Source organism: Acinetobacter legionensis, from assembly GCF_048552295.1.
Lineage (GTDB): Bacteria > Pseudomonadota > Gammaproteobacteria > Pseudomonadales > Moraxellaceae > Acinetobacter.
This window is the reverse complement of sequence record NZ_JBIMCW010000008.1, coordinates 1-57,671: the sequence shown is the minus strand read 5'-3', so window position 1 is coordinate 57,671 and position 57,671 is coordinate 1. Positions and strand designations below refer to the sequence as shown.

The following is a 57,671-nucleotide window of genomic DNA, read 5'->3' as shown; positions in this document are numbered from 1 at the left end:
AACATCTCAGGTTGACCAATATCATCAGATTGCGCAATTTGCGTTGTGATATAACGCATCAGCACATCTGCATCACGCATACACAAGTTAAAACCTTGCCCAGCAACAGGATGAATGGTATGTGCAGCATTGCCCATCAAAATTACCCGACCCACCGCTTGTTTTTCAGCAAGTACTTGTGCCAATGGGAAGCTAAAACGTTTGCCTGTTTTTTGGAATTTTCCTGCGCGATCACCATAGGTTTGCTGTAAAGCATCAAGGAAATGTTGGTCATTTTCATCCCCTAACCATTCATCTTCAGTGCCTTTTTTCACTGGCCAAACCACTGAACGACGACATTCCCCCGGCAATGGAAGCAATGCCAATGGACCTAAATGGCTAAAGCGTTCAAAGCCCACTTGATGATGTGGTTTCGAGGTTTGTACTGTTGTGACAATTGCCACCTGATCATAATCATGTACATCCACACCAACACCTAAAGCTTGGCGGCAGAAAGAATCACGACCATCTGCAGCAATCAACAATTTGGCTTTAAGTGAATGGGTATATTCTTCACCACGATTGGCTTCAACATATACATAGTCACCCTCTTGTTTTAGTGAAGTGACTTGTACACCGTCAATCAATTCAATTAAAGCTTGCTGGCGAACTTGAGTCAGTAGTACACGGCCTAGCCATGCATTTTCAATCACTTGTCCAAAACTTTCGACTTTTTCTTGATCTGCGACTAAGCGAGCTTTACCAAAACTGCCTTGTTCAGTGATATGTACTTCGAGAATAGGAGTCGCATGTTCTTGCAAAGCATCCCAAAGACCGAGTTTTTGATAAATTTGGACGGTACGACGTGATAGCGCGGTATTTCGTGCATCAAAACTGGAATGATAGGGTGCAAGATTGGCATCATCATAATTTGGATATTTCACAGCCTCTAAAAGCTTTACCGCAATATTGGCTTTAGCCAACATCAGAGCCAAGCTCAGCCCTACCATTCCACCGCCGACGATGATGACTTCTTGTTGCATGCTTTTATCCTTTCTATATGTGATTCAGCGTACTGAATACTTATAATCTTGATTGATTTCATATTACATCATGGAAAGTTATTTTTATATTGAAATAGGAAATTGTTGGCTGTATTTGTACTGAATCAATACGCTATTTTTAATAAAAGTATGAAAAGTGAAAATTTCAGCCAAAGGATTAAGCAATAAAACCTAACAGCCATCATCATGTTTATTCTTAGTATCGCACTCCTACTTATCCCATTTTTTGCAACCATCACGCCGTGGCTTACCCTTATACCCATTGCAATATGAGAAACTCACGGTTGGGCATTAAAAATTCAACAAAATGAACAACAAATTTTAGTCAGAAAAAACAGGTGGTTGAAATTTAGCTTTTACACTTAATGAGTCAGCCTTATATGTAGGAGGTGCCTTAGGTGCCGGTATTGGTAGAATATTCTTTTATTTCCAAGTTCCATTATTTTTACTGCCCAAGCTTGCCAGCGCTGTTGTTTTTATTGGTTTTATTTATCACTTAATTATATTTTAAATGCTTAAAAACTCGATCACTCAATCGACTTACTAAAATAAGGTTTTAACTACAAAAATAAAGAATAAATTACATCCAATAAAGACCCCAAATAAAAACCCGCTATAGACTAAGCAATTCACCATGCGATAATAATCATATAATTTAATTTAATAATAAATTTAATTAACAATTAAAAATGTTTAATTAAAAACAAAACATAATAAATCTATATAAAAATTTAAAAACTTCAATTCCACTTAAATACAATTAACATAAAATATCCATTAAATATAAAATAAAAAATGTAATTATTAATATTTTGTATCAATTAAACTCCCCTGAGAATTGCATCATAAATCTAATTTTGATAAAAACTTAAATACAAAAAACTTGAGCATGTATTCATGAAAAAAATTAAAATATTAGGTGTTGTTTTATTTTTATTAAGTTCAACAGCATATACAGATAATCTAAATATTAAATCATATGACACCTTTAAAACAGTTGAGCATATATCATCAGACACAACAATACAGTCTCAATTACGAATAGTTCTGGGTCAAGATTATTCAAAGTTTTATCAAAATATAGAAACTTATGCTTCTCCATACAAACTAAAAACTGCTAATGCACTTTATTATGAAGGAAGAAATAAAGAGGCTACAGCCTATTCAGCAGCGACTATTTATGAGGATGGAAGAATATTTGCTGCGACATTTGATCAGGAAAATAATATTCTAAAATATTTTACAAATGATGCTAGCTGTACAACAGATTTACACCCAACAATCAAAGCCTTTTCAAAACAATTTATCACTCCTAAAATTGTTTACGCTAATTCAAATAACAATTCAATTCTTAGATTTAATATTAATCAAAAATCCAACTGTAGCTCCTATATTACGCCATCAACTCAACTACAAAGTAAAATTAAATCAAGAGCCTTCGGTAATCAAGAAGCTGCAAGAAATGTTGCAACAGATATATGGAATGCATCTATTGCAAATTCTTGGGATTATAATGAAGAAATTGGAGTAGTTTTATCACAAGCAATCAACGCTATTAAAACTTGTTCTGCTAATTTTAATTTAGTACCAAAGCCACCTGGATATGGATCAGCTCGTGGACTTAAATATATCGGAAAATATTTCACTAACATCTTAGCTTATATTACTGGTGTTAAAACACAACCAATATATAAAACTTGTATTGTCACAGTAGCAGCGAGCTATAGAACAGCTATGCAACTTGCCTCATTAGGAATATAGCTAAATTGAGCTTATCAATTTGGATTATACTATTCTTTATTAATTCATTATTTTGGAAATGGGTTATCTCTTGGGGTGGTGCAGAATTGATTAAAGGCTGGAAAGCTGGTCTATTTTTTGATTGGCTTGTTGCAGATTTAAATACTGAACAAATTAGAGCCTATGCTTTATTGGTTTGGATAGTTTCAGGAATTTGGTTCCTTGTAGGAATTTTTATGCCTGAACTTAGATTCTATAGTTTGAGTCAATAAAAAACGATTGTCCAATCAAGTGATAAAAAATTCATTCCAGCAGGTTGGCAATCTATAGGAGTATGGCTATATTGAATAAAATCTTTTAGGCCTTGCTCACCAAAATGTAGGTGGATAACGTCTAATTGCTGGCTTGTTAATTGAATATTCTTATTTGTGATGTTACTTGGCTGAAATGCCAACAAAGAACAGGACATTACTGTCAAAAAAGTTGCAATAAAACTGAATCTCATATGTATCACTATGATTTACCCTTATTTCTATTTAAATATTTTTATTTATTTCAATCATAAAACCTAGACAATCTCTCTTATTATCTCCCAAAGCTGGAAATATAGCCCAATGCTTTAACAAGGTTATTTCAGTAAATCCTGTTTCAATCAGAACCTTTCGTGATTTCACATTTTCTGCATCATAAAAAGTCTCAATTCTTTTAAGCCTACTGTTATTTTTTAAATAGACAATGACAGCAGTGATCGCCTCTCTCATAAAGCCCTGCCCTTGAAACTCACTTCCAAGCCCAAAATGAATTTCGCCATAATCTCCTTTGTGAATAAACATCACGAGCCCTATGGCTAAATTGGTTTTGCGCTCGCCAATAATCCAAGCAAAATCTTTATCATTATTCTCCCATTTTGACCACTCCAATTTTCGAACATACACTTCGTTTGCTCAATATTGGCATGGGGTAACCTTTGTAAGTATTTCGAAGACTCCCTGTCTCCGCAATACTCATTAAAAATTGAGATTTCATCACCTTCAACAAACTTTCGTAGAATCAAACGATTTGTTTCTACTGGCTTAACTAAAACGGTGTAAGTATCCATACATACTCACCTTTTAAATTGAAAAACTTATTCTGACTTTGCCATCAATGCTTCAATCTCTTCAATCGACTTCACCACATTTTTAGTCAAGACCAAAGGACCCTGTTCAGTTGCAACCACATCATCTTCAATTCGGATACCAATACCACGCCATTTTGCATCCACTGTTTCATCATCAGGTGCAATATATAAACCGGGTTCTACAGTAACAACCATACCCTGCTCATAGCTACGCCATTGACCATTTTCATCTTTATATGCGCCAACATCATGCACATCCATACCGAGCCAATGCCCTGTACCATGCATATAAAACTGACGATAGCGTTCAGATTCAATAATTTGATCGACATCACCTTGCATAATACCAAGGTTGACCAAACCTTCCACCATGATCCGTACTGCAACATTATGCGGTTCTTTATAAGAATGACCGATTTGAATTGCATCAATCGCAGCAATTTGTGCATCTAAAATAATTTGATATAGCGCTTTTTGTTCAGGACTAAACTTACCATTTACAGGAAAAGTACGGGTGATGTCTGAGGCATAGCATTCATACTCAGCAGCCGCATCAATCAACACCAAATCACCATCTTTTAAGGGTTGATTGTTCTCAACATAATGTAAAATACAGCCATTTTTCCCACCACCCACAATACTGTTATAGGCAGGTACACAACCCTTCTGACCAAAGATATAATTCAACTCAGCTTCTAAAGCATATTCCATCATCTCAGGATGAACTTTTTGCATGGCACGCATATGTGCATCTGCACTGATATTTGAGGCGATTTGCATCAATTCAATTTCTTGAACCGACTTATGCAAACGCATTTCATCTAAGATTTGATCAAGTTGAATCAACTGCGCTGGAACGCCAAAACCACGTCCAGATTCATTGGCTTTGGTGATCCAAGTACTGACCTTGGCATCAAAATCTGCACGTTGACCAATACGATAGAATAATTTTTCTTTATTTAAAATTTTGGCAATAATTTCTTCATCAAGCAAATCAATCGCATAAGCTTCATCCGCTTCATAATCATCAACCGCACCATCGATTCCAGCGCGGTAACCATTCCAGATTTCCATTTCACGATTACGTTCACGACAGAACAAGCTATAGATATATTCCTCACCTGCTTCGTCTGTTTCTATCACTGCGACTGCTTGTTGTTCCGCGAAACCAGTTAAATAGAAAAAGCTACTGTCAGCACGAAACTTATAATCTGCATCTCGGTTACGCATGACTTCTGGACTGGTTGAGATAATTGCAATGCTATTGGGACCCATTTGTTCAGCGAGGCGGTCACGACGTTCCTGAAAATCTGCTTGAGTTAATTTCATTCTCTATTCAGCTTGTATTTCAGATGATTAATTTGGAAGAAGCTTTAACTTACAATTACGCTTAGATGAATGCAAATACTGATGATTCAATATCTGCATTTTTTAAAGTAATTGTATTATTACTCTCGTTCTGCGCTAAACCTCGACAACAGAACAAGGGAAACATTCCAGGCTAAAAAAATTAACCCTTTGCTGCACGACTTGATTCAACTTCTATATTTTCAAAGTTAATAACCTGACGCCGCAAAGGGAGCTGTAAAACCAAGTACTCATCAAACAGATGATGTTCTTAAAGTTTAAGTTTCTTAGCTTGCTTTATCTTAGTTTTAGCTTGGACGATGTGGAGTAAACATCTCTACAACATTGTTGCTTTCAGAAGCATCAATCGCTTGTTTCATTTTGCTATGAAAATTTTGTAATAGAGGGCTTTCAGATACTGGAACTTTTTTTCGTCCCATTGATAATGACACAGGGATCAAGCGTACAAATTCATACAATTCAAGATAGCTTGCTTCCCCCTCGTCATCGTCATCTGATTCATCAAACTCAACAGACGCTACATCTTGTAAACTTTCAATGAGCTCTTGTTCATCTGCACGAATATGACCAGAAGCCAATCCAAAGCCAAGTACAACCCCAGCACACCAATCTGCCAATGATTGCACACGCTCTGCCAAAGTATGCTCATCATCTGGGAGCATCGGAAGATAGTCTAAATCATCATCCGAAAGTGCATGTGACACATCCTCAGCTTCTTCTGACAATAGCGCAAGCACTTCATCGTCTAATTTTGGAACATCAAGCGTAGATAAAATTTGTAACCATTCATCTCGAGTTGGAACTTCAGTAACACAAACTATACCTGTCAGTATGCCATGTAACTCACTCGGGCTTGAAATTTCCTCAATCCCCTCAAAATTTTGATTCCAATCTGACCAACCTGAAATATCGTCTTGCATTCGTTTATCCAATCTCTATACTTCTGTATATATTACCTTTGATTGCAAATCTGTGCGACCCGTTATGTTAGAACAATTACAGCGTCTACAGACGCATATTGGTGTTTTAAAAACACGAATTGAAACTGTTGAGAAAGAAAATGCATCGCTGTTAAAAGAAAAGGATAACAGCGAAGAGCAAGCTCATGCTCAAATTAGTCATAAAAATAGCATTATCACCCAAAAACAAGATGAAATTGATACGCTCACTGAGCAACTCTCTCAGTTACAAAATCAGTTTCAACAGCTCAATACAGATGCCACATCTTTGGCGGAGCGTTATGGGCGTTTGGAAAAAAGCTGTACCGATTTAAAAAATCGTTTTCAGGAAATTTTAGCTGAACGTAATGAATTACGCGTAGTCAAAGAAAAGATGGCAAATGAACAGCGCCATCACTTACAAGATATCAAAAATCTTCAAGATGAGCGTGAACGTTTAATTCAAAAAAATGAACATGCCAAAACAAAAGTAGAGGCCATTATTCAACGTCTTTCGATTTTAGGGACTGAACAAGATCATCATGCGCAAGAAATCCAACAGCTTGCTCATCCATCAGAGTCTAATGAGGAAGTATGAGTATGTCTGAACATGTGACTGTAGAATTACGCTTAATCGAACAAAGTTTTCGTTTAGGCACCACAACAGATAAGCAACCAGAACTAGAACGTGCGGGTCGACTTTTAAACGAAAAGTTTCAAGAGTTTCGACGTAAAGCACCCAATGTTGAACATAATAAATTGGTAATCATGGTGGCTTTAGAACTGATGCAAGAAGTTTTAGGCATGAATAAATCGTTACAAGAATATGCACAATGCGAACGTTTATTAGAAACAATGCTAGAAGATGTTGAAAAAGCGGGATAAACCGCTTTTTTTTCGTGCAATCAAGTGGCTTTTTTGCATTGTATTTATAAATTTTGAGCGTTGGTGATTTGCCACAATCCCCAAATTATGTATACTTAATATAACTCTAGGGTGTTCGCCAGTACGTCTATTCCCCTGCCGATACTTAAACTTATGGATGTGTTCTGTATATTTTGAGTGTATGCCCACCTTGAGTGGGAAACCCATTAAGTGTACGTCGCGTCCACCTTGAACTCATCGGGTTCAGGGTAACGACCATGCAGCGGCATCTCTGGAGTGTTTTATTTTAAATAATAACAATAATTTATGTGGTTTTAATTTGTTTTAATAAATCGTTTCAACTTATCCCATTTAATGCTTTGTATTCTTCATCCTTAAGAATTGAAACAAAATCATCTTTGATTAGAATTCATCACTTTACTGGCACTAAAAGCATTTTATTATTAGTTAAGTTAATAATGAAATGATTTGGATGATCTAGACTCAAAGCTAGGTCAATTCCTAAACTCATTACAGCATTGAGAATATTCATTTTCTGTATAACAAAAAATGATTTCATTTAATTCACCAAAAAAACCCAATTAAATATTCACTGCGTTTATGAAAAAATCAAAAGTGGATTAACATCACTACGTCCACTAGAGCTGAAATATAGCTATACCCTACATGAGCTTGGTACTTAAACTTATGTTACTATCTCTGAATTCTTATGATGTCTAAGCTTAAGAGAAATATAGGAACAACACCAATCCTAGAATGATCAAAGATATGATTAGCCATACATTTATACAATTAAAACTTTTAATGAAATTCCACATTTTGCTATCCCTTAGAAATGGCTAAGGAATTCTACTTTTTGGAATTTAATTTAAAAATTATAAATTAGTCTGAGCTACAAAAAATTCGACTGTAAAATAAGTATTTAAATATATGGCAATTATCCTAATATATTCATTTAAACACCTAATATCTATAGACATTCTTTATAGTTCATTGTAAAGCTTTTCAAAAACTCACCTTTAGCATTATTTAATTGATAAACAATATTGCCTTGTGTGGTTTTTTTAAAGACATCAGACTCAAATAAATCACTTTTACTACAGATGTTATTTTTGGTCAGATTTTTATACTTGTTTTCATCAAATTTCTCTGTTAAATCTTCTGTAGACTCAATCCCCTTTAAATCCGATATCAGCAACAATCCATTGCTGGTTAATCTAATTCTAGAAATGCTGGCTAAGTCATCTGTTCGATCAGGCTTAATTTGCGAAAAATTATAATTAATCACTTTGACTAAATCATTATACAGTTCGAGATTAATGATATTGAATTGATCATCAACTGCTCCAATTTGCAAAAAAGGTTGGTCTAATGAGCTCTGAGCTTTCAATTCAGCACATAGTAAAAAACTGAGTATAAATAATAAATTTCGCAACTTGTTTCTCCTCATCAACAATCCATCCATTGAAGTAAAACACTGTAAATACAAGTTTAAACTGCTGTATTACTAAATTCACGATAGCAGAAATACTCAGTTTGTTATGTATACAACCAAAAATTGTTGCTGCTAACGTGTATATTCATCCTTTGTTCATTGAAAGAAAAAGTTAGATGCTGAATAGATTCAAAAATCTATTCTTTCATACACTAAAAAGCCCACCTTTCGATGAGCTTAAGTCTAAAAATTATGAGTTATTCCACTCATTAGAGTGAACACCCAACTCATCATCACCTGTCATCAGAACTGCTGTTAAAATTGGAACTGCTAAAATAACAGGGAAGAGCACAATCCATAGATCAATGGATAGCTGATTCGAAAAAACAAAATGAATCACGATCGCGATTAAAGCCAATATTCCAAACAAAATACTTGCGAATCGAGTGGCAAATTTTGAAAGCATTATTTATTCCCCTAGTAATTAAAAATTTTCACTCTAATAGTTATGTCCTATTTTTCGAAATTAAGCAAAGTACTTTGACAAAAACCCTAAAAAAAATATGGATTTCTATAAAATACTTTTTATTTTTTCCTTAGAGGTGAATAACTTCGGTTCTACAATCACATCTTTTTTGTCAAGCTTTCTTCAACAATTGGGAAAATGCATAATAAATATCAATAACCCAATGAATCACGAAGCATATTGATAAGCGCCTTAAGTGTAGTGGATACATGACGATAACCTGGATAGTAAAGGCTAAGACCACGATAAATTGGGCTAAACTTTTCCAAAACAATACTTAATTGTTGCATTTCCACAGCATTTTTCACCAAATGATCAGGCACAAATGCGATACCAATACCATCTATTGCAGCGTCAACCATTAATGTTTGATCTGTAAGTGTCAGTGGGCCTTTGACGTCTATCTTTTCAATAATGCCATTCATATCAAATTCCCATCGAAAGATTAAGCCACTATCAAAACGGAAACGAATACAATCATGTTCATAAAGATCATGCGGAACAAGTGGCGTGGAATTTTTTAATAAATAGTCAGGTGATGCGACAGCAACAAAGCGTGCGGTTTCAGTCAAACGGATTGCAACCATCTCTTTAGGAATATCATCTGCAAGCCGTATGCCTGCATCAAAATTTTCTCCAACGATATTGGTTAATTTACCATCACACACAATATCTAAATGAACCAATGGATAATGTTGTAAGAACTTTTTAAGAACGGGCTTTAAAACCAACCTAACTGCCCCTTCACTGGCATTAATTCTAAGTACACCACTCGGCTGATCTCTAAAATCATCTAAATGATTCAGCGCATTTGAAATATTTTCCATGGATGGTCGAAGTGAATCAACCAATTTGATTCCAGCATCAGTCAAAGAAACGCTACGTGTGGTTCGATTAAAAAGCCGAACATTTAAACGGCTTTCCAAACCTTTTATAGCATGACTAATTGCTGAAGGTGTGACGTTTAACTCAACCGAAGCTGCACGAAAGTTTCGATGAGAGGCCACAGATAAAAAAATGGTTAAAGCAAAGAGTTCACCGCTTTTCAATTGATGAGCCATTTTCACTATTCTATAAAGTTTTATGAGATTGTTCTCAATAATATATTTATATAGGCTGAATGAGTACTCAAAATTGATGATAAGGAAAATTACAATGCCCAAACATGGTAACTATGCTGTAGAAAAAATAACATTTGATTCACATGGCGATGCCGTAGTTGGCGATTTATATAAACCAAATACTGATGGGAAACTCCCTGTTATTATCATTCTTGGGCCATATTCTTTTCAAAAAGAACAGGCACCCACTCAGTATGCGACACGTTTAGCAGATGAAGGTTTTATCACCCTCGCATTTGATCCAAGAACTGTGGGCGAGAGTCAAGGCATGCCACGACGTCTTGAAAATCCAAAAATGAAAAATGAAGATGTCATTGCTGCAATTGATTACATCTGTACCCGTAACGATATCGATACCGATAAAATATTTCTATTAGGAGTTTGCCAAGGTGGACCTGAAATGCTAGATATCGCTTCTTATGAAGATCGTGTCAAAGCCGTTGTTTCTGTTACTGGATACTATCGAGATAAAGAAACTGATTTATTTATGCTTGCGGCAGGTGTTACAGCAAATCCATTTGATGTTGAATCTGCACCTACGATCGAAGAGTTAGAAGCACTATTAGCGATCCGTTTAGAGAAAGCACATAATGCCAAAATACTTTATGAAACAACAGGTGAGGTGATCTATCAACCCTTAGTATCGCCAGACCTTGGTGATCGCGTCAAAGGCTCGAATGCAGGTTTACCTGGTCCAATTATATGGAGTTGGTATGGAGCATGGACGCTAAAAAACTGGGAGAATCGCTACGCGATTATGAGTGATCTTGATCATTTTTCTTATTCAACTGTAGCGGGTGTTGCAAAATTAAAGAAACCTGCGCTTATCATTCATTCAGATACCTGTATGAATCCAGCAGCGGCCCGTCGTCATTTCGAGTCAATTCCAACATCAGATAAAAAGCTTATCTGGGAAAATGGAACCAATCATTTCCAGTATTACGAACAACCTGACATTGTTGACAGAACAGTTGCACATGCAACGGATTGGTTTAATCAACATCAAAATTAAGTCCGAATCGCTTTAGCTCTGAGCTATCAAAACAAAGCCCTTTAAAGGGCTTTTATTGCCGAAGCTTGTTGTTACTTTACAGTACACTTTTCTAGATTATGTTTTCCATTGCGTTAAACAAATGAAAAAACCACCTACTTGGTGGTTTTTCATTAAAAAGTTAGTTTAATACTTATGCTAAGGACTCTTTGTGAGCATCCTCTTTGGTTTTCGCTAAATTTTTGCCCTTGGTTTTTTCAGCATTATTTTTATGAGACCGATAGTAATAAGCAATTGCAACGCCTGTCCCTAATAATGCTACTGTCTTAAACATGACACACCTCATACTGAATTGAATAACGTGTATTAGTGATACCATCAAATTCTACATAAAGTATTTCGATATGTGAGTTATGCAAGTTTGTGTGAAACTTTATTACATTTAATTTCAGAAATATAAGTAATTCATAGAATTTTCAGTATCATGCGTGATTGAAAAAAATCCCCCATGTAACCAAACAGTCACATGATAAGTTTTTATCATTTAAACATTCCTTTTCAGTTCAATTATTTTAAAAATGTACAATATTCATCAATAAAAACAGATTAAAAACGATGGCTTAATTTTTAGTGTTCAAGCATCCAGGATATGCTTTTCGCCCATAAAAAAAGCCCATCTAGCGATGAGCTTTTTTAAAATATCTATTACGAGTTATATCGCAATTCGATAGAGTTGATTTTGGTTAAGATAGAAAGATGAACCATCAATATTAAATTGACGATCGTCACCAGATTCTAACTCAATCTTTTTCCCTACTTCGACCCAACTCATACCAGTGCGGTTGCTTTGTTGTCTTTTTAAAGGAACGATCTTTACGCGAATTTCATCGCCATTTACTGCAGAGGCTATTGTCCAGCCATTTAAAATATTCATTTTTCACTCAATTGTTTTGAGCTTTTGCAAACAGAGAAGTATTTAACTATTAAGACCAACAGATATATTTTTGGAACTAACGATAAGAAGGCATCTAACCTTAATTTAAACTTTTGATATTTACATCAGCTTGATATTGCAGAAGTCAGAGTTGAAGCCAACCTTCAAGTCTTGCTTATATATTAAGCACATCTACTTTAGTATTTTCCATACTACGCTAAAGCAATATAATATGCAACTTAAATAACATTTAATTATTTTAAATTAAAAATAGCCTTTTATATAATGGCTTTGTGATGTTTATGTACGTGGCTGTATTTACAAATTATTTATATCGCCATTTAAAACAATACACTACAAACATTTGATATTTTTATAAATATATTTTGTCGATATAAACTCAGTCTACCGAACATATCTCCACATATGGCTCTCACAACTACCTTAGTGTAAGTAAATTTAAAGACTACTATACAGACTCACTTCACAATTTAAGAAGACTAGAATGTCATTTAAAAGTTTTTCACAAAATTCAACTCAAGCAAATTCAGATACTAAAAACGTTGAGCAAACTCCACCTAAAGATGCACCTCAAGCAACACCAGGGGCGACACCTCCTAATCCAAATCAGGACAATAAAGAAGTGAAAAAACCTGATACAACTCAACCTAAATAATATCTAAAGCTTAATCTAAAAAACTTACCGATGTTCGGTAAGTTTTTTTGTGTTTTTTATAAAACTATAATTCATATAAAAAATCAAGATTATCACAAGATGTAAAAAAGCCCACAAAAATGCGGGCTTTTAGATCGGCATGCTGCGAACTCATGCTCAGCGTTAACTGCTTAGGTTTTAAATCTATTTAGAGGGAATACGCAATTCCTGTAACAACCTAAACACTTCCGTTTCGCTTACGGATTCGATCAAAGCTAAGGTAACACAAATCAGTAGCTTAAACTGGATAAAATATATTTCATTACGCTTTATTTATTAAACTATAATTGCACCAAATTTAGACTGTGTGTTTCACAACTATAAAGATACAGTTAGACGTAAAATTTATCCCACAAAGCGTAGCCCTACGCCTGGTTCAGTTACAATATATTTGGGTTGTACAGCATTATCATTCAGTTTTCCACGTAATTTGGCCACCAAAATTCGTAGATAGTGGGTATCTTCCTGATGGGTTGGACCCCATAAATCACTCAAAATCTGAGGTTGAGTAATCAACTGACCTTTGTGCTGAGCCAATAAAGTGAGAAGTTGATATTCTTTTCGGGTTAGAGAAATAAGTTGCTGGTTTAAAAACACTTGTCTTTGGGCAAAATCAATCTTTAAAAACCCATCATCAAAAAATGCTGACTCCACAGCAACGTTTTGAAATTGTCTGAGCAACACCCGAATCCGAGCCATAAGCTCCTGAACACTAAAAGGCTTGGTCACATAATCATTGGCTCCAGCATCTAGCAATTTGACTTTTTCCTCTTCATTGGAACGTACTGACAAAACAATCACAGGGACATGCGACCAAGCCCTTAACTCAGATAAGACCTCTAAACCATCTAAATCCGGCAGTCCTAAATCTAGAATAATTAAATCAGCTCCCTGTAAAGCCAAAAGCTCTAAACCCTTTTGTCCATTTTCAGCCAACAGTGTCTTATAACCCTGCGCTCTAAGTGCAATATCAAGAAACTTACGAATTTGAGTTTCATCATCAATAATCAACACATTGGTCATGGAGCTTGTCGATACATTTTGTTCTGGCATGCTTTTTCCTAAAATTACTAAATGCACTTATCCAATCTGCTGGATAGGCAATTGCATACGGATGCAAGTCCCTTGATTATTTTTGGCTGAGGATGCGCTAATTTTACCCATATGCGCACCAATAATTGCTTTGACGATCGTTAAACCTAATCCTGTGCCATACTGCCCACGGTCCCCTCGTTCCATAGTATAGAACATATCAAAAATACGCTCACGTTCATCTTCTGGAATTCCTAAGCCTTGATCACTAATCGAAATTTCAAGTTCATTTTCATTCAGTTGTAGAACTTTAATACTGACCGCTTTATGTTCTGGTGAAAACTTGGCTGCATTTTCCAATACATTAAAAATCGCTTGTTCAATTAAAGCTGCATGAACAAATAGGCTGAGTGTTTGGTCGGGTAAATCAACGTCAACAAGACTATTTGGCATATAACGTTTTAAACGGCGCACCGCTGAACCAATCAATTCATCGACACCAATCCAGTCTCGTTTAAGCGTTAAACCTTCATGCCCTAAGCGTGTCATATCTAACAAATTTTGAATATAGCGATCGAGTCGCTCACCTTCTAAATGGATGGCTTCTAACAAACTATCTTGATCTTGTTGATCCATCGAGTGACGATAATTGCTCAAAGTATCAGCCGCACCAATCATAGAGGCTAAAGGTGAGCGTAAATCATGAGAAACGGATGATAACAGTGCCGAACGTAATCTCTCGGTTTCTGAACTCACATTAGCAATTTCCAATGCTTTGGTGAGTTGGGTTCGAGAAATCGCTTGAGCAATATATTCAACCATGGTTTCAGTCAGTTGCTTCTGTTCAGTATTTAATACAGATGCGTTTTTGAGAAACTTTACGCCCACCACCCCGAAACATTGCTTTGAGGCCAATAAGGGTAAAAACCACCAATCATTTTCAGTCAATGTTTGGGTAAATCGTCCTGAAGGTTGATGGTTTTTGAACGTCCAATCTGCTGAAATTTTTTCTTTACTGTTGATAACTTCAAGCGAAGACGTTGATGATTCTGGGAAATAAAACCAGACCTCGGCCGATAAATTTTTACTTAAACTACTTTCTGCTATTTTCTGGACTTGCTCTAAATCAATCGCTGTGGACAACTTTTGACCTAAATCTTGCATAATACTATTATAGCTATTGGCAGCTTTTAAAGCCATGACTTGCTCTTTAAGTCGTGAAGCTAAACGACTGGAAATCAATGCTGCTCCTAAAAAAGCAACCACGGTAATCACGCCCTGATGTGCCGAAATCTGTAAGGTAAATTTAGGTGAAATAAAGAAAAAGTTATAAGCCAAAAAGAACAACAGCGCTGAAAATACCGCAGCCAGCATTCGTGTCCTAGATGCCACAAATACCACGGCAGTGATAAAAATTACGGAAAGCTCTTCAATCCCTAAATACTTTTCGCCTAGACTTGCAATCACAATACTGATAACAGTGGTGGCTAAAACAAAAAGTATTTCTCTAAGGTTTAGAAACGAATGCGTATCGTGGAAAAAGGGCTGCCGACTTTGTTCAGCGAGAATCGGGACAATACTTAATTCAAAATTTGGCTGGTATTTAAGTAATTGATCAACAAAATTTAAACCCAAAGGAAAGACTTGCCGATGAGATTGCGCCAATACCAAAGTTGAAATGCCTCGATCAATCACATAGTCAAAAAGCGTTTTTGCATGTTGCTGACCATAGAGTATTTCAGTCATTCCACCCAATTGACGGGTTAAGTTTAGAGCTCGTTCAATTTCTCGACTCGATAAATTATCTTGTTTTTCCGTTATTTTTGAATCTTTAGAAAAAATTACCACAGTCCAATTTGCCTGACGATTTTCTGCAATTCGACAACCAGCACGAACCAAAGCCTCCGCCTGTCCATTGCCTTCAAGCATAATTAAAATATGATTTTTCAGAGGAATGGGAACAAGCCCTTGTATGGCAAAATTTTCTCGAACATCGGTATCGACATGACTAGCAACGGTTTGCATTGCCAATTCACGTAATGCTGTAAGATTTGAACTGTTGAAAAAGCGTTGCAATGCCTGTTCAGCTTGCTCAGGGACATAGACTTTACCCTGATTTAAACGCTCAAGTAATTCATTGACAGGTAAATCAATTAATCGAATATCACGAATCCGCTCAAACACTCGATCAGGTACGGTTTCAGTCACCCGAATACCCGTAATTTGATAGACCACGTCATTTAAACTTTCTAGGTGCTGAATATTCATGGTGGTAAATACATCAATACCCGCATCCAATAGCTCATTGATATCTTGCCAACGTTTTTCATGACGACTATTTGGCATATTGCTATGCGCAAATTCATCCACTAAAACAATACTGGGTTTGCTTGCAAGTACAGCATCAAGATCCATTTCTTCAAGATAATGCCCTTGATATTCAATCGCCTTTCTTGGAATGATCACCAAACCTGAGATGAGGTTTTCAGTTTCAATGCGACCATGGGTTTCAACATAGCCAATTACAATGTTGACACCTTGCAAGGCAAGTTCATGTGCACGCACTAACATTGCAAAAGTCTTCCCCACGCCAGGTGCAGCACCTAAAAATATGGTGAGGCGCCCAGATTGATATCGCTGAGTGTGTTGCAGCAGAACATCTGCTTTATTATTTCTATAATCGGTCATCACCGTCTGCTTGTTTAATATTTATGAATCGAGGTCCAGTTGTGTCGCTGTACTGCCACTCAATAGCACAAATTCCCATTGGGAAATATCGTTGGATTGCACTTGATCCATCTATGAGCAAAAGCAAAAAGAGAGGCTGTTTGAATTCACACTAAAAATAGAATCCTAATAACCCCCTCTTTAAAATTAGGGAAATACTGTGCCCTCATCCTAGGTTCATTTCACTTTGATGCTCTTAATCAATTCATTTTTTTACAATTTGATCCAAAGCCAAATTTAATTCAAGTACATTGACTCTGGCTTGCCCTAAAATTCCAAATGTCGGTTGTAAGCTACTTTCTTGTACTAACCTTATCACATCCTGTTCCTGCAAATGTCTTGCTTTAGCGACACGTTTCACCTGAATCATTGCAGATTGAAGACTGATTTGAGGATCAATTCCACTCCCTGAAGCTGTGACCAAATCAGCAGGAATAGCACTTTTTTCAATGTGCTCCTGCATCGCGATTTTATCTAAACGTGCATCTACAGCCTTATGCAAATCAGGATTGGTTCGTGCCATATTACTTCCCGCCATTGCCATAGGATCATAATTGGCAGCAGATGGTCTTGGTTGAAAATATTGCGCTTGCACAAAAGGTTGTGCAACCAGTTGAGAGCCTAGTACTCGATCATTTTCAACAATCAAACTCCCGTTGGCTTGTTGATCAAAAAGAATTTGCCCCAGTCCTGTTGCGGCGGCACTGTAGACAAACCCACATAGGCCCAAAGCAACGATGGTTAGTCCGAATGATGCTCGGGTTAAGCCAACAAACGCTGATTCAACCAATAGATTATTTTCAGTCTTCATTTCTATCATCCTCAAAATTTCTAAAGCGCCAATAAAGGGCTGATCATTAGATCAATCACTTTGATAGCGATAAATGGCAACAACACACCACCCACACCGTAGATCAACATATTTCGACGTAATAATTGCGTCGATGTTGAAGGCTTAAACTTCACCCCACGCAATGCAATTGGAATCAGTAATGGAATAATGATGGCATTGAAAATAAGTGCAGAAAGAATTGCACTTTCTGAACTTCCCAAGCGCATAATATTTAAGGCGCCCATTTGGGGAATGGCTGCTACAAATAAAGCAGGTAAAATTGCAAAGTATTTTGAAATGTCATTTGCCAATGAAAAGGTGGTCAATGCACCACGCGTAATCAACTGCTGTTTACCTATCTCAACCACCGATAACAATTTAGTTGGGTCCGAATCCAAATCCACCATATTGCCAGCTTCTTTTGCTGCTTGGGTCCCAGAGTTCATAGCCAAACCAATATCAGCTTGCGCCAAAGCAGGTGCATCATTGGTTCCGTCTCCAACCATAGCGACCAGATGGCCTTTATTCTGTTCATCACGAATACAATTTAACTTGTCTTCGGGTTTTGCTTCAGCAATGTAATCATCGACACCGGCTTCAGCCGCAATAGCAGCAGCGGTTAAAGGGTTATCACCTGTGACCATGACTGTTTTGATACCCATTTCACGTAAGCGGGCAAATTTTTCCTTGATGCCTTGTTTAATCACATCTGAAAGTTCAATTACTCCAAGAATATTCTGATCTTTTGCCACAACTAACGGCGTAGCACCTTTTGAAGCCACCTGCTCTACACGGGTTCTCAACTCACTATGATTCTCAAGATTCTGTGAAACAAATTTAAGAATTGCATCTAATGCCCCTTTGCGAATTTGAGGTCCATTCAGTAAATTTACCCCAGAGATTCGAGTTGCTGCATTGAATGCAATAAACTCGACTTGTTCAGGCTCAACAATATGTTCGCCTTGCTCTTTTGCCAAAACTACAATGGATTTGCCTTCTGGGGTTGGGTCTGCAAGTGAGGTCAATATTGCGGCTTGACGAAGTTCCGACTCAGTCACGCCTGTCAGTGGGAAAAATGCTGTTGCCTGACGATCACCGTAAGTGATGGTGCCTGTTTTATCGAGCAGTAATACATCCACATCACCAGCCACCTCAACGGCTTTACCCGATTTGGCAATCACATTGGCTTTTAAAGCCCGATTCATCCCCGCAATCCCGATTGCAGGCAACAACCCTCCAATCGTGGTTGGAATTAAACACACCAACAGCGCCACCAAAAGAATAGGATTGATTTCAATTTTTAAGAAATGTCCAATAAAAGGTAAACTCACCACCACTGCAATAAAAGTGACAGTCATAACAGTCAGTAAAATGCCCAGTGCGATTTCATTGGGTGTTTTCTGACGATTAGACCCCTCAACCAAAGCAATCATACGATCAAGAAAGCTGTTACCCGCTTCTGCGGTGACTTGTACCACAATACGATCGGTTAAAACTTTAGTTCCCCCAATCACACCCGACTTATCTGTACCTGCTTCACGTAATACAGGTGCTGACTCCCCTGTCACCGCAGCTTCATTAATTGTCGCAAAACCATGAATAATTTCACCATCCGCTGGAATAAGTTCTCCTGCACGGACTTCAATCAAGTCATTCATTTTTAATAAGCTTGCAGCAATTTGCACCCCATCTACATCCTCTTTAGAGCTGAGTCGACGTGCGGTCAAATTTTGACGGGCTTGTCTTAAGGAAGAAGCTTGACCACGACCTTTGGCTTCTGCAATGGCTTCAGCATAGTTAGCAAACAATACGGTGATAAATAAAATCAAAGTCACAGATAAGCCAAATATTATATTGGCTTTGCCCGCTAAAGTACTGACTAGTGTGATGATGGTGCCCAGCCAAACAATCGCCATCACCGGATTTTTAATGGCATGTTGTGGTAACAATTTAATCAAGGCATTTTTCCAGGCTTCGCCTTGGAATAAAGTTGATGATATATTTTTAGTAGAGTGTTTTTGAATAGATTGTTTTGAATGATTCATTGTCTTCACCTTAGCCTTGTACCAATAACAGCTGATCAGCAATAGGCCCTAAAACAAGGACTGGCATAAATTGTAATAAAGTCAACATCACCACAATTGCGATCAGAGTGAAGGCAAAAGTTGGGGTTTCCACTTTTAAACTACCACTGCTTTCAGGAGCTTGACGCTTTGCAGCTAAACGAGCAGCAATCATTAGCGGGATGATCAATGTTGGGAAACGTCCAAGCAGCAAAGCAATGACACAGCTAACATTCCACCACACTGTATTGTCAGCTAAACCTTCGAAACCGGAACCATTATTGGCAAAAGCCGAAACATACTCATACAAGACTTGGGAAATGGCATGATATTGCGGATTGCTATTACCTGTAAGCTCAGGGAAAAACAAAGCAATTGAGCTTAAACCCAGAATCGTAATCGGCTGAATTAAGATCACCACAGCAAGTAATTTGATTTCACCTGCTTCAATTTTGCGTCCAAATAATTCCGGCGTACGTCCTGTCATCAACCCAGCAATAAATACAGCCAAAAACAAATAGATCATAAATTGTTGTAAACCACAGCCAATCCCACCCCAGATCGCATTGATTAGCATATTTGCAAGCGCAACTAAACCAGTTAAGGGAGATGCAGAATCATGCATCATATTGACTGAACCGTTGTTGACCTGTGTAGTTAATGCTGCCCACAGCGCAGAAGATGCTTCACCAAAACGTACCTCCTTGCCTTCCATGGCATAAATTTGCATTGCTGAAGATGAAAGGCTTTCAGACCAGATTGCCGTTGTGGCGGAAATCACTGACATCAGCAACATCGAGCCAAAAACAAAGCCAGCAAATTTTGCCCGTTTGGTTAAAAATCCCAACATAAAAATCACGGCGACAGGAATAAGTAAAATCGCAATCATTTTTAAGAAATTTGAAAATGGGGTTGGATTCTCTAATGGCACACTACTGTTAGGCCCATACCAACCACCACCATTACTGCCCAATTGCTTAATCGCAACCATTGGTGCAACTGGACCAAGTGGAATTTTTTGAGTTTTTAATTCAGCGGCTTGGTCAATGACTTGAACTTCTGGGCCACCTTGAAAGGTTGATGGCACACCTTGGCTATTCAGTAATAATGACCAAATCATGCATAACGGAATTAAAAACCGAAAGGTTGGGCGAATCACGTCGGCCCAATAATTACCCACATTGATTTTTTTAACTTTATTTTCAAAGCTTAGATTTTGATCTGATTCTGATAAAGTATTTGATTGAGGATAAAACAAAGCACGTACCGTTGCCACCACCATTGCCAAACCCATCATTGGAGTAATGATTTGCAACCCAACAATTCCAACCATCTGTGATAAATATGACAGTTGTGCCTGACCTGAATAATGTTGTTGGTTGGTATTGGTCAGAAATGAAATCATGGTATGTAGTGCTAAATCCCATGACATATTGGGTGCATTATTTGGATTGAGTGGCAAACTTGCTTGGCACATAAACAGTACCCAAGTCACCAATCCAATCACAATACAACTCATCACAAAGCTGAGTGAATAGGTCTTTGCATTCATGCCCTGTTTAGGATTTGTGCCAAAAACACGATAAATTGGCTTTTCAATCCAGCTAAACACTGGATCAATTTTCATGTCTTTATTTTGCATGATACAGGCAAGATATTTCCCTAAAGGAAAAGCCAAAAGCACCACAATCACCAAGACTAAAATCAACTCTAACATGACATTCCCCCCCAACTTGAATGACTCAAATTAAAAATGTCGATATTGCAATGATTTATATGTTTTTGAAGTAAGCATAATTTTGGATGCTGTACTTGTTGATGCGCTATAAATTTAGCACTCATCTTTTTTCATCCTAAACACTGGGATATTCCACGACTCAGTATCTAAAAATTCCCCGTAAACTCTCTATTTACAGTCAGATCAGCCGCGTAAAAATTTCGTAAAATTTTGTCTTTTTTCATTTATAAACAGCCCTAAATACATTACAAAGGTTCAAATTTTAAAACGCTTGTTTATTTCATTTATGGAAAATTTTGAACTGCTTAAAGCTTTATTTTTGGGGTTAATCGAAGGTTTAACTGAATTTTTACCGATTTCCAGTACAGGTCATCTGATCTTATTTGGTCATTTAATTGATTTTCATTCAGATTCTGGACGCGTGTTTGAGGTTGTGATCCAATTGGGTGCAATCTTAGCGGTATGTTGGCTTTACCGACAAAAAATCATTGAGTTAATTCGAGGTTTTTTCTCAGGGGATGTTCAGGCTAGACGTTTCGCAATTAATGTTTTGGTTGCTTTCATTCCTGCTGTGGTGATTGGTGTGTTAGCGGTCGATTTTATTAAACAGGTTCTATTTAGTCCTTTGGTTGTAGCCTTTGCTTTAATCATTGGTGGTTTCATTATTTTTGCTGTGGAAGCGAGAAAGTTTGAACCCAAAACTATAGAAGCCACTGACATTACCTTAAAACAAGCTATTCTGGTTGGATTTGCTCAATGTCTTGCTATGATTCCAGGAACCTCACGTTCAGGCGCAACCATTATTGGCGGAATGTTGTCTGGTTTATCACGTAAAGCGGCAACTGAATTTTCTTTTTTCCTTGCGATGCCAACCATGTTAGGTGCTGCAACCTATGATTTGATTCGAAATGCAGACGTTTTAACTTCAGACAATCTCATCAATATTTCGGTGGGTTTTATTGCAGCATTTATTGCAGCATTATTAGTGGTCAAGGCTTTAGTGAAGTTTGTTGAAAAACACACCTTGAGAGTGTTCGCGTGGTATCGTGTGGTGTTGGGTATCATTTTGCTGTTGGTATTTTTATAAAATCTCATCGATGCTGAATAAGCGCTCGTTGAGAGATCTTGTTATTTTATCCTGTTGCCCTACATTTAGCGTGGGGCTTTTTTTAAGTTGTTTTTCTCATTTTTTATGTGGTTTCTTTTTTGCTTTTCTCATTAAGTGTATGAAAAGAAAATCCACAATGTACAGATCAATAATTGCATAGCTCAATGCTATATCTTAAATCTTAATTTTCATACAACTTATATCCAGTCTAAATTTATAATTTGCTTTTTTTCATCTTTTGAAAAATTCTTTAACTGGTATTTCGTCATTAAAGCCATCTTGATAACCATAATCAATTTGGCTCTAGCTATCTTGAGCACCAGCGTCATATGCGCTATTATGTAGCAACCGCACAATAAATAGAGTGATTCGCCATTTAAAATAATTCCTTTACGCATAAGGAAAGAAATAATGGCTGAATCACATATCGTATCAGGATTAACTAGAAAACGTGCAGAATTGCTTGGTCAAATTGAAACACACCAAAAAGAAATTCAACGTATCTCTGAAATACTACTGCATGTAGATCACACGATTAAGCTATTTTCACCTGATTTTGACCTAAGAAGCGTTAAATCTAAGCGTACAAACCAAAGAAACCCTTATTTTGGGCGAGGTGAACTACAGTCATTGGTATTAACTTGCTTGCGTGAAGCAAATGAGCCAATGAACTACAAAGATTTAATGATGAAAGTTTTGGATATTAAAGGCATAGATTCATCTGTAGGTAATGATATTTCACCGAGCTTCATCAAAGTGCTGAACCGATTAAGAGATAAAGGCATTATTATCGCCCATAGCAATCATCGTCCTCATTTGTGGGGCATAGCGGATTAGCAGACTAAACGCTCTGATTTACGCTTATTGCCCTGCCAATAGCCACACCAATCTTGATGTGTTCGAGTTTGAGCGCATTTCATTAAAATATCAGTAAAGATTTCACCATTCGACCATCTACGAGTATCTTCACGATAAGCAGCTTCATTGGCGTAGTTGGCAAGGTACATCACACTAAACTTGTGCATCTGCCCTAACTGCATACGTCTGAACCGACTGAAATAGCTTTCAGCAAGATTATTGGTCACACCATCTTTAGAGCGATATTCATATTGATGATTGACACGTTTAGTTGTGAAACGAGCATTCAGTGTATCGTATGCTGTACTTTCATCTGCATGGATTGTTGAACCATGCTTGATATGTTGATTGGCAAGATGATTAATGTCTTTTTGATTTTCACTATAAACCACATAGGTTTTGGTTTTATCAGCACCTTGTAGATCACTGTTGATTGCTTTTTGGCGAAGTACCACCACACACCGTTTATTTGGATTTTGATATTCAGCCTTGCGCCGATCTACACGGTCATCCTTGTGGTTTTTAGGGCGTACATAGCCATTTACATACGCACCATCCATGTGAACATCACCTGATAATAATTCATCGTCACGCTGATCTATCAGGCTTTCACGAATTTTATGTGCCAATACAAAAGCGGTCTTATACTGAACACCTAAATCCCGACCTAACTGCAAAGCAGATAAGCCTTTTACAGCGTTAGAGTAAATGGCAATAGCAGCTAAATAGATTTTGAGTGGCAACTTATGAAAGGCAAAGATCGTACCTGATGTTACGCTGAACGTGTGATTACAGCACTTACAACGCCATTGCTTGCGTCCACGTATGAAATAGTGATGATCTTGGGTGTCACAATGAGGGCATGTGGGTTGTTCTTTTCCCCACCGCATTTCTTTGAACAATAAGAAAGCTTGTTCATGGGTGATTTGCATAATTTCATATACAGATAAAGTACGAGCCTTTGCTGATAGTAGGAAATGTTGCTTAGATTCTTTTTTCATAAAATCACCCATCACAAACAAGATATGCTTAATATATTGTAATAGTTTTAATCATCAAATATAATGATTTAAAATATTATAGCGACATGCTATGTCGTTTATCTTTTATGAGGTCAAACCGTGAGTGACGATGAATGGAAAGACTATGCCAAAGGCTTAATTAAGGCAGAAATTGCCCGAAAAAACATAAGCCTGATTGATCTATCCAAAAAGCTTGAAGCAATGGGTATATCAGAAACACCGCAAAACATTAGCAATAAGATCAATCGTGGTACGTTTGGGGCAATATTTATGCTTCAAATACTTAAAGCGATTGATTGCAAGGATTTAAAACTTTAAATCACATATCTAACTTGAACAGGAAGCGAAATTTAATGGCAGGTAAAACACGACAAGCCACTAACAGCGATTTAACCAAAGCTAAATCCGCAAAAAATGATGAGTTTTATACTCAATATATTGATATTGAAAAAGAAATGAACGCATATTTAGAATACAACGAAAATGTGTTTAAAGGTAAAGTGGTTTTATTGCCTTGTGATGACCCTGAATGGAGTAACTTTACAAAATATTTTGCTCAGAACTTTCAAAGACTTGGTTTGAAAAAGCTGATCAGCACAAGCTATGCGCCTAATAGTAAATTAATAACTTCCAATTATCAGCCCTCATTATTTGAAAGTAACAATCCAAAATTTGATCAAGAAAAAACATTAAGTAAAGGAAAAATATTTATTCTTGAAAAAGATAAAAATCAGGATAATCGTATTGATCTTGATGATTTAGATTGGTCGTACTTAGATGGTAATGGTGATTTTAGAAGTAATGAAATTAAAAAACTTCGTGATGAAGCCGATATTATTGTGACCAATCCACCATTCTCTTTATTCCGTGAGTTTTTAAGTTGGGTTATAGAAGATGAAAAAAAATTTCTCACTATAGGTAATATTAATGCAATTACGTATAAAGAGGTTTTTGGACAAATTAAAAATAATAAAGCGTGGTTAGGTACAGGCATGGGGCGTTGGATTTCAGGTTTCATTGTTCCAAAGCAATATGAGCTTTATGGAACAGAAGCGAGAGTTGATGAAGATGGTAATCGCATAGTTTCAACAAACAACTGTTTATGGTTGACAAATTTAGATCACGGTAAACGACATGAGCCATTGCAATTAATGACTATGCAAGACAATCTTCGTTTTAATAAAAAGATGAAAGGTAAAGAGAAGTACGACCATTATGATAACTACGATGCAATAGATGTCCCTTTTACTAACTGCATTCCGAGTGACTACGATGGAGTAATGGGTGTTCCTATCACTTTTTTAGATAAATATAACCCAGATCAATTTAAAATCCTTGGTGCTAGTGACAATGGTGCTGTTGATGATATTTACAAGCTACCACATTTCAAAAAACATAATGAACCTTATATTGATGGTAAAAAATGTTATAAGCGATTATTTATTAGGACTTTAAGAAATGGATGCTAAGTTAAATACTGAAATCACCATCAAGGATATTTGTGACGGTTTTACGTTTAATGAATATGAGGGAAAGGGCTTATTTGGACTGTCAGGTGACTTAACTATTCAGCCCGAATACCAACGTCATTATATCTATGGGGATGGTAAGCGTGATGTGGCGGTAATCGAATCTATTTTAAAGGGTTATCCATTGGGTGTAATTTATTTTAATACGACACCTGATGGTAAATTTGAAGTATTAGATGGTCAGCAACGCATTACAAGTATTGGGCGTTTTTATACAAATAAATTCTCAATAGTTGATGAAAAAGGTAAACCACAAACTTTTGATAGTTTACCTACTGATAAGCGTAAAATTATTGAAGAAGCAAAACTATTAATTTATGAATGCAAGGGAACTGAAACTGAAATAAAAGAATGGTTTAAAACCATTAATATTGTTGGTGTTCCACTTAATGAGCAAGAACTTTTAAATGCTGTTTATTCAGGCAAATTTGTTACGTTGGCTAAAGCCGAGTTTAGCAATAGCAAGAATACAAACATTCAAAAATGGCAGTCATATATTAAGGGTTCTGCAATTCGCCAAGAATTTCTCGAATGTGCGCTAGATTGGGTAGGTCGTGGAAATATTAGTGACTATATGAGTAAGAATAGACATAACAACAATATAGACGAATTAAAAGCCTACTTTACATCGGTAATTGATTGGGTTAGTACACTGTTTATTAATGTCGAGAAAGAAATGATCGGATTGAATTGGGGGGATTTGTATGAAAGATACAAAACTACTGCCTACAACCCGACTAAAATTTCTGATGATGTTAAAAGATTGTATGCAGACCCCTATGTAAAAAATCGAAAAGGAATTTTTGAATACATATTGGGCGGTGAAACTGATACACGCTTATTGGATGTTCGTATATTTGACGATGCAATCAAGCGAAAAGCTTACGCATTACAAACTAATGATGCTAATGCTAAGAGTATTTCAAATTGTCCGTTATGTGCCAATGGCAATAATGCCAATAAGACAAAGATTTACTCACTCAAAGAAATGGATGCAGATCACGTTCAGGCTTGGAGTAAAGGCGGTGCAACCAATATTGAAAACTGTGAAATGCTTTGTATTACTCACAATCGGAGTAAGGGAAATCGTTAGTAATCTTGGTATGGCATAGATTATTGATAGTTATTTTGTAAAAGAAGCTAAATTTAACTTAGCTTCTTGCTTGTTAAACAATTGATTATTAATATTTTGTGCGGTTGCTACATAATATCGGTCATATGAATTGTTGAAATTATTTTGATCATCGAATCTTGCAAGAAAAACATTAACATTTACACGAATATTCCGTGTAGGCATTATGCTAGAAATTGAATGTTTATATATGATTTGTTCTTGACCTACGCTGTTTCTTAACATCAATACATAGGAATCAAAAGACTCAATATATCCTTGCAATTTAATTCCATTCACAAGAAAAATAAAAACTGCAATACGTTTTTTTCGTAAAATATTTAAGAACGGATCTTGTAAAGTTTGAATATGAGACATATAAAACTCCAAAAAATTTTAAACACTTAAAAGACTGTTATTTTTAGATAAATTTTTCATTAAACGCATCCTGCAAATTATGCTTTGTTTGACGATGATAAGGTCTCACCTCTCTTATTTATGCTTCAATTTTCAAAACAAAGTTTTATTAAAATTATCGAATAGGTGTAGCTAACCTCTCATATTTGCATGATTCATCCTCATCGTCGAAGAGTCCATTTAAGCATTGTCGTTGGATGAATTTTTGCCATCGTGGATAAGTGAACGTGCTGGTGTTGTGTATGTTCATTGGTTGAGGCTTCGACTGGGTAGTACATTACACCGCTTTATTAAACACTGCTTTTGGATTGTTTGTGTTGCATGAATATTCGTATTTTCATTGAGCGCCATTTTAGAAACATCCGCCCAAGATTGCTGAGCAACAATTGAAGTACCAACAAAGATAAACAACGTGGAACTGATGTACAAAATTGTGCGCATTTATTTCTCCGAGATTGAGAGACACTTATTAAGAGAGTAAATCGAAGAGTTGATCATCTAGATGACCTGAAAATGACATTTTTGTAATCCATATCCAACTTATGTTTTATCACGCTATTATGTTTCTAAAAGGTATTTTAGGACACTAAAATGAGAATCTTATTAATAGAAGATGAGCAAAAAACAGGTGATTACCTTAAACAAGGCTTATCTGAAGCGGGCTATATAACTGATTGGGTCACTGATGGGCTCACGGGTAAACAATATGCACTTTCTGAGGAATACGATGTCATTATAATGGATGTAATGTTACCGGGAATGGATGGATGGCATATTATTGAAGCTGTACGTAAAAGCGGGAAAAACATGCCCATTTTATTTTTGACAGCTCGGGATCAAATCGAAGATCGAGTAAAAGGTTTAGATTTGGGCGCAGATGACTATCTGGTTAAGCCATTTGCTTTTGCCGAACTCCTTGCAAGAATAAAAAGCTTACTCCGCCGAGGACAGCAAAGAGAAGACCATAACTTAATCAGTATTGCCAATCTCGAACTTGATATCAGAAAACGCCGTGTTACTCGTGCAGGACAACGAATTGATCTAACGGCAAAAGAATTTGCGTTGATGGAATTATTTATGCGTAGACGTGGAGAAATTCTGCCGAGAGCGCTGATTGCATCGCAAGTTTGGGATATGAACTTTGACAGTGACACCAATGTAGTCGAAGTCGCAATTAAACGTTTAAGAAATAAAATTGATAGTAACTTTACACCTAAACTGATTCAAAATATTCGGGGAATGGGGTATGTTCTAGAGATCGAAGATGAGGCTTAAAGTCTTCAATGCGATCAGTTTTCGAATCGCGATTCTTTTTTCTCTCTCAACGGTCACCATCTTGATCATCATGGGCTTCGTGATACTTCTTGGTGTCTCGCAGCACTTCGAAAGTGAGGATCGAGTGCTACTTGAGGGAAAAATTCAGTCTATACAAAATCTCTTAAAACAAAACCCAACCAACACATCTAAACTTAATGCCTTATTAAAAGATTCTCTTATCGGGCATGATAATCTGATTGTTCAAATTGAACGACCTGTAAATCAAATTGTATTCAATTCCGCACAAATTGTCCTCACGCCACACAGTACTACCGACCAAAATCAATGGTTAAAATGGGAAGTACAAAATAAAAACTATCGTGGGCTGGCCTATCAAAATATTTTTGAAGATGATAAAGATGCACAATCTACACAAATTATTGTTGCGATTGATACATCAGAACATATATCTTTTTTAAAAGCATTCAAACGCCAGCTATTCTATATTTGTTTAATTGGCGCACTATGTTTAATGTTTTTAGGATGGTTTGCTGTTTGGCGAGGATTACGCCCGATCAAAAAAATAGCACAAGTTGCCGAAGGGATTTCAGCCCAGCATTTATCTGAGCGTTTAGAAGTTGAGAATACTCCAACAGAATTAAAACCACTAACCATCGCCTTTAATGAAATGCTTGACCGTTTAGAGTCGGCTTTAGAAAAACTTTCAGACTTTTCATCCGATCTTGCACACGAAATTCGCACTCCAATCAATAACTTAATGACTCAAACCCAAGTATGTCTATCTCGCAGTCGTGATATAGAGGCCTATAAAGAAGTCTTATTTTCTAACTTAGAGGAATGTGAACATCTGGCAAGAGTCGTTTCAGACATGCTGTTTTTGGCTAAAGCAGAAAATGGTCTTAGCCTTAAAAACTTACAAACAATTAACTTGTATGAAGAATTTGATAAATTATTTGAATTTTATGATGCTTTCGCAGCACAAAAGAATATCACATTTCACCTTTTCGGTAATGGAAAAGTAAATGCAAATATTACTATGCTACGCCGTGCGCTCAGTAATTTAATATCTAATGCGATTAAATATGGCAAGCCAAACTCGGTCATTCAAATTAAATGCCAGCAAACAGCAGATTACAATAGTTTTTCAATTGAAAATGAAGGCCCAACCTTGTCAGCTGAACAGTTGTCTCGATTATTTGACCGTTTCTATCGAACTGATGCATCTCGACAACGCATGGAAGATGGGACAGGTCTAGGGCTTGCTATCACCAAGTCGATCCTGACACTTCATGGTGCAACTATCCAAGCTGAATCACGAGATGGTTTAGTAATTTTTACGGTTATTTTTAAAAAACAAGATCTTTCAACATGATACGTAAGAAAAAAGACTCATAAATAAAATAAAATTAGAAATAAATAAACCTTAACAACAATAAAGGGAGCAAAAACCCTCTGTTGAGTGAGAATTACATCGTGTACTTTCGCCGAACGGCGATAGCCAATATCACTTCATGATAAAACGACTATGCGTGATTATACAAAGCAAAAACAGGTTAATTTATATGCTTGTCATTATCAGGATTAATCTAAAATGATGATTTTTGACTCACGCAAGAGGCGTAATAGATAAAATAATAATGAACTATGATTAAGAATAAAGGGTTAAAGGTGAATTATGTTCAGAAGAATATCGTCTTAGGTAGGTTTGCAAACCAAATTTATAATTGCAACAATATCTTATAAAAATTGAACTGTTTTACTTGACCTTAACATTATGTAAGAGTTTAGGATTTAGATCATGATATAAGACTTATAGGTGTGACTTATGGAAAATAGATCAACTGATCGTGTTTCCGGTTTAAAAAGTAGTTTACAAATCAAGGGAATGAGCTGTGCTAGTTGTGTAAGTCGAATAGAAACAGCACTTAAAAAAGTCAATGGTGTAACCAATGCATCGGTTAATCTAGCCACTGAACGTGCCGATATCACCTCCAATACTCCTATCGACCGTGAAGCCTTGATCAAAGCCGTTGAACATGCTGGATATGAAGTGGCTGATGTAACCACAGAGTTGTCAATTGATGGCATGACCTGCGCCTCATGTGTCAGCCGGGTTGAGAAAGCTCTTAAAAATGTACCCGGCGTAAAAGAGGCCAATGTCAATCTTGCCACTGAACGTGCCACCATTTTCGGAACAACCAATGTAGCAGCATTAATCTCAGCCGTGGATAAGGCAGGTTATGATGCGAAAGAAATTCAAACGGCTATTCCAAATCAAGCAGAACACTTAGAAAAAAAAGATCAAGAACGCGCTGAATTAAAGCGTGATCTGACACTTGCTACTATCTTTGCCTTACCTGTTTTTATATTAGAAATGGGTTCGCATCTTATTCCGGGCATGCATCATCTAATTGCTCAGACGATTGGTGTACAAAATAGTTGGTATTTACAATTTATTCTCACCACATTGGTTCTAGTAATTCCTGGACGAAGATTTTATATACATGGTTTACCTGCTTTATTACGTTTAGCACCAGATATGAACTCTTTGGTTGCAGTTGGAACATTGGCTGCTTATTTATTTTCAATTGTCGCAACATTTATACCAAACGTCTTACCTGCTGGTACAGTGAACGTTTATTATGAAGCTGCTGCTGTGATTGTGGCTTTGATCCTATTAGGTCGTTTTCTTGAAGCCAAAGCCAAAGGTCGAACGTCAGAAGCCATTCAGCGTTTAGTCAGCCTACAAGCCAAAGTTGCTCACGTTTCTCGTCACAACCAAATCATCGACATACCAATTGATGAAGTTGTTGCTGGTGACTTTATCATTGTAAAACCAGGTGAGCGTGTTCCCGTTGATGGACGAGTCATTGAAGGCAGAAGCTTTGTTGATGAATCTATGATTACTGGTGAGCCTATACCTGTTGAGAAGAACATCGACAGTGATGTAGTCGGTGGTACTATAAATCAAAATGGGACTTTAAGCTTTACCGCAGTTGCGGTCGGTGGCGAAACCATGCTCGCACAAATTATTCGTTTAGTTGAGCAAGCGCAAGGCTCCAAAATGCCAATTCAAGCTGTGGTTGATAAAATCACCTTATGGTTTGTCCCAGCAGTAATGGTGGCTGCTGTACTGACATTCTTGATCTGGTTGATTTTCGGTCCTTCTCCTGCTTTAACCTTCGCTTTAGTGAACGCGGTAGCTGTCCTTATTATTGCTTGTCCTTGTGCCATGGGTCTAGCAACGCCAACCTCGATTATGGTCGGAACAGGTCGTGGTGCAGAGTTAGGGGTATTGTTCCGTAAAGGTGAAGCATTACAGTTACTCAAAAATGCCAAAATCGTTGCGGTAGACAAAACAGGAACATTGACAGAAGGTCATCCTGTACTCACTGATTTTGAAGTTACTGAATCATTTGAACGTGATTACGTATTGAGTCGAGTTGCAGCTGTTGAATCTCTTTCAGAGCACCCAATTGCGAAAGCCATCGTAGATGCAGCAATCAAAGAAAACCTCACTTTGCCAAAAGTAGAACAATTTGATTCCGTAACTGGTATGGGGGTTTATGCTCAGATCAATGAAAATGAAGATATTCATATTGGTGCAGACCGCTATATGTTGCAACTCAATATTGATATCTTACCCTTTACCAATGCAGCTCAACGTTTGGGTGACGAAGGTAAATCACCATTATATGTTGCAATTCAAGGCAAACTCGCAGCAATTATTGCTGTTGCAGACCCTATTAAATCTACAACACCATCTGCGATTAAAGCGTTGCATCAACTCGGTCTAAAAGTGGCAATGGTTACGGGAGATAATGCGCGTACAGCACAAGCTATTGCTCAGCAATTAGGTATTGATGAAGTCATTGCCGAAGTACTCCCTCAAGGCAAAGTAAAAGCAGTTCAAACATTGAAAGCAAAATATGGCAATATTGCATTTGTCGGTGATGGTATCAATGATGCGCCTGCTTTGGCTGAAGCAGATGTGGGGCTGGCCATTGGTACAGGTACGGATGTTGCAATTGAGTCGGCGGATGTTGTGCTGATGTCAGGTAATTTGCAAGGTGTCGCTAACGCAATTGCCTTATCAAAAGCAACCATCGGCAATATTCAGCAGAATTTGTTCTGGGCGTTTGCTTACAATACCCTGCTGATTCCAGTGGCTGCTGGATTATTGTACCCTGCTTATGGCATTCTGCTTTCTCCGATATTTGCAGCAGGCGCAATGGCCTTATCCAGTGTATTTGTTTTGGCGAATGCCTTACGTTTACGTCGCTTTCAACCCGCTTCTACTTTCGAGTAGGAGCTTGTAGAGAGAAATCTTAATGAATATTGGAAAACTGTCTCAAAGTGTGGGGATATCAGCCAAAATGATTCGATATTATGAACAAATTGGTCTTATTCCTATAGTGGGTCGAAGTAATGCAGGTTACCGCTCATATACAACTCAGGATGCTGAACGCTTAAAATTCATTCGAAGTTCAAGATCGCTTGGATTTTCAGTTGCAGAAATCGCAGATCTGCTGGATTTATGGAACAATAAGAATCGACAAAGCGCAGATGTCAAACAAATGGCACTCTCACATATCGAGAAGTTAGAAATTCGGATTCAAGAACTACAGAAAATGACCAACACTTTACAAGATTTGATTAATTGTTGTGCTGGTGATGAACGACCGAATTGTCCTATTCTCGATGGATTGCAACAGCAAAAAATTGCATTAGAAGAAACCTATCATCAAAATGATTCTTTATCTTTTTCACCCCTTGCTCAACAAAAAGTAAAAAAAGATTGAATGCTTAGCTTTAACAATGACTACTCAAATAAAAAAGCGACCCATTTGGTCGCTTTTTTATCATATAGCCTTTAGCGTGGGGGATAACCCACTGCGGTTAAGTTGTCTCTTAAATCATCTTCAGTAACACTGGTTTTCACTTTGAGACTGCGACTAGGTGGATCTGCGATAACTTCCGCCTTAGTATCTAAAGACTGAATTGCTTTAGTGATACGACGCGCGCAAGCACCACAGGTCATATTTGCGATATAAAATTCCATGCTAGACTCCTACATTAAATGGTAACGCCATGATAAAAGTTTCCATAATTGTAAGGTCAAGCAATTCCGTATCTTATTTTATATCCCTAAAGTAGTACTGCTTTGTCTAGCTATAACTAAACACATTAATCCCCCAACAGAAGCAACTTTAACCAACGCATTAGTTATCAATTTCATTCTAGACTCCTAATCAAGATTAATCCGTAGAAAGCTCCTTGCTCGAAAAGTTCGAGCTGTAGGTTGATTATCTGTTGCAACGATAGGTCAATGTTAAACTAAGCTTACAATCATAATATTTATTGAAATGCTGTTTGAAATATTCAATTGCAAACGTGCATTTGCATCTAAACAGGCTATATGTTTGAAATTTACTGGCTAAGCAAATACACAACTTGGAATCACAAAACTGCTATTAAAATGGGCTATGCAGACAAATACATAATTGTCTGCATAGCTATTCATTGACCAAAACATACCCACTACACAGATAATTATTTACTCATATGAAATCAACACATTTTTATGATAAATCCAAATTAAAATTTTAATTTATCTTGAGTTATCACTGATCTCAAAGTTACATCATCATTAGCTTTACAGACTGTAGAAACACCTATTGTTATAAGGCGCTGTCATGTATTTGTACCCTCATTAAGTGCTTTTCAGTAGAATAATTACTACCCTCAACAGTTAAAATTTTAGAATCAGGATCTGAGATTTCTATACCCGCATTTGTTGTAGCAGATGCATTACCAACATCACCATTTACTGCCAAGCATTTACTGTTTGTACTTACTATTCAACCAATGAATGCAAAAGAAATACCGCTAGATATATGTAAAGCATCACAATCAAGCAATTAAATATTGAATGATATAGCTGTTAATTTTTCAATATCAGTCGCTAAACTCGTTGTACAGTGCGGATTTAAATCAATAACTTGATCCTCATTATCAACACTTAGCCTATAAGGTACATTGAGTAATGTCATGTTGAAAGTAACGTATTCCGCCATTAATAATCACAATAAAAAATCTAATTTTCATCGCAAGACCGTCATAAAAAGTTATGGTTTATGTTAACTTCAATACATCTTTCTAATTTAATCATTTATAAAAATAAATAGTTACGATGAATCAATTTTAATTTCATAAAGCATCAAGAATAAAATTCAACCACATTAAAATAAAAAATAGTAAGATCATTCAAATAAATAAATTACTTCACCCCATCACAAAAACCATCAATATTTCAAACTACTTTTGAACCACATTAATCAATAAAAATAAATTATAAAATTTAAGAAACCCAAAAAAACAATTTAAAAAATAAAAAAATTTTTACAATATTTAGATTACATTTCACACTTCCACAACCATTTAAATAATCCATGTTAAAATTAAAGATTTACTAAAAACCTCACTTACAATTCAAAAAATATGAAAAATTTATTCGCATAATATAAAATTTAAAATTTCTTAAAAAAGTTATAATTTTAGTAAATGTTTTGGATTAGATTTATCAAAAAATTATCCATTACTTTTTATCACAACTACACATGATTAATTATCAAATTATTTTTATTGCTAAGTATATCTTCACTATATATTATTTAAGATCGGTCTTAGTGATCACAATCAAGCTTATTTAATTTAAATATGAGAAACTTTTATGCTCAAAAAAAAAATTTCCTTAAATTCTTTTAAGTTTTTTTATTATGCCGCAATTTACGAAAGTTTAACAATTGCTTCAAAAAAGTTGAATGTTACTCATGGTGCAGTCAGTCGTCAAATTAAGAATTTAGAAGATAATTTAAATACGGTGCTTTTTATACGCAAAGGGAAAAAAATTGAAATCACCAATGAAGGCTTATTATTACTTAACTGTTGCCAAAATATTTTTCATGAAATAGATAAATGCCTCATCAAACTAAACAATAGAGATACAGAATTAAATGATCTGGTTATTTCATGTGAATCCACGCTGTGTATGAAGTGGCTAATCCCTCGTTTAAAAAGCTTCAATAATCTAGATAAATCATTTAAAATCAAAATTATAACCAATAACAAATTATACGATTTAAATACTACTGATATCACAATTTGTCGAGATGATTTTCATTGGAAAGAACATATTTATAGCATTAAATTGGTCAATGAAATAATGTTCTTTATTCAAAATCCAAACCATATTGGAGATAATTTATTAATTTCTTCATCAAGACCAAAGTTTTGGGGAAGTTTGCTAAAAATGAATCAAATTAAAGATAGAATAAATCATCTCAAATATAAAGAACTTGACCATTTTTATTTATGTATCGAAGCATGCTTATCTGGTTTAGGAGTAACTTTTGCTTCCGGCTTTATGATCGAAAATGAATTAAAGCATAATAAACTTCAACCTATTATTGCACCATTTTATGATAATTCATCTTATTATCTTCTATCTTCCTCTCCATTTGAAGAAGATTATCGAAAAATTGTATTTAAAAATTGGCTCATTGAGGAATTACATAAAACTCAACAATACTTGGAAAAATATATTCATTCTTATGACTTTAATAATGTTATAGAACATTCCAAAAAAAAATAATGAAAATTTATTTTTCTCATTTCAAATCAAGCACAATATACTAAAAAAGGAACCAAATGTTTAAACCAGAAATATCATTTAAAACAAGAAAATGGACCTGCAAACACTGCGGTTTATTAAAAAACATATCAAAGTTGCAAATCAAAGCCGGAACAGAAGTCTTTTTCAATATTAGGTTTTTCAACAAGAATTTTGATAATACATTAAAAACAATAAGTGGAACTACTTTAGACCGACAGAATAATTTTCTCACTATTATAGACAAAAAAATCAAGATATCTATTTTATTGATCAAGCTGAAGTTCAATTAAAATATTTACCTGCACTATTTTTATATAACATGTATGGAAAATGTGTATGTTATAGCAAAAATTGAGTTAATTTTATTTTACTTTCTTAACACGCAAATATATTGATAATCATCACACAAAGTAATAATATGAATTAGTTTATGTAATAAAGAATTAATATCTATTTACAACCTTCAATTCAATATGGTTTACCAGGGTTTTTAGTATGATAGAGAGGTTATCACTTAATTCACTAAAGTTTTTTTATTATGTTGCTATCGAAGGAAGTGTCACGATCGCTGCTGAACGATTGTATGTGACACAAAGTGCTGTAAGTCGACAAATTAAAAATTTAGAAGAGTTGTTAAATATTACTTTATTTGAAAGAAAAAATAAGTCTTTGATTCTTACCGCTGAAGGCAAGGTTTTGTTAGATTGCTGTCAAAATGTATTTAATCAACTCGACAATTGTATTATCGGTATTCGCCAACAAAAATATAAAAACAACAACTTAACAGTGTCTTGTGAGGCAACGATTTCAATGAAATGGTTAATTCCAAGAATGATGAAATTTAATGAGTTAGACCTTGGTTTTGGCATCACACTTTTAACTGGTGGTGGTCACTTAGATTTTCAAAATCAAAATATAGACCTTGCCATACGAAGAAATGATTTTGTATGGGCAAATCATCTTTTTAGCGAGAAAATTGCAGATGAATTTATGTTTTTAGTAAATTCCAACCAACAGAACGCCTCTAATTTAATCTTAAGTACCTCAAGACCAAAATTTAAAAACTATTTATTCAAAGCACATCCTGAAATTTCAAAGCTTAATACGATTGAGCTGGACCATTTCTACTTATGTATCGAAGCCTGTTTATCTGGCTTGGGGCAAACTATCGTATCGGGTTTTATGGTTGAACATGAACTGGAACATGATTTTATTCAAGTCGAAAAATATCTAGATTTAGATGATTCAGCATATTACCTACTCTCCTCCACACCGATTGAAGAAGATCATCGAAAAATTATTTTTAGAGATTGGTTAATTAAAGAAATGCAATGCACCCAACAAAACTTGTTTAATAGATTTAGCTTTTAAAATGGCAAGCAATCTAAATATATATAATATTTTAAATAAATCAGTTTTAAATTAATTTTCCTCTGGAATATCAAAACCTAATATTGAAATATGATTTTCAATCTTTTGCCCAATACTTTTTTATTACATAGGTTTAAATTATTTGTAATCTATAAATACTGTCGCTTGGGCTTGTACTAGACCTGGTGTCGCTATGCTTGCTGAACGGAAATATCTCGCTTTTAGCGCTTTGGTAAAAGTGGTCGAAGTAGAGTCTGTGGGTACTATGTAAAAAGAACTTTGGCTACCAATCGCCATTGGTGTGTCAGTCGCATCTCGTAATTGCACATCCACATTACTGCGGTTTGCTAAAGCAGGATGGTTTTTTAAAATACCCTTATTATTTATATTATTTGGTGTATAGCTATCTGTAATCATTGCCAATAATATTTTATTAGGCATTGTAGTCGTACAGTTTATGCTGACATTAAAATTCTTTTCATTGGCAGTTTGATTACTGCTTAATATGCTGGTGGGTACAGTCGCTAAATTTACGATTTGATTCGACATTGTGCAAGTCGGGAGTGTAAAGCTCATCCTTAGGTTTACATATACTTCTGTTGTTCCTGTTTTAGGGACCCCACTTGGCTTGATTGTTGAACCATTATAATCATCAAACTTATAGCTGATTGTACCCAAATGAATTTGAACTATAGCATTATTCAAAGCATCAATCACTGCAGCAGAAGGTTTATAAGTCGAAAGTAATTTAAAATTGAATATTGAGGATCTTACAGTAGCAATCGCTGTTCCAGCATTTGTTGATCCTCTAAAATAAGATTCACCTGCAATTGTCACAGGTGTACCTAAACCAGTATTGGGTAAAATATTATAATCAGTATTCATAGATAATATATTTTGAATCATTGGAGGGCTATGATTACCATCATGCAAATTAAAAGAAATTTTTAAATTATTCATTAACCAAATCTTGGCTGCTGCTAAAGCTGTAGGATCTGTAATTGAACCTATAATTTTAATATCGGGTCCAACTGAAAAAGGACTGTTGCCCACCAAATCTGTCCTGCCTATTATAGCAGCAAATGTAGAACGTACCGCCACAGATGGAGTGCAACTCAGTAACATAGATTCCGAATCTAAACTATTAATGGCCTGATCATAAGGAAAATTACTAATTGTCCCAACCACTCGATTAAAAGTCACTGAACTAGATGTGTTACAGTTCGCAATAGTCGCAAGTACAGATTGTGATAATGCAAATAATAATGGAACAGAGAACCAAAAAAGCTTATTCATAATTTATTTACACTCCACATCAACAATATTGAAGTTCACTGTGGTTTTTTGTTCGAGTTGCTGTTTAGAAATCGGTGCAATCTGACAGCTTTCATTTTCACTGCTACCCCAGATCACACGACTGGTATTCATTAATGGCTGTTCTTTGTTAACAATCACTTGATTGCCTGCCCCAAGAATTCCAATTGTATTATTCTCGCTATCTTTAAACTGACTGCCCATTGGCAAATCTTGCCGCTGCGTTGAATGGATACGCAATAGTAAATTACTGGATTTATTGGCTTTAAATTCAACCAACTGCGAACTGTATTTACGCGGAATTACATCGCTCTGATTGGATTCCAATGTCACGTTTGTAGGTAAATTCTTCGGATCCAAAGTAATGGTATTTTTGCTATAGGCGGAGTTAAATGGATAGATAGCGTTACCAAAGCGATCGACTTTTACGCCCCATGCATTTTCCACATTGGCACCCTTGCCATTTTTAGCATGGATGATGGTGTATGTTTCTGGCAAGCTGTTAACAGGGGTTAAGCCATAACGATGTCCAACCACTGCACCCAGTGTTGACAATGAGTACTGTATGCTATGTGAATCAGACGAGATCGTTGACCCAACATTCATCATAGGCAAGAGGTAACTAATATTGCCATTATAACGGGTATTGTTCTGTGCATCGGAAACACCTAAACCAAATGTAATCTCATTATTGGCACCTGCTATACCAGACAAACTTGCATTTGAAGTGACTTGATCATTTTCGTTACGCTGTACACTAGAACTTGCATACATCTTCTGTTTACGCCATTCCAGTGGAATCGAGATAGAAAAAAAAGCGGTGGTGCTGCGTTCATGCTCACGATTAGTGTAATCGGTACGGCTTAAGCCAATATTGTAGCTGGCTTTTTTCCAATTATTACCATAACTTAGGTTATATTGGTAATAATCCTGGTTATCATCCCAATAGGTGTTTCTACGCGCACTCAGGTTTATATTTCCCCACCGAGTATCCGCTAAGGATTTAGAAATACTGATGCCGATATTTTCTTTTAAATTATAGTTATATAAAAAGTTATCATATTCACTTTCAGTTAGTATAGTTCGATTACGCTGATAGAGGTGTGAAGAAATACTCATGTAATCACGATTATATTTGGCATAATCTGCATATAAATAGAAACTTTGAGGAATCCATGCATAACGATAATTTAAGGCATATTTCGTCCCTTGGTAACTTTTACCAAATAGCTCTGAGTTTGTATGCTCAATGATCGTAGTCACACCACCAATAGGGATATTTAATGCCAACATCCCCAAGCCGCTGGCATAGCCATTACTGATATTTAAACCAGCACCGAGGGTCAAACTATTAGTCAAACCATAATTAAAACTACCTTGGAATAATTTATCATCGGTGATTTCTGTTCGAGTACGATAACGACCACCCGCAACGCTGTAGTTATAACGTCCTTGGCGAACTAAGTCTTGATTACTTTGCAGAGACACAATAAATGTCCTCTTTTCTCCTCCTGTTTCGGTGATTTCAACAGTTAAATCACCGTTTGCAGCATTGAGATCATTAATCTTAAATGCGCCACGTGGGACTGTACGCTCATAAATTTTCTGTGCATTTTGAAATATCCTCACCACCGCATTGGTGTAGGCGAAGTTTTCAATCACAGGTGCATACTGACGATAAGCCCATGGCAACATGTCTTGTTCAGAGCTGATTTGAGCACCGACGATCGGCAAGTTATCCAGACGATACGTCATGGTATTAAATTGCCCCACACTCAAACGTGAGTTTATTGGAGTAATATCGCGGTAGAGAATATTTTGATCTGAATGGTATTGGCCCAAACCTGAGTTTTTTGACTCAAAAGCACCTGAGTGACGATAAAACCAACCCGCTAAATTTAAACCGCCATTTAAGCCTAAATATTTACTTTCTTGATTTTCATCACGATTGTAGTTAAACGCATAGCCAATAAAACCAGAGTTAACACCATTATTAAATAATTTAGGATTGATATAACCTTCTGGACGTTCCTCACGTAAAGCCTGAGGGATAGATAAAGCCAGTTTTAATTCTGCAAGATTAAAATCTTTGTAGGCATCGGCATCCAATGTTTTCATGGTCAAACAGGGTTTATTCGGCAACGTTGCACGGAAGTTATCTTTTAAATCCAAACGATCAAGCAAGTCTGGTGATAAACATAATACTGCCGATTTCTGTCCATCCAAGTGATCAAAATGCACATTTACAGTGTCCAAAGATTCACCATTTACTGACAAATGAACCAAATACTGACCAGGCGCTACAAAGTTTCGAGAGGTGAAACCACTTAAATCTACATTGGTTTGCTCACCAAACAATGAGGCTGCATTAAACGTAGTAAAGTCATTATTACTAGCCGTTAATTCATTATAGTTCTGAGCAATAAGCTGACTATTATCTTGGGTAATTAAATGACCATCTGTATTTGTATCAGCATGAGAAAATTGCACGTCTTCAGCTGAAGTCTGAACAGTAACAGTTGACATCAACATTAAAAAAAGTTCAGACTTTTTAAAATTCAGCATAGTAATAACCTGCTCATCATTACTGTTTTATTGCTAGCGCCCTATAAAAAAGGCAACAGAACTTCAAAGCTATTTTTCAAATTCTTAGTGAAATTATTAAAAAATGTCTTAATAATAAATTTATTGGATTGTTGTTTCGTATGTTTGTAATGTACCTAAATCATTAAGCACCTCGTAAACGATTTTTTTAGTTGAGGTATCCAGTTTAAAATCTTTCAGAATTACATGAGTAAAAGGTGCCAACATAATAGCTTGGTCTGCTGAGCTAAATGCCTGGTTTTTACCACTTTCAATTTGAACCACAGTCAGATAATAAGGTGTTGGATTATTCATACTTACGTTTTGAGCACCTTGATCATATTTAAACTGCACGCTTTGCTGTGCCAAAAATGCTGTCATGGCTAACTCACTAGGTCGGTAAAATAGTTTTATCCGCGTTCTTACTGTAAAAGATAAATAGTTTTTATCTTTCAGTGCTGGATCATCTGGTGGAATATCCATCATATTGAACCAAAAAATAGATTCACGATCCTGCGGTAATTTTTTAATATCCAAAGGAATAACTCGAATAATCTGACCTTTTCGTGCTTCAACTCGAGTCAATGGTGGATTTAGAATAAAAGGAACTTCACTTGCCTTGGGAATCTTTTCTGAATCCCCAGTATCTATCCACACTTGTACAAGTGATGGAGTGTCAAAAGCATTTCGGAGCTGGACATTTACACTTTTGGATTCAGCTGGGAAAATGATGCGAGTACCATCTATTGAGACACCGGCATAAGCAAATGACATCATCAAGTAAATGAATCCAGCAATTTTTAGGTAACGCATTATTTCCCCCTCTAGCAAACAGATTCAAAAATTAATTGTATTGCAACGTATAGTTGACAACTGCAGTCACGTTTTGTCCACTTACAGTTCCTGTCTTGCTCGCATACTGTGCTTTGTAAAGCATGGTGGCGGTACCACTACCATCCGCTGCAAGCCCTGTAATTGCACTTTTAGCTTGGACACCCCAAGGCTCAGAAAGATTAACAGCAATATCTGCATCTGTTAAAATTTGGATATAAACTGGATTTGCTATAGAAGCACCACCTTCTGTTGCTTTATTCACTAATAAAGTTTTATCAGTGGTGTCTAAGTCAGCTGTAGAAATTGGACTCAGGTATAAACCTTTTAGTGCTTTATTTGTTGATGCGTCGCAATTACCTGTGCCTGCAGCATTTTTTAACTGTAGGCTAAAGTTTTTTCTCGCTGCAGTCATATTGGTCGCAGTAAAGGTTGACTTAAGTACAGTGTCTAAGGTCAAAACTAAATTTTGACTGCCGTTTACTCCAGATCCAGAGCCCGCTAATGTACAAGTTTCATCAGTTATCATACCGTTAATTGTAATTGTTCCGTCTGCTGCAAAAACACTTGAACATGCTAAACTTAAAGCTAGAGTGCCTAATGCTGGCAATGTTAACTTCTTCATTCAATAAACCTCTTCAACTTTTTAAAAAAATGATAAGACGGTTTTATTATGTCGTGCATATCACGCTTAAAATCGATAGTCACAAAAAATAATACCCCCTACAAAACCACTTTCAATTTATTTTAATCTTCACCTTACACTTATAAATAAAGAACAGCTTAAAATAAAAAAACATCCTAGCAAAAATAAATAAATATCACAATATCCCTTATTTCAATTACTTATCACGCAAATAAAAATTAAGAATCATGATTATTTTATTTATTTACTTTAAATAATTTATAAAAACAAAACAATATAAATCAAATAATTTTTCACAATTAAAAATGCTATTTTTATTATATAAAAAGACAAACACAGATATTCTAAAATTTATCCTTAAACCAAATATAACAATATCACCCACCTCAATAACACTCAAAACATATGATTAAGCCAAATCACCCAAGATACATTTAAATTAAAAATCAAAATTTATTAATAAAATTCACTCATACTTTCCATTTATTTTAAGTTAAATATTGCTGAATTTTAATAAAAATCCTTCATTAAAATTAATTATCACAGATAAAAAAGACTAATTAAATCGCTATACATTATTATAATTTTCTCGAATTCCTTATAAATTTATGCTTCTAATGATTACTTATTTTAAAAATAAGCTTGGTATTCACTTATTTTTTATGAGCATTTAATGATCAAATGCTCTTTTTTAATGAAAAAAATCTCATTCATATTAAAAATAAGACTTAAATACAGAAATAAACGCTGTTTGAAATACTAGAAACTATTTTTTTCAAGAATAAAGTATAGAAGTTGCAGTTCTTTGGCTTTGTAATACAGAAATTTTTTCAATGTTGTTGAGCAATCTCATCAGCAAAGAAGAATGAGACTTTGAACAAAGCCGTGACCATACCTAAAGACAGACGGAATAAGGATTTCATCATTAAACAACATTAGATCGCTATATCTGAATAGGTTTGATTTCGACCTTGTTTGCCTTGCGGTTGTTCATACCACTGAGTATTGGGATCAAACCAAATGGCAATATTGCCACGATTAATGAGAGCTTGGTTGTATGAAGACCAATTAAGAGTACTGTAAATATTAGGGCGAGGCTTATTCATTTGAAAATTATAGTGTGGAATCAGCCTTTAGAGATAGGATTGCGCAACAAAGCCTATTGAGTGATCAAAGTTTTCTTTATAGTGTATATTAAATTTTTTTTACAAGAAAATCAGAATTTATTTAAAAAATAAGCGTTATTCGAAATTCGTGAAAATCAAATATTGAAGTTGTATTCTCGGTTTAATTCACTCAGATATCGAGCTTTTTGATGATGTTGTGTAGATAACTCTATTTACTTTATCGACAGAGGAAATTGCTAAACTCGGTGTCTGTTGCTTCCAACGATGCTTAAGTCAAAAATTATTATTATTTCGATGAGTATACAAATGTATGTCTAAGCTCTTTAAATTTTAAACCCATAAAAAACTGCAACCGTTAAACGATTGCAGTTTTGTTTTTTAACGTTTTACTGCAGCTTATTTCAAACTATAAGCAATCACATAGTCACCATGATCAGGAGATTGCCGAGCACCGCCGGCAGTGATCATCACATATTGTGTGCCTGTTTTTGGTGAAACATAGCTAATAGGTGTTCCTTGGCTACCGACTGGTAAGCGTGATTTCCACAACTCTTGACCTGACGATGAATCCAGCGCGCGTAAGTAGTAATCTTGCGTTGCGGCAAAGAACACTAAGCCACCTTGTGTTGCCATTGGGCCCCCAATCGTTGGCATACCAATTGGTACCTTTAAGCCCATTTTTATGCCCATTGGTCCAGTATCTTCAACCGTTCCCATTGGAACTTGCCAAGCAATCTGGCGCGTTTTCATATCGATGGCGGTCATAGTACCGTATGGTGGTTTTTGACATGGAATATTTAACTTAGACCAAAAACGATCTTTATTGACTTTATACGGCGTACCTTTCATTGGTACAGCGCCCATGCCTGTATTGACTTTCTCGCCACCACTTGCCTGAATTGCTAAATCTTCAGGTGTCTGCTCAATCAACTGAATCCATAAACCTAAACGCATGTCGTTGACGAACATGTATTGATGACTTGGATCAAAGGCGATACTGCCCCAGTTCATGCCACCTAAAGAGCCTGGGAAGCTTAAAGATTTGTCTTTACCTGGTGCTGTATATAAGCCTTCATAACGCATGGTTTTAAATCCAATACGGCACATTAGTTGGTCAAATGGTGTAGCCCCCCACATATCCGATTCAGTCAAAGTTTGATTACCAATTTGTGGCATTTCAACTGAACGTGGTTGCGTCGGGCTATATTGTTCACCGGGAATATCGGCAGCCTTCACTGACTGTTCGATCACTTTGGTTAAAGGTTTACCTGTTAAGCGATCCAATACAAAGAATTGTCCAGATTTGGTTCCAATCACCACGGCTGGTTGATTAGTCCCATTTTTCGCAGGGAAATCAACCAAACTTGGTTGCATTGGTAAATCAAAATCCCATAAGTCATTATGAACGGTTTGATAAACCCACTTTTCTTTACCTGTGGTTGCATCTAAAGCCAATACAGATGAATTGTATTTATGATCCAAAGGTTGACGATTGCCCCCCCAAACATCCACTGAAGAGCTCCCCATTGGTAAAAATACCGTGTTCATCTTAGGGTCATATGACATTGCAGCCCAAGAGTTTGCTGAACTGCGTTTATAGGTTTCACCTTCTTTTAACACATAGTTTGGATCAGGATTACGTGGATCAAATGCCCAGCGCAATTGACCTGTGATCACATCATAAGCACGAATCACCCCACCTGGCATATCTGCGGCAAGGTTATCTGCAATACGACTACCAACCACAATCACTGTGCCCGCAATAGTCGGAGCGGAGGTCACTTCAAAACGTGGCGCGGTGGTTCCTTCACCCAAACCTTTAAGTAAATCAACTGTCCCATCAACACCAAAATCTTTACAACGTTCACCTGTGTCTGCATTGACCGCAATTAAGCGTCCATCAGGTGTGTTGGTATAAACACGGCGTAAGCAAGCGGTATTGTTTGCCACAGCTTGGACAGGTGTTGCACCCGCCAAAGTCGGTTGACTTAAAGGTTGAGTTGAATCGAAGTAGGCAACCCCACGACATCGTTCCCATGCATCTGATTTCGAGTTGACCTCTGCTTTCCACAGTTGTTTACCCGAATCTGCATCTAAAGCAAAAATATTGTTATGTGGCGTACATAAGAAAATCTTATTACCCACCTGTAACGGGGTCATTTGATCTTCTGCCCCATTACCTGAGCCTGTGGTAAAATCACCAGTACGAAAACGCCACGCTTCTTTTAATTGATGAACATTGTCGCGGGTGATTTGGTCGAGTGCGGCAAAACGACTGCCCCCAGCATCCTGACCATAGTGTTGCCAATTGCTTTGTTTCATATCGGTTTTAACAGGAACTAATGGCAATTCTTGACCTGATGCCGCCACCGTTGGATGCGGTTGGAACATTTGATAAAGTCCAATCAACATACCAAGAACCGTAACTACCCCTAAGCCATACGCAGGTAAGCTTGCACTCGGTTGAAACTGGTAGCGACGAATTGCGGGTAGGCTAAACATCAATGCAGCAAAGAGACCTGCTGGAAACATTAGTCTCGAAAATAAAGGCCAAAACTCCCAACCCGCATCTAGCAATGACCAAATGATGGTTCCCACAAAAACTAAGCTAAATAGCCAGACTCCCAGTGTTTTTTTCTTAAAAATAAAAATGGCTGATGCAAGCGTCAACACACCAGAAATCACGAAATACCATGATCCTCCGAGTGTCACTAATTTTGCACCGCCAACGGTAAAGAATAGCCCTGTCAGTAGCAAAGCCAAACCTAATATAAAACACCATATTTTTAATACGGTATGAGAGCTTGTAGACTTAGTCATAGGTCATACTCCTAGATTAGAAATTCACACGCATGCTCAAACCTGCAACCCATGCATCATCCACTTCTTTTACACCCGCAGGCTGATGGATATATTGTAGGTTCGGTCGTAACATGACCGCAGGTGACCATTGGTAGGTGTAGTTCAATTCAACATTGAGTTCATCACGTTGAACGGGCACATAATCTGCCGCAAACATGTCGTATTGGTCATAGCCACGGCTACTATTGGTTTCAATTTGGCGATTTTTATAACGATCATTGACTATATAGTTTGCTACACCAAATCCGATTGAATCATTTGGACGACTGTCAAAAGGCCCTTTATACCAAAGTGCAAGTTGTTGCGTACTTTGTACTGCGGTGGTGGCTTTATCATTAACAACGGCGTTAAAGCTTAGGAACAAACCACGTTTTGGATCCTGCCCTTTTTGGCTGAGTTGTTGTTGTGCATTAATCCAAAAACTATGTTTGCTATCATGTACCTTTCCAGCGATCGCGATATCATTGGCTTCAGCGGTCGAGTAAAGTGCACCAACTTTATACTCGCCTGCTAAACCATCAAATGCTGCTAGTTTTGGTCTCCATGCCAGTTCTACTGGAATAATGGCACCTTTGACATTATTCATATCCAAGTTAAAACCATCATTTTTGCCAGTTTTAATATTGTCAGGATTCACCTCATAAACACCAACACCCAATGTCCACTCAGGTGCGAATTGGTATTTGACATTGGTTCCCCATAAGCCTACGGGTGAGTTGTACCAAATTGAGCCAATGGATTTGCCAAGTTGCCCACCACAAAGTAATAAGTTTTGGAACTCACATTGTGAACCATTAAAGTCATCTGACATGCCCATACGTCCAACCTTGAATTGAACGGTATTGTCAGCAAAACCTTTTTTTACCCATGCTTGGGTTAAACGCCAAATTTTGCCGCGTCCATAAATTTCTTGTGAATTGCCTAAAGCGCTAGAACGAGGGTCTTTGATACGCTCCAAAGTTAAAGCGTTACCGTCACGTTTGGTAATTAAAATATTGGCGGTGGTGTCTTTCCAGCCTGTAATTTTATTTAAATCAAAGTTTACGCCTAAAGCCAGTTGTGCTGCGTTTTCAAAGCTGTTGTCATCGTTATAGCCACCATCTAAATTGGTCGCAGCTTGACTCATGATCGAAGCGGTAAATTTATAACCATCTTTTTCCAGTTGTTGGCGTTGTCCATTCCAATCGCCCAATAACCATTGGCGATCTTGTGACCAGGCTTGCTCAGCAAAACTGCTCTGAGCCGTACAAACTGCAACTACCAAGCAACTGAGTTTAAGAGATAAAGAATTTGTACTCATATTAAGCATCCTTACTTTTATTTAAGTTTTAGCGCTGAGCTAAGTTCAGATGTTGCACCTAAACGATCTGTGATACTGGCGGTGATCGATGCAACTTTCACTGTCGGTTTCCAAGTAACGGTTGCTGTGCCTTGAGCATTGGTTGCAACAGTGCTTGAGCCTAAATAAAACTCGGCTTCATGTGCGCTTGCTTGTGAGTTTCCAAAAAATTCAACTTGGTAACGTTGGTTCGGTTGTCCTTTTACCTCTACCGCAATTTGACCTTTTGCTAAGGTCAATTTAGGTGCTTGAATATTTTGATTCGGTTGGGCATTACAGCCTTGTTCATTGGGTTGCTGGCAGGTCTTTTGTAAGTTTGCTGGGTCAATTTTCACGCCATGCCCCCGTGAACCGACAAAGTGCGCATGTTCTAATCCCGGAATATCAAAAATGATTGCACCTAAACGTTGATTGGGCACACAGCTCCCACCCGCTTCACAGCGTTTAATGTCTTTGCCATTATTCCAAATTTGGTTTTTGGTTAATGTGATACGCGCATTGGCATCTTTTTCTGAACGAATGGCAACCCCAACACGATTGCCATGGACTTTATTGCTGTCAAAAATATTGCCATCACCCGTGAGGTTAAAGCCGTTGGAATTATTGGTCAGTTCGTTATAGGCAATATAATTGCGTTTGCCCCAGTTGATCTGTAAGCCATCTGAATAGTTTTCAAACTTGTTGCCAATCACTGCATTGTCATTGCCCCATAGAATTTCAATGCCTTGTGATGGCTCTGGGTTTGCAGTGGTTGAAATAAAGTGGTTATTGGCAACCAAGTTAAATGCCGCACCACGAGTTAATTCAAGTCCATCACCATTGTCTTGGAAATAGTTATTTAACACTTTGTTGTTATTGGTGGTGGTCGCAGTCGGATTACCTTTACCATCATCCCCTGTCAACATCACCCCTGCACCGCCATAGTTGTGCATAATACGGTTATTTTGGATCAGGTTATTGCTTGCACGGTTCATCAATATCCCAATACAAAAACGACGAATCTCTAGTCCTTGAATGCTCACCCCGTTGATGTCACGTAACACAATACCCGGTAAAGTTGTGGTACGAACATTGGTTCCGAACTGCCCTTCGACAGCACCCGGACAAGCTTCTACGCCTGTACCTTTAATATAATTTGAGCCATCAATCGCAATAAACTCACCTGTTTTTGCCCATTGTGTACCCATGATTTTTACAGGTGCTTTAATTTCTGGCAGTGGACTGTTGACCTTAATCACATACGGTGCTTGCCCAACTGCTTGAATCAAAATCTCACTAGCTTCACTCGGTTTGCTGTTGGCTTGTTCAATCGCCCAACGTAATGAGCCTTTTTCTGTATCATCTTGATAGCGATCTACTACATAGCTTTCTGCCATTGTTAAACTAGAAACCGCTAAGCCAAGTGCCAATGTGGTTAAACGTAACGAAATCATTTTCATGTCTAAAAAATCCTTTTAAATTATGGTGTAGGTTGAACTACTTTTAATAACTGTTTAAGTTGGGTCACATCAATTTGGCCAGGCGCAGAAGCTTCACCGATCATGCCAAAACTAAAGCTGCCCCCCATATTGGCGGTAGCAATGCGAGAAACCGTTCCGAGTTTACCCATCGACATCGTCAGCAATGGTTTTTTAGATTGTTGACTGACTTTTAAGGTTGCATTCATTAAGGTAAATACATCTTGTTTGCTTTGTGGCATTACTGCGATTTTAAGAATATCTGCACCAAGCTGATCTTGTTTAAGCAAACGTTGCACGATCTCAGCTTCTGGAGGTGTTTGTTTAAAATCATGATTGGACATCACAATCAATACTTTTTGTTGATGGGCCAATTGAACAGTGCTTTTTACCACTTGCTGATCTCGAAACATTTCAACATCCAGCATGTCCATAAAGGGCTGGCGTAAGTAGGCTTGATAGGTTTTGCCATAATCCGCATCACTTATGGTCAACTGCCCCCCTTCATTATGAGTACGAATGGTCGCAATCATGGGCTTAGAACCCAGAATCTGTTTAAGGTCATGACCCAATGCAATTACTTGTTTGGTGTCATTGGCAAAGTTGAGGAGATCTATGCGGAACTCAGCCAAATCGGCATCTGGATTATTGGCAATGATTTTTGCTTGTGCTAAGGCCTGCTCTTTGGTTTTTGCTGTAATCGGGACAATGGTTTTTACTGGGAGTTTTGCCAGTTCTGCAAGTTCAACTGGGCTTTGTGAAACAGGTTGCGCCTGTGTCATTTGAAAGGTAAATATGGAGCTAAGTGCAAGCGTCAATGCTGCAAGTTTTTGTAGTTTCATTTTTTCATCTTCCTTAATAGATTTGTTTTGGTTTTTTGGAGTCTTACCAAGTTTCCATTTAATGACAGGATAAACCTTCGGTTCGACCTCCTTTACTTTCGGAAAAAGGAGAAGTGAAGCTTCGCAAGAAAACCATCTTGCGGAGCCTTACCCCTCACCACAAAACCTGTTCAATCCTTTTAACTATCCTGTTTATCGCAGATAACAATATCTTGTTGATCCAACGAAGGTTACGGATAATGTTTCCAAGTATCTAATTTGATCCTAAATTTTTTAGGCGCGTTAAATATCAAAAAATACGGTTTCGTCTTCACCTTGAATGCGAATATCAAAGCGATACACGATTTCACCATCTTCTTCACTGCGTTTTGCAATCAGAGTTTGGCGGCGGACTGCCCACTCAATGCTGTTCAGTACCGCATCATTGGCATTGGCTTCAACTTCATCGTCAAAATAAATACGGGTATTCAAACCAATGTTTATCCCACGGGCAAATAACACGACTGCAATATGCGGTGCTTGAGTCGTACCTTTACGCCCTGCCACAGCACCCGGTTTAATGGTGTCAAAACTCCAAAAACCTGTTTCAAAATTTGCGCCTGTACGTCCCCAGCCCTGAAAATGCGCATCCGCTGTTTTGCCTTGGGTATCTGCCCGACTTGGATAAACCCCATTGGCATCGGCTTGCCAGATTTCCAATAAGACATCTCGTAATGGTAAACCCAGCCCATCAAACACTTGACCTTCAATACGGATACGTTGGCCTTGGGTATGTTCCTTCACCAACTGGTTATCGAAGCTATGTTCAAACACTTCAATATTGGCTTGTTGTGGCAATAAACCAATATGCACATAAGGACCACCTGTTTGTGATGGGGTTTCCTTAATTTCCTGAAAATTCCATGCATTCATTGTGTGAGTTCCTCAAGTCAAATCATTTTCAAAATAAGTCGCACGACGACCACGCAGATGAATATCAAAGCGGTAACAACGACTATCTGATTCAATGAAATTGTTTTTATCTTCTAATGCGATCAAGGCACGACGCTGATCTTCAGATGGAATGGTTTTTAAAATCGGACAAGTATCTATCAGGGTATCGCCCTCAAAATAGAACTGTGAAATTAAACGTTGTGCCCAACCATCTGCTATTAATGAAAAATGGATATGTGCGGGACGCCATTCATTGATTCGGTTACGCCACGGATATGGACCCGGTTTAATGGTACGAAAAATATAAAAACCATTTTCATCGGTTAAGGTACGACCACAGCCACCAAAGTTAGGATCCATTGCGCCAATAAATTTATCATTTGGATGGCGATAACGACCCGATGCGTTGGCTTGCCAAACTTCCAATAAGGCATTTTTCACAGGGCGACCAAACTGGTCACGCACATAACCATGCACAATAATTCGCTCACCGACAGGGAGCCCTTCTTTGGCATAGTTCAAAATCAAATCATTGTCTTTTGCACCAAAAATTTCAGGTGAAAAATGCGGTGAAGTTACTTCAGTTAATGTTTCATTAATCGAGATCAATGCATTTTTTGGCGAGCGTAATACACTGGTTTTATAGCCAGGTGTATATGCTGGCGGGTGATCTTCTGTATTTCGTTGCGGATACGCACCCAATGTATGACTTAACATGCCTATCTCCTTAATCCTGTTGTTGTGCAGCGACAGGTTGCACTTCTATTCCGAGTTCTTTAAAAACATCTTCAGCCATGTGCATTGCAGCATTTGCGGCTGGCAGTCCTGCATACAATGAGCTGTGTAAAATCAGTTCTTTGAGTTCGTCCTTGGTAACACCATTGTTAAAGCAAGCACGGAGATGCATTCTGAGTTCATCTTCTCGTCCCAATGCCAACAGAATAGCAATGGTGACTAAACTGCGGGTATGACGTGGTAAACCTTCACGTGACCACACCTCCCCCCAAGCAAAACGGCTAATAAAGTTTTGAAAATCTTGGTTAAAGTCATTCAAATTTTCTAAAGAACGACCGACATGTTTTTCACCCAATACTTCGGTGCGAACCTTTAGCCCTTGTTGGTAACGTTGTTCATCATTCATTGAAATTGTCCCCCCTTTGTGATCTTATTTCTGATCTGAGAAAGTTAGGTTGCATCGGTATGCGCCACTAAGGATTTAACAAAAATTGCCACAGCCGCAGCGGTTGCAGGAATCATCAATAAGCTTAAGATCGCGGTAAAAGACCAATCATTGCCCAACAAAACAGCACCAATCCAAGCCCCAAACACTGCGCCAAAACGACCAATCCCTGTCATCCATGCCACACCAGTTGCACGACATTGAGTAGGGTAAAAACGGGCACTTAACGCTGGCATTGCAGACTGTGCCCCATTGATTGCCACACCCGCACATAACACCAGAATTGCCAATAAGGTTGGGTTACTGAGACTTTGACCTACGGCAACAGCAAATAAGCCTGCAATAAAATAGAATGCTGAGATAATGCGGTTAGGGTTAAAACGATCCATTGCCCAACCAATAAATAACGCACTCAATACACCACCAAACTGGAACAGACCGCCGATAAATGCTGCGCGTTCCATGGTTGCGCCCGTTTCACGCATCAAGGTTGGTAACCAACTGGTCAGTAGATAAATCACGACCAAGCCCATAAAGTAGGTTGACCATAACAATACGGTGCCTTTGGCAAATTTTTGAGAAAACAACATGCCAAATACATTTTTCTTTTGTGCTACAGCAGACTGTTCATCTGGGATATAAAAACTGTCAGCAAGCTGTACTTTTTCAGGAGCAATATGACTTAGGATTTTGCGAACTTTTACAGCATCTCGCCCCTTAACAATCAAGAAGCGATATGACTCAGGTAACAGCACAATCACCAATACCATTAGGATTAAAGGTGAAATACCGCCTAGCAAGAATAAGCTGTGCCAACCAAAGGTAGGAATTAGCCAACTACTGACAAAACCACCTGTTGCCATACCTAAGTTATAGCCACAAAACATACAGGTCACGAGCAGTGAACGAACACGGTTCGGACAGTATTCGGAAAACAATGTGGTGGCATTTGGCATTGCTGCGCCTAGACCAATACCCGTTAAAAAGCGCAGTACAACCAAACTGTCTAAGTTTGGGGCATAGGCGGATGCCAAGGTAAAGCCACCAAAGATCAACATTGAAATGGTTAATACAATCTTGCGTCCAAAACGATCCGCAGTAGGTCCTGAAACCAACGCACCAATGATCATTCCACCCAGTGCTGCACTCATCACAGGTCCAAGTTGAGAGCGATCAATCCCCCAATCTTGTGCTAAAGCAGGGGCAATAAAACCCATTGCAGCAGTATCGATTCCATCAACAAATACAATGAGAAAACAAATAATTGCAATCATCCATTGATACTTGCTGATTGGTGCATCATTAATGAGTGCCTGAGCATCCATACTATTTTTTGGGGCAGCAAATTCCTGTGCCATAGTTGCCTCCTTGTAGGCGAATTCCTTTCTAACCCTAGACGGTTATATGTTCTGAATAAACTTGGACAATGCCTGATTGAACACTTGTGGTTGTTCAATATTGGACAAATGAGAAGCCGCCAAGATTTCAAGTTGACTGTTTGGAATGAATTGATGCATAAATTCTGCATCTTGAACCGTCGTTATAGGGTCATATTGACCTGCGATAATTAAAGTTGGGATCTGAATTTGATTGAGCTGATCTCGAACATCGGCATCTGCCAATGCTCGACACGCATTGGCATAGCCTTGTGCAGGTGCCACCGCTAAACTTTGAATGGTTTTTTGAGCAAGAACATCATGTGCATAATCAAAATGCTCACTAAACCAGCGGGTATGTGTAGTTTTGACAATTTCAGCCAATCCTTGTTGTTCAACGCTATCGGCACGGACTTTCCACGCCTCGGCTGTGCCGATTTTGGCTGCTGAGTTTGCAACAGTAATGCTATAAAAACGCTCAGGATATTCAATCGCCAGTGTGAGTGCTGTAATACCACCCATTGAAATTCCACAAAAATGGGTTTTTTTAATGTGCAAGCTATCTAAGATATCAATCACATCTTCAGCAAAGTTATGCAATGTTCCATTGGCAATCACATCACTTAATCCATGCCCACGGGTATCATAAGTAACGATTTGATAGTGTTGCGCCAAAGCATCTACTTGAACTTGCCACATACCATGATCAGTTCCCAATGAGTTAGAAAACACGATCACTGCTGCATCTTTTAAGCCTTGGACTTGAACGGCAAGTTGATGTCCTTGACGGTTCTTAATTTTCATACTGGTTTTCATGATTCAGACACTCCTTGTGCTGCTTGTAGTACTGCATCAATTTGTGCCTGAATATTGCCCAAGTAAGATGCTGGTTTAAAAATCTCATCTAGGGCTTGTGAACTTAGATGAACATTCACCTCAGTCATTTCTGACAACACTGTTTTTAAATGCTGCTGTTGCGCGAGGGCTTGCTGACAAGCTTGTTCGACCAAATGATGCGCATTTAATCGGCCAATTTTGGGTGCCAGTGCCATCATTGCTGCTTCTGCCATGATCAAACCCTGAGTACACTCAAGGTTACGCTGCATGGCTTGTGCATCGACTTGCATATGTTCAAGCACATCCGTAGTGCGTTCTAAAGCCCCTGCACATAACTGGAAAATTTCAGGAATCACTAACCATTCTGCATGCCAAGTGCCTAAAGCGCGTTCATGTTCTTGCAACATGTTTTGGTAGGCACTTGCCATTAATGCAGGGACACGGTTGGCTGCTGCAAGTACGCAAGCGGCTGCAACTGGATTACGTTTATGAGGCATGGTGGATGAGCCACCACGACCTTTTGCAGTGGGTTCAAAAACTTCAGCAATTTCAGTTTGCATCAGCAAAGACCAGTCTTTTGCCATTTTGCCGACATTACCCACAATCAGGGCAAGTACACTGGCAATTTCAACGATGCGGTCACGTTCACCGTGCCATGTACACTCAGGTGAAGTTAAATTTAATGCCGCGGCATAGGCTTTAACTACGGCTGAACCTTGATCTTGTAACGATGCCAATGAACCCACAGCCCCACCGAGTTGAGCGGTAAGCACTCGGCTTTTCATCTCGTGTAGACGGTCTAGATCACGTTTAAATGCTGCAGCCCAACGTGCAAACTTATGCCCTAATGTGATCGGTAAGGCTTGCTGTAACCAAGTCCGTCCAATCATGACTTGGGCACGATATTGTTGTGCTTGGTCTAATGAAACTTGATAAGCTTGTTGTAATTGTTTTTCGATCAGCCCTAATGCATCACGGCATTGCAGAATCGTGGCTGTATCGATAATGTCTTGGCTGGTTGCGCCCCAATGCACATAACGTGCTGTGTCTTCATCGTATTGTTTTACAATCGCAGTAAATTGCTTTACGAAAGGAATCGCAATATTTCCCGCAAGTGCTGTAGCAGTTGCCAGTGCTTGAAAATCAATTTTTGCTAGGGCTTGTTGTCCAACTTGTTCAATGATGGTAGCAGCAGATAGTGGAATCACCTCCACTTGTGCTTGTGCTTTTGCCAAAGCCACTTCAGCTTGGATCATGTAACCTAATAAGGCATGATCGCTAAAGATTGCTGTGACATCAGGCTGATAAAATAAGCTGGCGTATAACTGGCTCATCGGATACCTCACTCAACACGTTGAATAATGAGCGCGATGCCTTGCCCGACACCGATACACATTGAACATAAGGCATATTCACCCTTGATTTGTTCAAGCTGATTTAGGGCAGTGGTCACCAGTCTGGCACCTGATGCGCCCAAAGGATGACCTAAGGCAATCGCCCCACCATTAGGATTGACACGTGCATCATCATCTGCCAAACCTAAATCACGGGTGACAGCCAAAGCTTGGGCAGCAAAGGCTTCATTTAGCTCAATCACATCCATTTGCGCTAAACTAAGATCGGCTTGTTTAAGCAGTTTCTTGATTGCAGGCGCGGGTGCAAAGCCCATAATTCTTGGTTCAACCCCCACAGTGGTTGCTGCAATAATTTTCCCACGTGGTTTTAATTGGTATTTTTCTACAGCTTCATCTGAAGCAATCAATAAGGCCGCTGCACCATCATTAATTCCCGATGCATTACCCGCCGTGACCGTGCCATCAGCTTTGACCACACCTTTAAGTTTTGTCAGTGCGGCTAAAGTCGTTGATGCACGTGGATGTTCATCTGTATCCACAAGCACAGCATCGCCTTTACGCTGGGGAATAGTGACAGGCACAATCTCATTTTTGAAAAAACCTTGAGCTTGTGCTGCCGCAGTACGTTGTTGGCTGTTTAAGGCAAACTGATCTTGATCCGCACGGTTAATATTGAATTGTTCTGCCACGTTTTCAGCGGTTTGTGGCATGCTGTCCACACCATACATTTCTTTGAGCTTTGGATTGATAAAGCGCCAGCCCATAGTGGTGTCTTCAATCTTTTGACTGCGTCCAAAAGCACTATCCGACTTACCCATCACATAGGGCGCACGGCTCATACTTTCTACACCACCGGCAATGATTAAATCAGCTTCGTTGGCTTTGATGGCGCGAGCTGCCATGGCAATCGCATCCAGTGATGATCCACATAAACGGTTCACTGTAGTGGCTGGCACTTGATAAGGTAAGCCTGCCAATAATGCTGACATACGCCCGACATTACGGTTGTCTTCACCGGCCTGATTGGCACAGCCATAAATCACATCATCGACTTGTTGCCAATCTACTGTTGGATTACGTTGCACAAGCGCTTGAATTGGAATAGCACCGAGATCATCTGCACGTATTGGCGCAAGACCACCGGCATAACGACCAAATGGGGTACGGATGGCATCTATGATGTAAGCGTTTTTCATGTTGTCTATATCCTTAAGCCGGTATCGCGTCAATCAATGGAGCACCCGTCAAAGCCTGTAATTCTTCAAAGCTCAGACCTGCAACTTTTTCAAGCACTTTTAAACCCTCTGGGGTCACATCAATCACGCATAAGTCAGTATAGATACGATCAACACAATGCTTACCTGTCACAGGATAGCTCAGTTCTTCAACAATCTTAGGTTCACCTTGCTTGG

At 37.6% G+C, this 57,671-nt stretch carries 49 protein-coding genes, 1 other RNA gene and 3 pseudogenes (1 of these 53 running past the window's edge); 18 read left to right on the top strand and 35 right to left on the bottom strand.

Going from position 1 to position 57,671, the window contains the following annotated elements:
• On the bottom strand, positions 1-1,022 hold the 5' portion of the coding sequence (gene ubiH, locus ACG916_RS08190) for a 2-octaprenyl-6-methoxyphenyl hydroxylase (RefSeq protein WP_034614245.1). 190 nt of this gene lie to the left of the window's left edge; 1,022 of the gene's 1,212 nt are visible here — the first part of the coding sequence; it begins with the start codon at positions 1,020-1,022; its stop codon lies beyond the left edge, outside the window.
• 918 nt (positions 1,023-1,940) lie between these two features.
• Between ubiH and ACG916_RS08185 the strand changes: the two genes are divergently transcribed.
• The gene (locus tag ACG916_RS08185) at positions 1,941-2,804 is read left to right on the top strand and encodes a hypothetical protein (protein ID WP_336953918.1); all 864 of its coding nucleotides are present in this window, start codon (positions 1,941-1,943) and stop codon (positions 2,802-2,804) included.
• Between the two features lie 5 nt (positions 2,805-2,809).
• Positions 2,810-3,055 carry a hypothetical protein gene (locus ACG916_RS08180; RefSeq protein ID WP_336953919.1) on the top strand — a complete coding sequence of 82 codons (246 nt, stop codon included), beginning with the start codon at positions 2,810-2,812 and terminating at the stop codon, positions 3,053-3,055.
• Between the two features lie 264 nt (positions 3,056-3,319).
• Here the strand turns inward: ACG916_RS08180 and ACG916_RS08175 are convergent, their stop codons facing one another.
• The 3 genes from ACG916_RS08175 to ACG916_RS08165 form a co-directional block, all read right to left on the bottom strand.
• Positions 3,320-3,703, bottom strand: coding sequence for a GNAT family N-acetyltransferase (locus ACG916_RS08175; protein WP_336953921.1), 384 nt, complete (start codon positions 3,701-3,703; stop codon positions 3,320-3,322).
• A 206-nt stretch (positions 3,704-3,909) separates the two neighbouring features.
• On the bottom strand, positions 3,910-5,232 hold the full coding sequence (gene pepP, locus ACG916_RS08170; protein WP_336953922.1) for a Xaa-Pro aminopeptidase: 1,323 nt from the start codon (positions 5,230-5,232) through the stop codon (positions 3,910-3,912).
• Between the two features lie 326 nt (positions 5,233-5,558).
• A complete protein-coding gene (locus ACG916_RS08165; protein ID WP_336953923.1) occupies positions 5,559-6,191 on the bottom strand; it encodes a UPF0149 family protein in 633 nt (210 codons plus the stop codon).
• 64 nt (positions 6,192-6,255) lie between these two features.
• On the opposite strand from ACG916_RS08165, the gene ACG916_RS08160 reads away from it, so the two are divergent.
• The 3 genes from ACG916_RS08160 (at position 6,256) to ssrS (ending at position 7,376) form a co-directional block, all read left to right on the top strand.
• A complete protein-coding gene (locus tag ACG916_RS08160) occupies positions 6,256-6,807 on the top strand; it encodes a hypothetical protein (RefSeq protein WP_336953924.1) in 552 nt (183 codons plus the stop codon).
• 2 nt (positions 6,808-6,809) lie between these two features.
• A complete protein-coding gene (locus ACG916_RS08155) occupies positions 6,810-7,094 on the top strand; it encodes a cell division protein ZapA (protein WP_336953925.1) in 285 nt (94 codons plus the stop codon).
• A gap of 100 nt (positions 7,095-7,194) precedes the next feature.
• A non-coding RNA gene (ssrS, locus tag ACG916_RS08150) (6S RNA) lies at positions 7,195-7,376 on the top strand.
• 688 nt (positions 7,377-8,064) lie between these two features.
• Here the strand turns inward: ssrS and ACG916_RS08145 are convergent.
• The 3 genes from ACG916_RS08145 to ACG916_RS08135 form a co-directional block, all read right to left on the bottom strand.
• Positions 8,065-8,529 carry a hypothetical protein gene (locus ACG916_RS08145; protein ID WP_336953926.1) on the bottom strand — a complete coding sequence of 155 codons (465 nt, stop codon included), beginning with the start codon at positions 8,527-8,529 and terminating at the stop codon, positions 8,065-8,067.
• Positions 8,530-8,779: 250 nt separating this feature from the next.
• Entirely contained in the window at positions 8,780-8,995 is a 216-nt protein-coding gene (locus ACG916_RS08140) for a hypothetical protein (RefSeq protein ID WP_336953927.1), read from the bottom strand.
• Positions 8,996-9,207: 212 nt separating this feature from the next.
• The gene (locus tag ACG916_RS08135) at positions 9,208-10,116 is read right to left on the bottom strand and encodes a LysR family transcriptional regulator (RefSeq protein ID WP_336953928.1); all 909 of its coding nucleotides are present in this window, start codon (positions 10,114-10,116) and stop codon (positions 9,208-9,210) included.
• Positions 10,117-10,210: 94 nt separating this feature from the next.
• Between ACG916_RS08135 and ACG916_RS08130 the strand changes: the two genes are divergently transcribed.
• Positions 10,211-11,188 (top strand): alpha/beta hydrolase, encoded by a 978-nt coding sequence (locus tag ACG916_RS08130; protein WP_336953929.1) that lies wholly within the window; start codon positions 10,211-10,213, stop codon positions 11,186-11,188.
• 172 nt (positions 11,189-11,360) lie between these two features.
• On the opposite strand, the gene ACG916_RS08125 is transcribed toward ACG916_RS08130, so the two are convergent.
• Together ACG916_RS08125 and ACG916_RS08120 are read right to left on the bottom strand one after the other, a co-directional pair.
• Positions 11,361-11,501: a hypothetical protein gene (locus ACG916_RS08125; RefSeq protein ID WP_336953930.1), complete on the bottom strand. Its 141-nt coding sequence runs from the start codon at positions 11,499-11,501 to the stop codon at positions 11,361-11,363.
• A 378-nt stretch (positions 11,502-11,879) separates the two neighbouring features.
• On the bottom strand, positions 11,880-12,101 hold the full coding sequence (locus ACG916_RS08120) for a hypothetical protein (protein ID WP_004722098.1): 222 nt from the start codon (positions 12,099-12,101) through the stop codon (positions 11,880-11,882).
• Between the two features lie 505 nt (positions 12,102-12,606).
• On the opposite strand from ACG916_RS08120, the gene ACG916_RS08115 reads away from it, so the two are divergent.
• A complete protein-coding gene (locus tag ACG916_RS08115) occupies positions 12,607-12,777 on the top strand; it encodes a hypothetical protein (protein WP_336953931.1) in 171 nt (56 codons plus the stop codon).
• A 384-nt stretch (positions 12,778-13,161) separates the two neighbouring features.
• On the opposite strand, the gene ACG916_RS08110 is transcribed toward ACG916_RS08115, so the two are convergent.
• The 5 genes from ACG916_RS08110 to kdpA all read right to left on the bottom strand — a co-directional run bounded on the left by ACG916_RS08110 (position 13,162) and on the right by kdpA (position 21,187).
• Positions 13,162-13,869 (bottom strand): response regulator, encoded by a 708-nt coding sequence (locus tag ACG916_RS08110; RefSeq protein WP_336953932.1) that lies wholly within the window; start codon positions 13,867-13,869, stop codon positions 13,162-13,164.
• Positions 13,870-13,896: 27 nt separating this feature from the next.
• Positions 13,897-16,536, bottom strand: a complete 2,640-nt coding sequence (locus tag ACG916_RS08105) for an ATP-binding protein (RefSeq protein ID WP_336953933.1) — start codon at positions 16,534-16,536, stop codon at positions 13,897-13,899.
• 244 nt (positions 16,537-16,780) lie between these two features.
• The gene (gene kdpC, locus ACG916_RS08100; protein WP_336953934.1) at positions 16,781-17,386 is read right to left on the bottom strand and encodes a potassium-transporting ATPase subunit KdpC; all 606 of its coding nucleotides are present in this window, start codon (positions 17,384-17,386) and stop codon (positions 16,781-16,783) included.
• A 20-nt stretch (positions 17,387-17,406) separates the two neighbouring features.
• The gene (gene kdpB, locus ACG916_RS08095) at positions 17,407-19,452 is read right to left on the bottom strand and encodes a potassium-transporting ATPase subunit KdpB (RefSeq protein WP_419328167.1); all 2,046 of its coding nucleotides are present in this window, start codon (positions 19,450-19,452) and stop codon (positions 17,407-17,409) included.
• Positions 19,453-19,462: 10 nt separating this feature from the next.
• Positions 19,463-21,187, bottom strand: a complete 1,725-nt coding sequence (gene kdpA / locus ACG916_RS08090; protein ID WP_419330461.1) for a potassium-transporting ATPase subunit KdpA — start codon at positions 21,185-21,187, stop codon at positions 19,463-19,465.
• Positions 21,188-21,494: 307 nt separating this feature from the next.
• Between kdpA and ACG916_RS08085 the strand changes: the two genes are divergently transcribed.
• Both ACG916_RS08085 and ACG916_RS08080 read left to right on the top strand, forming a co-directional pair.
• A complete protein-coding gene (locus ACG916_RS08085) occupies positions 21,495-22,295 on the top strand; it encodes an undecaprenyl-diphosphate phosphatase (protein ID WP_336953937.1) in 801 nt (266 codons plus the stop codon).
• Between the two features lie 432 nt (positions 22,296-22,727).
• The gene (locus tag ACG916_RS08080) at positions 22,728-23,153 is read left to right on the top strand and encodes a hypothetical protein (RefSeq protein WP_419330463.1); all 426 of its coding nucleotides are present in this window, start codon (positions 22,728-22,730) and stop codon (positions 23,151-23,153) included.
• Here the strand turns inward: ACG916_RS08080 and ACG916_RS08075 are convergent.
• On the bottom strand, positions 23,150-24,175 hold the full coding sequence (locus ACG916_RS08075) for an IS1595 family transposase (protein WP_419330465.1): 1,026 nt from the start codon (positions 24,173-24,175) through the stop codon (positions 23,150-23,152). The two genes, ACG916_RS08080 and ACG916_RS08075, sit on opposite strands and share 4 nt — an antisense overlap.
• Before the next feature lie 120 nt (positions 24,176-24,295).
• On the opposite strand from ACG916_RS08075, the gene ACG916_RS08070 reads away from it, so the two are divergent.
• Genes ACG916_RS08070 through ACG916_RS08060 form a run of 3 tightly spaced genes read left to right on the top strand, consistent with a single transcriptional unit; the run spans position 24,296 to position 26,818 of the window.
• Complete coding sequence (locus tag ACG916_RS08070; protein ID WP_419330467.1) at positions 24,296-24,514, top strand: DUF6471 domain-containing protein; 219 nt, start codon at positions 24,296-24,298, stop codon at positions 24,512-24,514.
• A 35-nt stretch (positions 24,515-24,549) separates the two neighbouring features.
• The gene (locus tag ACG916_RS08065) at positions 24,550-25,665 is read left to right on the top strand and encodes an adenine-specific methyltransferase EcoRI family protein (RefSeq protein ID WP_419330469.1); all 1,116 of its coding nucleotides are present in this window, start codon (positions 24,550-24,552) and stop codon (positions 25,663-25,665) included.
• On the top strand, positions 25,655-26,818 hold the full coding sequence (locus ACG916_RS08060) for a GmrSD restriction endonuclease domain-containing protein (protein WP_419330471.1): 1,164 nt from the start codon (positions 25,655-25,657) through the stop codon (positions 26,816-26,818). Before ACG916_RS08065 ends, ACG916_RS08060 begins: the two co-directional genes overlap by 11 nt.
• 183 nt (positions 26,819-27,001) lie before the next feature.
• Here ACG916_RS08060 and hfq read toward each other — a convergent pair.
• Both hfq and ACG916_RS08050 read right to left on the bottom strand, forming a co-directional pair.
• Positions 27,002-27,214: pseudogene (gene hfq, locus ACG916_RS08055) on the bottom strand (RNA chaperone Hfq); the annotation flags it as partial.
• Between the two features lie 285 nt (positions 27,215-27,499).
• Positions 27,500-27,694, bottom strand: a complete 195-nt coding sequence (locus ACG916_RS08050; protein ID WP_336953938.1) for a hypothetical protein — start codon at positions 27,692-27,694, stop codon at positions 27,500-27,502.
• Between the two features lie 150 nt (positions 27,695-27,844).
• Between ACG916_RS08050 and ACG916_RS08045 the strand changes: the two genes are divergently transcribed.
• The 4 genes from ACG916_RS08045 (at position 27,845) to cueR (ending at position 33,333) form a co-directional block, all read left to right on the top strand.
• The gene (locus tag ACG916_RS08045; protein ID WP_336953939.1) at positions 27,845-28,528 is read left to right on the top strand and encodes a heavy metal response regulator transcription factor; all 684 of its coding nucleotides are present in this window, start codon (positions 27,845-27,847) and stop codon (positions 28,526-28,528) included.
• Entirely contained in the window at positions 28,518-29,903 is a 1,386-nt protein-coding gene (locus ACG916_RS08040; RefSeq protein ID WP_336953940.1) for a heavy metal sensor histidine kinase, read from the top strand. Before ACG916_RS08045 ends, ACG916_RS08040 begins: the two co-directional genes overlap by 11 nt.
• Positions 29,904-30,356: 453 nt before the next feature.
• Positions 30,357-32,840 (top strand): heavy metal translocating P-type ATPase, encoded by a 2,484-nt coding sequence (locus ACG916_RS08035; protein WP_419328168.1) that lies wholly within the window; start codon positions 30,357-30,359, stop codon positions 32,838-32,840.
• 22 nt (positions 32,841-32,862) lie between these two features.
• The gene (gene cueR, locus ACG916_RS08030) at positions 32,863-33,333 is read left to right on the top strand and encodes a Cu(I)-responsive transcriptional regulator (RefSeq protein ID WP_336953942.1); all 471 of its coding nucleotides are present in this window, start codon (positions 32,863-32,865) and stop codon (positions 33,331-33,333) included.
• 71 nt (positions 33,334-33,404) lie between these two features.
• On the opposite strand, the gene ACG916_RS08025 is transcribed toward cueR, so the two are convergent.
• Positions 33,405-33,593, bottom strand: a complete 189-nt coding sequence (locus ACG916_RS08025; protein WP_336953943.1) for a heavy-metal-associated domain-containing protein — start codon at positions 33,591-33,593, stop codon at positions 33,405-33,407.
• A gap of 1,671 nt (positions 33,594-35,264) precedes the next feature.
• Here ACG916_RS08025 and ACG916_RS08020 point away from each other — a divergent pair.
• Complete coding sequence (locus ACG916_RS08020; RefSeq protein ID WP_419330473.1) at positions 35,265-36,185, top strand: LysR family transcriptional regulator; 921 nt, start codon at positions 35,265-35,267, stop codon at positions 36,183-36,185.
• Positions 36,186-36,701: 516 nt separating this feature from the next.
• Positions 36,702-37,577 carry a LysR family transcriptional regulator gene (locus ACG916_RS08015; protein ID WP_336953946.1) on the top strand — a complete coding sequence of 292 codons (876 nt, stop codon included), beginning with the start codon at positions 36,702-36,704 and terminating at the stop codon, positions 37,575-37,577.
• Between the two features lie 138 nt (positions 37,578-37,715).
• On the opposite strand, the gene ACG916_RS08010 is transcribed toward ACG916_RS08015, so the two are convergent.
• From ACG916_RS08010 to ACG916_RS07930, 17 genes and pseudogenes are all read right to left on the bottom strand, one after another.
• On the bottom strand, positions 37,716-38,873 hold the full coding sequence (locus ACG916_RS08010) for a fimbrial protein (RefSeq protein WP_419328171.1): 1,158 nt from the start codon (positions 38,871-38,873) through the stop codon (positions 37,716-37,718).
• Between the two features lie 3 nt (positions 38,874-38,876).
• The gene (locus tag ACG916_RS08005) at positions 38,877-41,456 is read right to left on the bottom strand and encodes a fimbria/pilus outer membrane usher protein (RefSeq protein WP_419330475.1); all 2,580 of its coding nucleotides are present in this window, start codon (positions 41,454-41,456) and stop codon (positions 38,877-38,879) included.
• Positions 41,457-41,576: 120 nt separating this feature from the next.
• Positions 41,577-42,287 (bottom strand): fimbrial biogenesis chaperone, encoded by a 711-nt coding sequence (locus ACG916_RS08000; protein ID WP_336953949.1) that lies wholly within the window; start codon positions 42,285-42,287, stop codon positions 41,577-41,579.
• 31 nt (positions 42,288-42,318) lie between these two features.
• Positions 42,319-42,930, bottom strand: a complete 612-nt coding sequence (locus ACG916_RS07995) for a fimbrial protein (protein WP_336953950.1) — start codon at positions 42,928-42,930, stop codon at positions 42,319-42,321.
• An 876-nt stretch (positions 42,931-43,806) separates the two neighbouring features.
• Positions 43,807-44,057 (bottom strand): annotated as a pseudogene (locus tag ACG916_RS07990) (transposase); the annotation flags it as partial.
• Between the two features lie 417 nt (positions 44,058-44,474).
• The gene (locus ACG916_RS07985) at positions 44,475-46,898 is read right to left on the bottom strand and encodes a glucose/quinate/shikimate family membrane-bound PQQ-dependent dehydrogenase (RefSeq protein WP_336953951.1); all 2,424 of its coding nucleotides are present in this window, start codon (positions 46,896-46,898) and stop codon (positions 44,475-44,477) included.
• A gap of 16 nt (positions 46,899-46,914) precedes the next feature.
• Positions 46,915-48,240 (bottom strand): carbohydrate porin, encoded by a 1,326-nt coding sequence (locus tag ACG916_RS07980; RefSeq protein ID WP_419328173.1) that lies wholly within the window; start codon positions 48,238-48,240, stop codon positions 46,915-46,917.
• 17 nt (positions 48,241-48,257) lie between these two features.
• Positions 48,258-49,718, bottom strand: a complete 1,461-nt coding sequence (locus ACG916_RS07975) for a right-handed parallel beta-helix repeat-containing protein (RefSeq protein ID WP_419328174.1) — start codon at positions 49,716-49,718, stop codon at positions 48,258-48,260.
• A gap of 20 nt (positions 49,719-49,738) precedes the next feature.
• Positions 49,739-50,578: a type I 3-dehydroquinate dehydratase gene (gene aroD, locus ACG916_RS07970; RefSeq protein WP_419328175.1), complete on the bottom strand. Its 840-nt coding sequence runs from the start codon at positions 50,576-50,578 to the stop codon at positions 49,739-49,741.
• Positions 50,579-50,860: 282 nt separating this feature from the next.
• Positions 50,861-51,490 (bottom strand): protocatechuate 3,4-dioxygenase subunit alpha, encoded by a 630-nt coding sequence (gene pcaG, locus ACG916_RS07965; RefSeq protein WP_336953954.1) that lies wholly within the window; start codon positions 51,488-51,490, stop codon positions 50,861-50,863.
• A 12-nt stretch (positions 51,491-51,502) separates the two neighbouring features.
• Positions 51,503-52,228, bottom strand: a complete 726-nt coding sequence (pcaH, locus tag ACG916_RS07960) for a protocatechuate 3,4-dioxygenase subunit beta (RefSeq protein ID WP_004722139.1) — start codon at positions 52,226-52,228, stop codon at positions 51,503-51,505.
• A gap of 10 nt (positions 52,229-52,238) precedes the next feature.
• Complete coding sequence (gene pcaC, locus ACG916_RS07955) at positions 52,239-52,652, bottom strand: 4-carboxymuconolactone decarboxylase (RefSeq protein WP_336953955.1); 414 nt, start codon at positions 52,650-52,652, stop codon at positions 52,239-52,241.
• A gap of 44 nt (positions 52,653-52,696) precedes the next feature.
• Complete coding sequence (pcaK, locus tag ACG916_RS07950; RefSeq protein WP_336953956.1) at positions 52,697-54,049, bottom strand: 4-hydroxybenzoate transporter PcaK; 1,353 nt, start codon at positions 54,047-54,049, stop codon at positions 52,697-52,699.
• A gap of 42 nt (positions 54,050-54,091) precedes the next feature.
• Positions 54,092-54,871, bottom strand: coding sequence for a 3-oxoadipate enol-lactonase (pcaD, locus tag ACG916_RS07945; protein ID WP_419328178.1), 780 nt, complete (start codon positions 54,869-54,871; stop codon positions 54,092-54,094).
• An 8-nt stretch (positions 54,872-54,879) separates the two neighbouring features.
• The gene (gene pcaB / locus ACG916_RS07940; protein ID WP_419328176.1) at positions 54,880-56,238 is read right to left on the bottom strand and encodes a 3-carboxy-cis,cis-muconate cycloisomerase; all 1,359 of its coding nucleotides are present in this window, start codon (positions 56,236-56,238) and stop codon (positions 54,880-54,882) included.
• A gap of 8 nt (positions 56,239-56,246) precedes the next feature.
• Positions 56,247-57,455: a 3-oxoadipyl-CoA thiolase gene (gene pcaF, locus ACG916_RS07935; RefSeq protein WP_419378805.1), complete on the bottom strand. Its 1,209-nt coding sequence runs from the start codon at positions 57,453-57,455 to the stop codon at positions 56,247-56,249.
• 13 nt (positions 57,456-57,468) lie between these two features.
• Positions 57,469-57,671: pseudogene (locus ACG916_RS07930) on the bottom strand (3-oxoadipate CoA-transferase); the annotation flags it as partial.

Bases quoted from the DNA above. Each gene is read 5' to 3' on its own strand.
- ACG916_RS08080 (WP_419330463.1), top strand. From the start codon at position 22,728: ATGGCTGAATCACATATCGTATCAGGATTAACTAGAAAACGTGCAGAA.
- ACG916_RS07985 (WP_336953951.1), bottom strand. From the start codon at position 46,898: ATGACTAAGTCTACAAGCTCTCATACCGTATTAAAAATATGGTGTTTT.
- pcaH (WP_004722139.1), bottom strand. From the start codon at position 52,228: ATGTTAAGTCATACATTGGGTGCGTATCCGCAACGAAATACAGAAGAT.
- ACG916_RS08140 (WP_336953927.1), bottom strand. From the start codon at position 8,995: ATGCTTTCAAAATTTGCCACTCGATTCGCAAGTATTTTGTTTGGAATA.
- ACG916_RS08155 (WP_336953925.1), top strand. From the start codon at position 6,810: ATGTCTGAACATGTGACTGTAGAATTACGCTTAATCGAACAAAGTTTT.
- ACG916_RS08185 (WP_336953918.1), top strand. From the start codon at position 1,941: ATGAAAAAAATTAAAATATTAGGTGTTGTTTTATTTTTATTAAGTTCA.
- ACG916_RS08035 (WP_419328168.1), top strand. From the start codon at position 30,357: ATGGAAAATAGATCAACTGATCGTGTTTCCGGTTTAAAAAGTAGTTTA.
- ACG916_RS08120 (WP_004722098.1), bottom strand. From the start codon at position 12,101: ATGAATATTTTAAATGGCTGGACAATAGCCTCTGCAGTAAATGGCGAT.
- ACG916_RS08115 (WP_336953931.1), top strand. From the start codon at position 12,607: ATGTCATTTAAAAGTTTTTCACAAAATTCAACTCAAGCAAATTCAGAT.
- ACG916_RS08005 (WP_419330475.1), bottom strand. From the start codon at position 41,456: ATGCTGAATTTTAAAAAGTCTGAACTTTTTTTAATGTTGATGTCAACT.
- ACG916_RS07995 (WP_336953950.1), bottom strand. From the start codon at position 42,930: ATGAAGAAGTTAACATTGCCAGCATTAGGCACTCTAGCTTTAAGTTTA.
- ACG916_RS08060 (WP_419330471.1), top strand. From the start codon at position 25,655: ATGGATGCTAAGTTAAATACTGAAATCACCATCAAGGATATTTGTGAC.
- ACG916_RS08025 (WP_336953943.1), bottom strand. From the start codon at position 33,593: ATGGAATTTTATATCGCAAATATGACCTGTGGTGCTTGCGCGCGTCGT.
- pcaF (WP_419378805.1), bottom strand. From the start codon at position 57,455: ATGAAAAACGCTTACATCATAGATGCCATCCGTACCCCATTTGGTCGT.
- cueR (WP_336953942.1), top strand. From the start codon at position 32,863: ATGAATATTGGAAAACTGTCTCAAAGTGTGGGGATATCAGCCAAAATG.
- ACG916_RS08160 (WP_336953924.1), top strand. From the start codon at position 6,256: ATGTTAGAACAATTACAGCGTCTACAGACGCATATTGGTGTTTTAAAA.
- ACG916_RS08125 (WP_336953930.1), bottom strand. From the start codon at position 11,501: ATGTTTAAGACAGTAGCATTATTAGGGACAGGCGTTGCAATTGCTTAT.
- ACG916_RS08000 (WP_336953949.1), bottom strand. From the start codon at position 42,287: ATGCGTTACCTAAAAATTGCTGGATTCATTTACTTGATGATGTCATTT.
- ACG916_RS08085 (WP_336953937.1), top strand. From the start codon at position 21,495: ATGGAAAATTTTGAACTGCTTAAAGCTTTATTTTTGGGGTTAATCGAA.
- ACG916_RS08065 (WP_419330469.1), top strand. From the start codon at position 24,550: ATGGCAGGTAAAACACGACAAGCCACTAACAGCGATTTAACCAAAGCT.
- ACG916_RS08050 (WP_336953938.1), bottom strand. From the start codon at position 27,694: ATGCGCACAATTTTGTACATCAGTTCCACGTTGTTTATCTTTGTTGGT.
- ACG916_RS08105 (WP_336953933.1), bottom strand. From the start codon at position 16,536: ATGACCGATTATAGAAATAATAAAGCAGATGTTCTGCTGCAACACACT.
- pcaG (WP_336953954.1), bottom strand. From the start codon at position 51,490: ATGAATGCATGGAATTTTCAGGAAATTAAGGAAACCCCATCACAAACA.
- kdpB (WP_419328167.1), bottom strand. From the start codon at position 19,452: ATGAATCATTCAAAACAATCTATTCAAAAACACTCTACTAAAAATATA.
- aroD (WP_419328175.1), bottom strand. From the start codon at position 50,578: ATGAAACTACAAAAACTTGCAGCATTGACGCTTGCACTTAGCTCCATA.
- ACG916_RS08135 (WP_336953928.1), bottom strand. From the start codon at position 10,116: ATGGCTCATCAATTGAAAAGCGGTGAACTCTTTGCTTTAACCATTTTT.
- ACG916_RS08015 (WP_336953946.1), top strand. From the start codon at position 36,702: ATGATAGAGAGGTTATCACTTAATTCACTAAAGTTTTTTTATTATGTT.
- kdpC (WP_336953934.1), bottom strand. From the start codon at position 17,386: ATGAAGACTGAAAATAATCTATTGGTTGAATCAGCGTTTGTTGGCTTA.
- ACG916_RS08020 (WP_419330473.1), top strand. From the start codon at position 35,265: ATGCTCAAAAAAAAAATTTCCTTAAATTCTTTTAAGTTTTTTTATTAT.
- pcaB (WP_419328176.1), bottom strand. From the start codon at position 56,238: ATGAGCCAGTTATACGCCAGCTTATTTTATCAGCCTGATGTCACAGCA.
- pepP (WP_336953922.1), bottom strand. From the start codon at position 5,232: ATGAAATTAACTCAAGCAGATTTTCAGGAACGTCGTGACCGCCTCGCT.
- ACG916_RS08165 (WP_336953923.1), bottom strand. From the start codon at position 6,191: ATGCAAGACGATATTTCAGGTTGGTCAGATTGGAATCAAAATTTTGAG.
- ACG916_RS08130 (WP_336953929.1), top strand. From the start codon at position 10,211: ATGCCCAAACATGGTAACTATGCTGTAGAAAAAATAACATTTGATTCA.
- pcaC (WP_336953955.1), bottom strand. From the start codon at position 52,652: ATGAATGATGAACAACGTTACCAACAAGGGCTAAAGGTTCGCACCGAA.
- kdpA (WP_419330461.1), bottom strand. From the start codon at position 21,187: ATGTTAGAGTTGATTTTAGTCTTGGTGATTGTGGTGCTTTTGGCTTTT.
- ACG916_RS08040 (WP_336953940.1), top strand. From the start codon at position 28,518: ATGAGGCTTAAAGTCTTCAATGCGATCAGTTTTCGAATCGCGATTCTT.
- ACG916_RS08045 (WP_336953939.1), top strand. From the start codon at position 27,845: ATGAGAATCTTATTAATAGAAGATGAGCAAAAAACAGGTGATTACCTT.
- pcaK (WP_336953956.1), bottom strand. From the start codon at position 54,049: ATGGCACAGGAATTTGCTGCCCCAAAAAATAGTATGGATGCTCAGGCA.
- ACG916_RS07980 (WP_419328173.1), bottom strand. From the start codon at position 48,240: ATGAGTACAAATTCTTTATCTCTTAAACTCAGTTGCTTGGTAGTTGCA.
- ACG916_RS08010 (WP_419328171.1), bottom strand. From the start codon at position 38,873: ATGAATAAGCTTTTTTGGTTCTCTGTTCCATTATTATTTGCATTATCA.
- ACG916_RS08110 (WP_336953932.1), bottom strand. From the start codon at position 13,869: ATGCCAGAACAAAATGTATCGACAAGCTCCATGACCAATGTGTTGATT.
- ACG916_RS07975 (WP_419328174.1), bottom strand. From the start codon at position 49,718: ATGAAAATGATTTCGTTACGTTTAACCACATTGGCACTTGGCTTAGCG.
- pcaD (WP_419328178.1), bottom strand. From the start codon at position 54,871: ATGAAAATTAAGAACCGTCAAGGACATCAACTTGCCGTTCAAGTCCAA.
- ACG916_RS08075 (WP_419330465.1), bottom strand. From the start codon at position 24,175: ATGAAAAAAGAATCTAAGCAACATTTCCTACTATCAGCAAAGGCTCGT.